37 protein-coding genes are annotated in these 46,187 nt (G+C 60.5%); 21 read left to right on the top strand and 16 right to left on the bottom strand.

All coding sequences use genetic code 11. From position 1 onward, the window contains the following. Nucleotides 1-681, bottom strand: a 681-nt coding sequence (locus V7080_RS01555; RefSeq protein WP_334186635.1) for a LysR family transcriptional regulator, incomplete at its 3' end; no start/stop codon positions are given. 251 nt (nt 682-932) lie between these two features. Here V7080_RS01555 and V7080_RS01550 point away from each other — a divergent pair. Beyond that, the gene (locus V7080_RS01550; RefSeq protein ID WP_334186634.1) at nt 933-1,247 is read left to right on the top strand and encodes a monooxygenase; all 315 of its coding nucleotides are present in this window, start codon (nt 933-935) and stop codon (nt 1,245-1,247) included. Nucleotides 1,248-1,299: 52 nt separating this feature from the next. On the opposite strand, the gene V7080_RS01545 is transcribed toward V7080_RS01550, so the two are convergent. From V7080_RS01545 to V7080_RS01520, 6 genes are all read right to left on the bottom strand, one after another. Next, on the bottom strand, nt 1,300-1,887 hold the full coding sequence (locus V7080_RS01545; protein ID WP_334186633.1) for a peroxidase-related enzyme: 588 nt from the start codon (nt 1,885-1,887) through the stop codon (nt 1,300-1,302). A 405-nt stretch (nt 1,888-2,292) separates the two neighbouring features. Beyond that, complete coding sequence (locus V7080_RS01540; RefSeq protein WP_334186632.1) at nt 2,293-3,024, bottom strand: flagellar brake protein; 732 nt, start codon at nt 3,022-3,024, stop codon at nt 2,293-2,295. Between the two features lie 182 nt (nt 3,025-3,206). Further along, nucleotides 3,207-4,367 (bottom strand): hybrid sensor histidine kinase/response regulator, encoded by a 1,161-nt coding sequence (locus tag V7080_RS01535; protein WP_334186631.1) that lies wholly within the window; start codon nt 4,365-4,367, stop codon nt 3,207-3,209. Beyond that, nucleotides 4,364-4,978, bottom strand: coding sequence for a chemotaxis protein CheB (locus tag V7080_RS01530; protein WP_334186630.1), 615 nt, complete (start codon nt 4,976-4,978; stop codon nt 4,364-4,366). The genes V7080_RS01535 and V7080_RS01530 overlap by 4 nt, the downstream gene beginning before the upstream one ends. Further along, nucleotides 4,975-5,829, bottom strand: a complete 855-nt coding sequence (locus tag V7080_RS01525) for a CheR family methyltransferase (RefSeq protein ID WP_334186629.1) — start codon at nt 5,827-5,829, stop codon at nt 4,975-4,977. Before V7080_RS01525 ends, V7080_RS01530 begins: the two co-directional genes overlap by 4 nt. Further along, on the bottom strand, nt 5,814-8,933 hold the full coding sequence (locus V7080_RS01520) for a response regulator (RefSeq protein WP_334186628.1): 3,120 nt from the start codon (nt 8,931-8,933) through the stop codon (nt 5,814-5,816). Before V7080_RS01520 ends, V7080_RS01525 begins: the two co-directional genes overlap by 16 nt. A gap of 699 nt (nt 8,934-9,632) precedes the next feature. On the opposite strand from V7080_RS01520, the gene V7080_RS01515 reads away from it, so the two are divergent. Together V7080_RS01515 and V7080_RS01510 are read left to right on the top strand one after the other, a co-directional pair. Then, entirely contained in the window at nt 9,633-10,031 is a 399-nt protein-coding gene (locus V7080_RS01515) for a response regulator (protein WP_334186627.1), read from the top strand. Nucleotides 10,032-10,228: 197 nt separating this feature from the next. After that, nucleotides 10,229-12,439 carry an ATP-binding protein gene (locus V7080_RS01510; protein ID WP_334186626.1) on the top strand — a complete coding sequence of 737 codons (2,211 nt, stop codon included), beginning with the start codon at nt 10,229-10,231 and terminating at the stop codon, nt 12,437-12,439. Nucleotides 12,440-12,661: 222 nt separating this feature from the next. Here the strand turns inward: V7080_RS01510 and V7080_RS01505 are convergent, their stop codons facing one another. Together V7080_RS01505 and V7080_RS01500 are read right to left on the bottom strand one after the other, a co-directional pair. Beyond that, the gene (locus tag V7080_RS01505; protein WP_442947166.1) at nt 12,662-13,411 is read right to left on the bottom strand and encodes an aldolase; all 750 of its coding nucleotides are present in this window, start codon (nt 13,409-13,411) and stop codon (nt 12,662-12,664) included. Nucleotides 13,412-13,464: 53 nt separating this feature from the next. Continuing rightward, nucleotides 13,465-14,967: an amidohydrolase family protein gene (locus tag V7080_RS01500; protein ID WP_334186625.1), complete on the bottom strand. Its 1,503-nt coding sequence runs from the start codon at nt 14,965-14,967 to the stop codon at nt 13,465-13,467. Between the two features lie 173 nt (nt 14,968-15,140). On the opposite strand from V7080_RS01500, the gene V7080_RS01495 reads away from it, so the two are divergent. Next, nucleotides 15,141-16,004 carry an AraC family transcriptional regulator gene (locus tag V7080_RS01495; protein ID WP_334186624.1) on the top strand — a complete coding sequence of 288 codons (864 nt, stop codon included), beginning with the start codon at nt 15,141-15,143 and terminating at the stop codon, nt 16,002-16,004. Nucleotides 16,005-16,148: 144 nt separating this feature from the next. After that, complete coding sequence (locus tag V7080_RS01490; protein ID WP_334186623.1) at nt 16,149-16,784, top strand: FMN-binding negative transcriptional regulator; 636 nt, start codon at nt 16,149-16,151, stop codon at nt 16,782-16,784. 58 nt (nt 16,785-16,842) lie between these two features. Here the strand turns inward: V7080_RS01490 and V7080_RS01485 are convergent, their stop codons facing one another. Beyond that, complete coding sequence (locus V7080_RS01485) at nt 16,843-17,766, bottom strand: LysR family transcriptional regulator (RefSeq protein WP_334186622.1); 924 nt, start codon at nt 17,764-17,766, stop codon at nt 16,843-16,845. Nucleotides 17,767-17,919: 153 nt separating this feature from the next. Here V7080_RS01485 and V7080_RS01480 point away from each other — a divergent pair, with 153 nt between their 5' ends. The 5 genes from V7080_RS01480 to fahA all read left to right on the top strand — a co-directional run bounded on the left by V7080_RS01480 (nt 17,920) and on the right by fahA (nt 23,416). Then, nucleotides 17,920-18,882 carry an MBL fold metallo-hydrolase gene (locus V7080_RS01480; RefSeq protein WP_334186621.1) on the top strand — a complete coding sequence of 321 codons (963 nt, stop codon included), beginning with the start codon at nt 17,920-17,922 and terminating at the stop codon, nt 18,880-18,882. Nucleotides 18,883-18,936: 54 nt separating this feature from the next. Next, nucleotides 18,937-19,914: a Bug family tripartite tricarboxylate transporter substrate binding protein gene (locus V7080_RS01475; RefSeq protein ID WP_334186620.1), complete on the top strand. Its 978-nt coding sequence runs from the start codon at nt 18,937-18,939 to the stop codon at nt 19,912-19,914. Between the two features lie 122 nt (nt 19,915-20,036). Next, on the top strand, nt 20,037-21,710 hold the full coding sequence (locus V7080_RS01470) for an FAD-dependent oxidoreductase (protein ID WP_334186619.1): 1,674 nt from the start codon (nt 20,037-20,039) through the stop codon (nt 21,708-21,710). A gap of 12 nt (nt 21,711-21,722) precedes the next feature. Next, entirely contained in the window at nt 21,723-21,917 is a 195-nt protein-coding gene (locus V7080_RS01465; RefSeq protein ID WP_334186618.1) for a DUF2783 domain-containing protein, read from the top strand. Nucleotides 21,918-22,096: 179 nt separating this feature from the next. Beyond that, on the top strand, nt 22,097-23,416 hold the full coding sequence (gene fahA, locus V7080_RS01460) for a fumarylacetoacetase (protein WP_334186617.1): 1,320 nt from the start codon (nt 22,097-22,099) through the stop codon (nt 23,414-23,416). Nucleotides 23,417-23,420: 4 nt separating this feature from the next. On the opposite strand, the gene V7080_RS01455 is transcribed toward fahA, so the two are convergent. Further along, nucleotides 23,421-24,509, bottom strand: a complete 1,089-nt coding sequence (locus V7080_RS01455) for a glutathione S-transferase family protein (RefSeq protein ID WP_334186616.1) — start codon at nt 24,507-24,509, stop codon at nt 23,421-23,423. Nucleotides 24,510-24,913: 404 nt separating this feature from the next. On the opposite strand from V7080_RS01455, the gene V7080_RS01450 reads away from it, so the two are divergent. Together V7080_RS01450 and V7080_RS01445 are read left to right on the top strand one after the other, a co-directional pair. Further along, nucleotides 24,914-25,348: a VOC family protein gene (locus tag V7080_RS01450; RefSeq protein WP_334186615.1), complete on the top strand. Its 435-nt coding sequence runs from the start codon at nt 24,914-24,916 to the stop codon at nt 25,346-25,348. Nucleotides 25,349-25,443: 95 nt separating this feature from the next. Beyond that, entirely contained in the window at nt 25,444-25,797 is a 354-nt protein-coding gene (locus tag V7080_RS01445; protein ID WP_334186614.1) for a DUF1428 domain-containing protein, read from the top strand. Nucleotides 25,798-26,024: 227 nt separating this feature from the next. Here the strand turns inward: V7080_RS01445 and V7080_RS01440 are convergent, their stop codons facing one another. Together V7080_RS01440 and V7080_RS01435 are read right to left on the bottom strand one after the other, a co-directional pair. After that, nucleotides 26,025-28,292, bottom strand: coding sequence for a putative bifunctional diguanylate cyclase/phosphodiesterase (locus tag V7080_RS01440; protein ID WP_334186613.1), 2,268 nt, complete (start codon nt 28,290-28,292; stop codon nt 26,025-26,027). A 297-nt stretch (nt 28,293-28,589) separates the two neighbouring features. Next, complete coding sequence (locus V7080_RS01435) at nt 28,590-29,873, bottom strand: phospholipase D-like domain-containing protein (protein ID WP_334186612.1); 1,284 nt, start codon at nt 29,871-29,873, stop codon at nt 28,590-28,592. 394 nt (nt 29,874-30,267) lie between these two features. Between V7080_RS01435 and V7080_RS01430 the strand changes: the two genes are divergently transcribed. Both V7080_RS01430 and V7080_RS01425 read left to right on the top strand, forming a co-directional pair. Next, nucleotides 30,268-31,353, top strand: coding sequence for a MerR family transcriptional regulator (locus tag V7080_RS01430; RefSeq protein ID WP_334186611.1), 1,086 nt, complete (start codon nt 30,268-30,270; stop codon nt 31,351-31,353). Then, nucleotides 31,350-32,762 (top strand): carotenoid oxygenase family protein, encoded by a 1,413-nt coding sequence (locus tag V7080_RS01425; protein WP_334186610.1) that lies wholly within the window; start codon nt 31,350-31,352, stop codon nt 32,760-32,762. Before V7080_RS01430 ends, V7080_RS01425 begins: the two co-directional genes overlap by 4 nt. A 100-nt stretch (nt 32,763-32,862) precedes the next feature. Here the strand turns inward: V7080_RS01425 and V7080_RS01420 are convergent, their stop codons facing one another. Beyond that, the gene (locus V7080_RS01420) at nt 32,863-33,216 is read right to left on the bottom strand and encodes a DUF3140 domain-containing protein (RefSeq protein WP_334186609.1); all 354 of its coding nucleotides are present in this window, start codon (nt 33,214-33,216) and stop codon (nt 32,863-32,865) included. A gap of 520 nt (nt 33,217-33,736) precedes the next feature. Here V7080_RS01420 and V7080_RS01415 point away from each other — a divergent pair. The 7 genes from V7080_RS01415 to V7080_RS01385 all read left to right on the top strand — a co-directional run bounded on the left by V7080_RS01415 (nt 33,737) and on the right by V7080_RS01385 (nt 43,072). After that, the gene (locus V7080_RS01415; protein ID WP_334186608.1) at nt 33,737-34,456 is read left to right on the top strand and encodes a TetR/AcrR family transcriptional regulator; all 720 of its coding nucleotides are present in this window, start codon (nt 33,737-33,739) and stop codon (nt 34,454-34,456) included. A 24-nt stretch (nt 34,457-34,480) separates the two neighbouring features. Further along, nucleotides 34,481-34,771 carry a hypothetical protein gene (locus V7080_RS01410; RefSeq protein ID WP_334186607.1) on the top strand — a complete coding sequence of 97 codons (291 nt, stop codon included), beginning with the start codon at nt 34,481-34,483 and terminating at the stop codon, nt 34,769-34,771. Nucleotides 34,772-35,118: 347 nt separating this feature from the next. Beyond that, a complete protein-coding gene (locus V7080_RS01405) occupies nt 35,119-37,098 on the top strand; it encodes an MHYT domain-containing protein (protein ID WP_334186606.1) in 1,980 nt (659 codons plus the stop codon). Nucleotides 37,099-37,397: 299 nt separating this feature from the next. Continuing rightward, entirely contained in the window at nt 37,398-39,584 is a 2,187-nt protein-coding gene (locus tag V7080_RS01400; protein WP_334186605.1) for a hybrid sensor histidine kinase/response regulator, read from the top strand. A 492-nt stretch (nt 39,585-40,076) separates the two neighbouring features. Beyond that, nucleotides 40,077-40,565 (top strand): chemotaxis protein CheW, encoded by a 489-nt coding sequence (locus tag V7080_RS01395; RefSeq protein ID WP_334186604.1) that lies wholly within the window; start codon nt 40,077-40,079, stop codon nt 40,563-40,565. 83 nt (nt 40,566-40,648) lie between these two features. After that, the gene (locus V7080_RS01390) at nt 40,649-42,376 is read left to right on the top strand and encodes a methyl-accepting chemotaxis protein (RefSeq protein WP_334186603.1); all 1,728 of its coding nucleotides are present in this window, start codon (nt 40,649-40,651) and stop codon (nt 42,374-42,376) included. 279 nt (nt 42,377-42,655) lie between these two features. After that, complete coding sequence (locus tag V7080_RS01385) at nt 42,656-43,072, top strand: hypothetical protein (RefSeq protein ID WP_334186602.1); 417 nt, start codon at nt 42,656-42,658, stop codon at nt 43,070-43,072. Between the two features lie 279 nt (nt 43,073-43,351). Here V7080_RS01385 and paoC read toward each other — a convergent pair whose 3' ends face one another. Then, complete coding sequence (gene paoC / locus V7080_RS01380; RefSeq protein ID WP_334186601.1) at nt 43,352-45,619, bottom strand: aldehyde oxidoreductase molybdenum-binding subunit PaoC; 2,268 nt, start codon at nt 45,617-45,619, stop codon at nt 43,352-43,354. Nucleotides 45,620-45,622: 3 nt separating this feature from the next. Next, nucleotides 45,623-46,187 (bottom strand): FAD binding domain-containing protein (locus V7080_RS01375; RefSeq protein ID WP_334186600.1); only part of this gene is annotated, 565 nt, incomplete at its 5' end.

Below are 46,187 nucleotides of genomic sequence, written 5' to 3'. Positions count from 1 at the left end.
GTTGCAATGAAGGAAGGCTTTGGGCTTCGCGTCCGCCATGCCGGCGGACGCAAGCCATTCGGACCAGCGCAGCCAGGGGCGCGCCAGCGGCTCGTCGTACTCGAGCAGCACTTCGTTCAGCAAGGCATGCGGGTGCTGGAATGCGCGTGCCGCGACGGCTTTGCTTGCCATCGGAACGACACGTTCCCCGAACAGTTTGACCGCACCTGGCGGCACGTCGGATTCGCGCGCATACCGGATTGCAAGATCGATGCCTTCCTGCTTCAGGTCCAGGATGCGATTGTTCGCCGCAACCCTGATATCGATGTTGGGATTGGCATCCTGATAGGCGGCAAGTTTGGGTAGCACCCACAATGCAGTGACGCCGAACGAGGCGGTAATCGTAATAGGGCGGGGACGTTCATTGTGGCGGATGGCGTCGCTGCATTCCGCCAATCGGTCCATCCATGGCGATGCGAGTGCCATCAGGCGTTCACCCGCTTCGGTCAAGGCAATCGCCCTGTGTTTCCGGACCAGCACCGGGGTGCCGAGGTACTCTTCAAGGGCAAGAATCTGCCGGCTGACGGCGGACTGGGTCAGGCAAAGATCATTCGCCGCCTGCGTGATGCTCATGCGCCTTGCGACTGCGACGAAGCCGCGCAGTGCGTCCAGCGGCGGAAGATTCAACAATGGATTTTCCATGCGCGGCTCTCGTGTGATGGATGCTTTTCAGGCGCCTGCCTGGGGCGAAGGCAGGGCAGAATATGACGCCATGCAGGATTCTATTGCATGCGAAGGATGCATGCTTGGGCGCATCAAGCGGTTGCCTTCAGAAAGATCTGGCCGGGTCGTTCGCATTCGCTGTACGAATGCCAGGGATGCAAAAATACCGATTGAGCAAATATCGTCAACACGGTCTAATGAGACATCAAACGTCACCACTGGAGGAACAGATGATCATTGCCATGACGGCGTTCAGGTTGCCGAAGGCCATCACGCGCGACGAAGCGCGCGAAATATTCCTAAGCACCGCGCCCAAATATCAGGGAGTGCAAGGTCTGCTGCGCAAGCACTATGTGCTCTCCGAGGACGGGCTTACGGCGGGCGGCATTTACCTCTGGGATTCCAGGGCCGAGGCGGAAGCGATGTACACGGAAACATGGCGCGTCTTCGTCAGGGAGAAGTACGGCACCGATCCAACCGTAACTTACTTCGACAGCCCGGTGGTGGTCGACAACGTCGCCGGGCAAATCCTGTCCGGCGAATAGGGGCGCATCGCGCCGGTCGGATGCACGGGCGGAGTCGTTCCGCCCGAGGCCGTCATCCGGCCTTCTTTTCCCTCGGCACGCGCCCCATCAGGTAAAACTCCGGGTTCGGCATCATCCCCGCCGCATTCGCCATGCGATTGGATAGCGCGAAGAAAGCGGCGATCGCACTGATATCCCAGATGTCGTCGTCGCTGAATCCATGGGCGTGGAGTTCGTCGAAATCCGCGTCGGCGATGGCGTATGAAGTTGTCGAGACCTTCAGCGCGAAATCGAGCATTGCGCGTTGGCGTGGCGTGATCGGCGCCTTGCGGTAATTCGTCGCAATCTGGTCCGCGATCAGGGGATTTTTTTCGAAGATCCGGAGCAGCGCACCGTGTGCAATGACACAGTAGAGGCATTGGTTCGGTGCGCTGGTCGCCACGACGATCATTTCCTTCTCGCCCTTGGTGAGTCCTCCTTCACGCAGCATCAGCGCGTCATGGTAGGCGAAGAACGCACGGTATTCGTCAGGGCGGCGGGCGAGTTTGAGGAATACGTTGGGGACAAAACCGGATTTCTCCTGGACGGCAAGAATCTGTGCCCGGATATCCTCCGGCAGGTTATCGAGTTCGGCAACCGGGTAGCGGTCGGTAGTAGTCATGCTGTCTCCTTCCTGGGTGATGTTGAACAGCCTGCAAAGTTGGCGGCAGGCCGTCGGCTCTGATGCAATCCGCATGGTTGCTCCGGAGCCTAGCACAGGACCACGCGGTATCGAACCGTGCCGACGCGACGTTTGCCTAATCGCATAGGGTCCGCCATTTGGGGCTGACGCAAACTCCGTACGCGCCACGGGTTGCTCAGGCGCATGCCGGGAAGGTTGCCTTGCGGAGAATTCGCGGTGAAAGAGGCGTCGTTTTCCGACGGCGGATCAAGACTTGAATTTCATGGTGGCGGCAGATGCCGATGGTTGGTTATCCACGCCAGCAGAGTTGACGGCCCCCTTTGGCCGGATGCGGCAAGCTCCTTCCGCCCGTGAACAGACGAACAGACGAACAGGCTGACAGGCTCACTCCTTCGCCGATCTGGCCTCGTGCAGGAAGGCGCCGAGACACAACTTATCCCGCACATCCAGTTTGCCGAACTCGAAGCCATGCCGGTAGGAATCCGTTCCGTCGTCGCGCTGCACGGAGCGCAAGGTGACCGGAATATCGAGGAACAGGTCTTCGTCCGCGACCCTGACCTTGAACTTCAGCCGGAACACTTCGCCCGGAACGCCCATAAGCACTTTCATCGTCCCGGCGGCGCCGCCCAGACTGATGTCCTTCAGGACAACCGCGGCGGTGTGGTCGGTGCCGATGACCGACACGGCGGCGACGATGGTCACGTCGAGGCGGGCGCCGCGGCGGACCACGGCGCAGGTGACCTGCTTCGGATAGCCGAGGTGAAGATAGGGATAGGGGACATGCACGGTTTTCAGTACCGACGAACTGAAGGCATAGGCCTTTCGTCCCGAGAAGGTCCGTACGACGAACACCTGTCCGTCACGAACCAGCTGGTATCTTCCGTCGGCCATGGGCGCGGAGACGAGGACGGATTTTCCTTCGGTGAAGCCAATCAGCTTCACCAGATGTCGGGTGGTGTCGTGCTGCAGAAAAAGCGTCTGGCCGATCTGCCACTCGTTGTCGGCCAGATTGACGATCGTACTTTTCGCTTCCGGTTCAGCGGCACCGCCAGGGGCCTTGCCCGCATCGTCGGTGGCACGTCCACGCTGACCGTCTTCCGTTACATTGCGATTCACGTTTTCTCTCCCGGTCTTCGTGGCACGGCCCCTGGTTGTGCGTGGGGCGTATCGGGCATGCCGCAGGCATGCCCGATATCTTGCGTCTTCCGCAAATACTAATGGAATTGCCCGGCGAAGTCTTGCCGGAATAAGTTCTGCGCAACGGTACTTTACTGACCGTACCGCCCTGGCCGTCGTCCTTATTTGCAGCGGACGATCGCCGGCGCCGGTTCGCTTCCCGCGCCGGCATGCATGTCCACGTGAACGGGCTGGCGCGGAAATTTGGCCTGGAACACGGTTCCCTTTTCGCCGCAGGACGTCACGCTGACCCGGCCTCCATGTGCCTCGACGAATTTCTTCACGATGTACAGGCCGAGACCCAGGCCATGGCTCGGACGGTTGATCGAATGGCTGCTGGTGAACGGCTCGAATATGCCGCTAATCGCATTCTCCGGAATGGCGCCGCCATTGCTCACCTCGACCACGATCTCGTGCCCTGCCGTGCCGTCGATGCGTGCATGGATCGGCTGGTCCGGCGCGCCGTGCTGGATTGCATTTCCCAGCAGGTTGGAGAAAACCTGCGCCAGCCTGTCCGGGTCGGCGGCGCCGACCACGTCACCGGCGGTTTCGATCCGGATGCGGGAGATTGCGTCGGCGCCGGCGAGTTCGTCGGCAATCGTCCTGCACAAGGCTGCATAGTCGGTGTCCTTCGGGCGCACATCGATACCGCCGGCACGGATGCGCGCAACATCGAGCAGCTGCTCGACCATCCGCGTCATGCGATGGACGCTGGACTGGATCCGGCCCGCCGCCGACGTCACGACCGATTCGCTGGAGACCTTGAGGATCAGCTCGGAACCGATCAGCACCGACGACAGCGGATTGCGCAAATCGTGGCCAAGCACCGCGGTGAATAATTCATTCAAGGCAAGCGCCTGGCGCAGTTCGTCAAGCTGTCGGGAAAGCTGCCTTTCCTTGGCGTGCAGGTCGACGAACACCTTGACCTTGCTTTTCAGGACCGTGTCGTCCAGCGGCTTGTAGAGAAAATCGACGGCGCCGGCCTCGTAGCCGCGGAACGATGTCCTGGTTTCGCGAGCGCCGGCGGTCAGGAAGATCAGGGGCACGCTGCGGGTACGTTCGCTGCCGCGGATCAGTTCGGCCAGCTCGAATCCGTCCATCTCCGGCATCTGCACGTCGACCAGCGCCAGCGCCACTTCCTGCACCAGCAGGATCTCCAGTGCTTCCGGGCCGGACGATGCTTTCAGGATGTTCAGGCCGGGGCGCGCCAGCAGGGCTTCGATGGCGATCAGGTTCTGGGGGATGTCGTCGACAACCAGGATATTGATATCGTCAGGATTCATTTTGATGTTCTCGAAAGGCTGTCTGAACCGGAGAAGTTTGACAGCCGGCGTGCCATGTCATGCAACGACAATATCTGGTCGGTGCCCGAGTGCGCGATCGCCGCGAGCGGCATGACGCGCGCCTGCGCCTCGTCCGGGTCCTGCACCCAGGCCTGGCCGCCCTGACGGCGCACTGTCGTCAGGCCGGCCGCACCGTCGGCGCTGGCGCCGGTGAGGATGATGCCCAGCAGCCGGTCGCGATATGCCAGGGCCGCCGACTCGAACAGGACATCGATCGACGGCCGGGAAAAATGTACGGCATCGTCGCAGGACAGCGAGAACAGGCGGTTCGGCTCGACCAGCATATGGTAGTCGGGCGGGGCAATATAAACCGTTCCCGCCATCGCCGGTTCCTTGTCCTCCACTTCCTTCACCCGCAGGCTGGTGCGCCGCGAATAGATGTCCGCCAGCAGGCTCGGCCGGTTGGCGGGCACATGGAGCACGATCGCGACCGGGGCGGCAAAGCCGGCCGGCAATGCTTCCAGCAGTGTGCCCACCGCTTCCACGCCGCCGGCGGATGCGCCGACCACCAGCATGTCGACGCCGGGAAGGTTCTGGATCGTTCCGGTCATCGCAGCACCCGCTGGTAGATTTTTTCAATGCGGGCAAACTCGGTGAATGTGTCCGCATGGCGTGTGAAGCGCAGGCTTTCCTTCGATCCGAGACCGAGGAAGCCCCGGTTGACCAGCGAATCGGCGAACAGGCCGATCGCACGTTCCTGCAACTCCGGATTGAAATAGATCAGCACGTTGCGGCAGGACACGAACTGGACCTCCGAGAACACGCTATCGGTCGCCAGGCTGTGATCGGCGAAGACCATGCGCTTGCGCAGGTCCCGGTTGAAAATGGCGCCGCCGTATCCGGTTGTGTAGTAGTCAGACAGGGAGTGCCTGCCGCCGGATTGCAAATAGTTCGTGCTGAAGTCGGCGATGCGGTCGACGGAATAGATGCCCGTCTCGGCCGTTTTCAGGGAGTCGGCATTGATATCGGTGGCATAGATCAGCGTGTTGTCCAGCAAGCCTTCCTCGGCCAGCAGGATCGCCAGCGACCAGACTTCCTCGCCGGTGCTGCACCCGGCAATCCAGATCTTCACCGACGGGTAGGTTTTCAGCACCGGGACCACCTGTTCCCGTATCGCCTTGAAATACATCGGGTCGCGGAACATCTCGCTGACCTGCACCGTGAAGTACTGCAGCATCTTCGCGAACACTTCCGGTTCATGCAGCACGCGGCTCTGCAGCTGCGACACCGTCTTGCAGTCGAACTGCACCATCGCCTGCATGATGCGCCGGCGCAGCGACGCAACCGCATACTGGCGGAAATCATGCTGGTAGGTCAGGTAAACGCCCTCCAGCAGCAGCTTGAGCTCGATGTCGAAGCGGGAATCGAATTCTTCCAAGGTCGTTCCTATTTGGGCATCCATACGCGGCACAGCGAAATCAGCTTGTCGACATCGATCGGCTTGGCGATATAGTCGCTCGCGCCGGCCTCCAGGCAACTCTTGCGGTCGTCCATCATCGCCTTCGCGGTCAGCGCGATGATCGGCAGGCGCGCCATGTCCGGCCGTTTCCGGATCTCGCGCATTGCGGTCAAACCATCCATTTCAGGCATCATCAGATCCATCAGCACCAGGTCGATCTCGGCGTCCCTGTCGAGCAGTTCCAGCGCCTCACGGCCGTTGCGCGTGATTTCCAGCCTGGCGCCGAGCGGCTCGAACACGCTGGTCAGCGCGAAGATATTGCGCACATCATCTTCCGCCAGCAGGATGCGGCGGCCCTCGAATACCGTATCGCGCTGCCGGGCCTGCTGCAGCATCTTCTGCTGGTCCGGCGGAATCAGGGACTCCACCCGGTGCAGGAACAGGGTGACCTCGTCGAGCAGGCGCTCGGGCGATTTGGCGCCCTTGATGATGATCGACCTGGAGTAGCGCCGCAGCTTTTGCTCGTCGTCCCGCGACAGCGTCCGGCCGGTGTATACGATCACCGGCGGAAACGAGTACTTGCCGCCCCCGGAAATCTTTTCAAGCAGGTCGTAGCCGCTGGTATCGGGAAGATTCAGGTCCATCACCATGCAATCGAAGGTCTGGCTCGACACCAGTTCCAGTGCTTCGGCCGCGGTGCCGACCGTCGTGATGTCGATGTCGTCGGCCTGGAGCAGCAGGGCGATATTGCTGCGCAGCGCGGCGTCATCCTCGACCACCAGCAGCTTGCGTGCGCGCTTGTCGAGCTGCGCCTCCAGCTTGGCAAATGCCGCAACCACGTCTTCCCGTGCCACCGGCTTGAAGGCATATCCCACCGCGCCCATTTCCAGTGCGGTTTGCGCATGATCCTCGATCGATACCATGTGAATCGGTATGTGGCGGGTGGCGGGATCGCGCTTGAGGCGTTCCAGGACGCTCAGGCCCGATTGGTCGGGCAGGCCGACGTCGAGCAGGATGCCGCTGGGTCGCAATTCGGACGCGAGCCGGATCGCTTCCGAGCCGGTATGTGCCATGACGCAATCGAATTGCGCTTCCTGTGCCAGGTCGCGCAGAACCGACGCGAAATGCGGATCGTCCTCCACCACCATGATCAACCGTTCATGCCGTCGCTCGAACGCCGCGCCTTCGCCCGGTCGCGACGCCGGCGGCAATGGAGTTCCGTCGCGCACCGCTTGCGTGTCGACGCGCGGCGCGGTCGCGAAGCGTGCCGGGGCGGAGATCGGGGCGGCGTCATATGCGGACCATGCGCCGCCGGACACGGCGGTTTCCTCCGCCTTCAGATCGCTCGACACATCCAGCGTGAAGGTGCTGCCGAGCCCCGGCGCGCTTTGGACGCGGATTTCACCGCCGAGGCGGCGGGCAAGCTCCCTCGAAATCGACAAGCCCAGCCCGGTGCCGCCGTATTTCCGGCTGGTCGTGCCGTCAGCCTGGCGGAATGCCTCGAAGATGATGCCCTGCTGCTGTTCCGGGATGCCGATGCCGGTGTCGCGCACGGCGAAGCCGAGGCGGCCATTCGCCGCCGGCGCAATGTGCAGCACGACCTCTCCCTGCTCGGTGAACTTGAACGCATTGGCCAGCAGGTTTCTCAGGACCTGCTGCAGGCGCTGGTTGTCGGTAACGATGACCGCGGGCGCGTCCTCACTGACGCCGATGGTGAAGTTCAGCCGTTTTTCCCTGGCGACCGGGTCGAAGATTTGCTTCAGGGTTTGCACGACGCCGGAGACCGATACCGGTTCCGGATGGATGTCGGCATGTCCCGACTCGATCTTCGACAGATCAAGAATGTCGTTGATCAATACCAGCAGTGCATTGTTGGATTCGTGGATGGTCTGCGCATAGCGGACCTGCTCGTCGCTCAGGGTGCCGGTCTTGTTTTCCATCAGGATTTTCGACAGGATCAGCGAGCTGTTGAGGGGAGTGCGCAGTTCGTGCGACATGTTGGCCAGGAATTCCGACTTGTAACGATTTGCCTTGCCGAGTTCCTCGGCGTTCAACTCCAGCGCGCGCTGCGTGTTGAGCAATTCGCGCTTCTGGCCTTCAAGGCGTTCCGCCTGTTCTTCCAGTTGCACGTTGGTCTGTTCGAGCTCCGCCTGCTGGTTTTCCAGGCGTGCCTGCGATTCCATCAACGCGCGTCCCTGCTCCTCCAGCTCCTCGTTCGACACGCGCAACTCTTCCTGCTGCGCCTGCAGTTCTTCCGACTGGCGCTGGGTTTCTTCCAGCAATTCCTGCAGATGGCGACGGTACTCGGCCGAGCGGATGGCGCTGCCGATCTTGTCGGCGACCAGCGTCAGGAGTTCGATTTCATCATCGAATACATCCTTGTTCAGAAAGCCGAATTCCATCACGCCGCAGACCTTTCCTTCCGCCATCACCGGCGCGATCAGCAGTTGTCCCGGCAGCATGCTCCCAGTCGCCGAGCCGATGCGCAGATAGTCATGCGGCAGATTGCGCAGCACCAGCGGTTTGCCGTCTTTCGCCACTTCACCGGCGAGCGTGCTGCCCAGTGCGAGTTCGGGACGGACCTGGTCCGCGTCGATGGCAAACGCGGCCGTATGCATCAGCCGGCCGCCGTCGAGCCGGTAGAGCACCGCGATCTGGGCGCCGACATAACGTGCGAGCGCATGGAGAATCTTTTCGGAAACTTCCGCGACCGTGGGCTCGCCGAGCATGTTGCGCGCCACTTCCGCGCGGCCGCGCTCCAGCCACATCAGGTGATCGGCCACCGTCTTTTCCTTGACGATCCGATGCACCAGGTAGGCGACGCCAAATAGCGCAAAGAATGCCAGGGCGCGATTGACGATCGCCATGGTGGTGTTCGCCCCCTCGGGGGAGAGCAGATAACCGAAAATCAACAGGGGCATCAGCGCAACCGCGACCACCAGCGGGAGCTGGGAATTCGGCTGGCGCACGCACAAGGCCACCGGAATGACGTAAAACACCCATTCCGCGAAACCCAGCGGTGTGATCGAATCGACAAGGAAGACGAAAATCGCCACCCCGAGGATCAGGGCATAGGTCGCACGGTTCGCTTGATGCGAAATGGGCATAGGAAGCTCTAAATGTAAGGAAAGGGCGGGATTGATCGGAAATCTGGCTATTTTCATGTCGCCGGAGGCGGCGCGCATCGCTTGATGGCATTCGGCGGAATAGCTCTTTTCTCGCCCTGGAGTTTAACAGCAAACAAGACCGGAAAATCCGATGCCGCGCACATGATTGCTTCATGCATCGGCGTGGGTCAAACGGGCTGCTTATGTACAAGACATGACATATAAGTCGATCGCGCAGTGCAACCATCGACCGGATCGCCGCGGACCGGCCGTCAAGCGGAATTCTCCCTTTCGATCTGTGAAGAAAGGGAATGCGTTGTCCGTCCAGCGGGAGCGCTCAGCCATGAAGCCGATTCCGCACAGCACCGACTTGAATCAGAAAAGTTGCGGGCCATCGATGGGCCTCAGGAATTCAACGGACTCATCTCTTGAGAGGCGGAAATCCGCTTAATCACTCTCAAAAACGGCGCGATTCGTGTTGCAGGAACCGGCAATCCGGACGGCGAAGCTGCGATTTCGCAATCGGCGATAAGGCGCGGCAATCAACAATGTTTATCAGTGAATCACCGCGCCAATGGGTTGGCTGTAGGAAAATTCCTAGTGGAAACCGGAATTTTCCGACTGTAAATGAATAAAGACGTTATGGATAATGTCGGGCTTACCACCTCAATTCCGTCCGTTGTTCCCTATTGGCTATCCATGTCCGTACCACAGCTCAATGTTCTCGTCGTAGAAGACAATGCCGAGTCCCAAACATTACTTTCCGAAATGCTCGCCATGCTGGGACACAAGGTGCATGCCGTGACAAGTGCCGAAGACGCGCTCACGCTCCTGCCGCATCAGCAGTTCGATGTCCTGTTGACGGACATTAACTTGCCGGGCATGTCCGGCGTGGAACTGGCACAGGCGGCGGTGGAAATCCTGCCGCCGCTGAAAGTGATATTCGCCTCGGGTTTCGGGTTCCTGGTGGTCGACAACGATCGCATCAATTTTGATTTCCTTCTTCTTTCCAAGCCCTACAGCCTCCTGCAACTGAAAGATGCGATGGCCCGCATCGGGGCGCTGGTCGGCAAGTTCAAGCGGGCATCCTCCACCTGACATTTCATTTCCCGTCGATTGCCTCCTTTTCCTTTGTCCTGGCCGCGAAGTGCACCCGCGCATCACGACGGTATACGCAGACCGGGTGGTTTGATACCGATTTTTAGCTTACCCCAGGGCGTCGCATGGTAGTACGGGTATGATCTCCGCAACGCGAATCATCACCGGTGCACGGGCCGTTAAAAAATAGGCAATCAATGCGACTTCGGACACATCTCATCAGCCTGGTTTTTGCGGCGCTCATACCCGTCATCGTTTTCTCGGCAATTTCCCTTGTGAATTTGAGGGACGCGCATCGTGCCGCCGCGCTCAACAGCATTCACGAGACAGCCAGGGCAACCACCCTGATCATCGACCGCGAATTTTCCGGTGTGCGTTCCGCATTGCGGGTCCTGGGGACATCGGATGCGCTCAGGGAAGGAAACTTCAAGCAGTTTTACGAACAGGCGAAGATCGCCAACCTCGCGGCGGAGGGATGGATCATTCTTTACGGGGAGGATGGGCAGCAGATCATCAGTACCCGCGTTCCGTTCGGGACGCAATTGCCGAAACGTGCTGTCAATCTCGATGACTTCGCCAAGATCAAAAGTGATGGTGCCGTTCATGTGTCGAACCTCACATGGGGCGTCCATATCCAGAGGCACGTGATCCTCGTCGACAGCCTGGTGACGATCGGCTCGAAACGCTATGTCCTGACCCAGGCCGTGCCGCAGGACTATTTCAATCGGGCATTCGCAGGACGGGGTATCAAATCAAGCTGGGTCGTGGCGATTTTCGACCAGGCAGGCAATACATTGGCACGCAGCCATGGCGCCCATGAGTTCGTCGGGAAAAAAGCAAATGCCGACACGATCAGGGCCATTCAAACCGGCTACGAAGGCGTGATGCGTCACGAGATCAGGGGCAACATCGAGGTCTATGATGTCTTCACCCATTCCGCATTGGCAGATTGGACCGTCGCCATTGGCGCACCGGTCGAGGAGATCGACTCCGCGGTGCAACAGGCAGTATGGGTTACGGGTCTGGGACTGCTGATCGCGGTTCTTCTGGCATCCGCCGTCGCCTGGATGGTCGGACGAAGGATTCTGCATGCCGTGAACGGCGCGGTGCTGGCGGCCAACGGTCTCGGGAAAGGACAGGCCCTCCAGATTCCGCCATCGGGCGTGGCCGAAATGAATGAACTGAACGCAACCCTGGCCGAGGCCAGCCAAACCCTTGAACGCGAGAAGGCATCCCGGCATGCCGCGGAAGCCGAACGAAACAGATTGCTGCTGAGCGAACAGGCGGCACGCCGATTCGCTGAAGACCAGAACAAGGCGAAGGACCAGTTTCTGGCCATGTTGGGCCACGAGCTGCGCAATCCGCTCGCCGCCATCATCAGCGCGATCGATATCCTGGATGTGGCGGAGGACACGGCCATGTCCGAACGGGCACGCAAGATCATCAGCCGGCAGGGAGATCATCTGACCCACATCGTCGACGATCTGCTGGATGTGAGCCGTGTCCTGTCCGGGAAAGTACTATTGAACAGGCAGCCACTGGATTTGGCCGGCATGGTCAGCCAGTGCGTCGGCACCCTGCAATCCACCGGACGGGCCCGCCATCATTCCATGGAGCTGACCGCGGCGGATTCCCTCAAGATCGAAGCGGACGCGACGCGCATCGAACAGATCGTCAACAATTTGCTGGATAACGCGATCAAGTACACGCCGGACGGCGGCGAGATCAGGATCAGTGTCCAGGCAATCGATCATGAAGCGGTGCTGACGGTGACCGATACCGGCATCGGTATTTCCGCCGAGCTGCTGCCCAATATCTTCGACGTATTCGTCCAGGGAGAACGATCGCTGGATCGGGCAAAAGGCGGCCTCGGCATCGGCCTTGCGCTGGTACGCCAGCTCACGGAATTGCATGGCGGCTCGATCACCTGCGCAAGCGATGGCACAGGCCGCGGCAGCACATTTACGCTCAGGTTCCCGCTTGCGCAGGTCAACCGCGCGGCGCTCACGGAAAAGGCTGCGGCGGGCGTGAAGCAGACCTGCACCATCGTGCTGATCGACGATCACGACGATGCACGGGAAATGACGGCAGGCATGCTCGAAAAACATGGTTTTCAAGTCATCCCGTTTTCGGACGGGGAGGCAGGAATCGATGCATGCCTGGCCGGCACGGCGGATATCGCCCTGATCGATATCGGCATGCCGAAGATAAGCGGTTACGACATCGCAAGGCGCGTACGGTCGATGCAGCAGAAGGACAGGACCGGGCTGATCGCCCTTACCGGCTATGGTTCGAAGGAGGATCATCAGCGTTCGTTCGATGCCGGATTTGATGCGCATGTCACCAAGCCGCTGACAATCGGGAAATTCAATGAGGCGCTGAGAGCGTTGAACAAACTTCCAGGCTAGGCAGGCATTGACATCCGTGTCGTTGTGCCGGCGTGACAACTCTCTAAAAGGCTCATGGCGATCGCGCCAGATGCATCATCCGTGATCAATCGGTCCGAACCGCCTGAACGCGAGATTCCGGATACACGCTCCATTGCCAGCGGCGTGCGAAGAAAGCGCACGAGACACGAGTACTTGCGACATCACCCGCAATTCGATGGGTGCACGGTAAGTCGGCTGCCATCAGCAAGGGGGCCCGAGGGTCCGCCTCAACGCTTCGAAGAACAGTTCCGATTGCAAGCGCTCGTCCATGGTTTGTTCCGCCACGCGACGCGCAAGCGCTTCATCGACGGGGACCAGTCGCCGTCCGGTGGATTCGGCCAGCACCTGGGACGCGCATGCACGCTCGAGGTAATACAAATCGTCGTAGGCGTGATCGATGCGAGGACCGCACACCACCACGCCATGATTGCCGAGGAAGGCAACATCGGCCCCATTCATGGTCCGGGCGATCCGTTCTCCTTCCGAAGCATCCAGCGCGAGCCCGTTGTAGCGATCGTCCACGGCGATGCGGCCATGGAAGCGCATCGCGTTCTGGGACAGGGTCGTATCCAGCGTCCGCCCTTCGGTAAGCGTCAGCGCGGTGGCGTAAGGCATATGGGTATGCAGTACGCAGGCTTTGCGGGCGATGCGATGGATGGCGGCATGGATGAACATGGCCGTCGGTTCGACGTCGCGCCGTCCGGCCAGCTTGCGGCCGGTATCGTCGATCAACACGATATCGTCGGCCTGCACCTCGCTCCACAGCAGGCCACGCGGATTCAGGAGGAAAAGCGAGTCGTTGCCGGGGACGGCGATGCTGAAATGATTGCATACCCCTTCACCCAATCCGTGATGCGCGGCGGCCCGAAGCGCCAGCGCCAGGTCTGCGCGCAGCCCGGTGACGGCGGGAGAATGGAATACTTCCTCAAACGACGATGCCGGCATGTTCATGGTGTCTCCTTGTTAGTTTCATTGATCCCCCGGCAGGGAATGTCGCAATGCCGTCACGCCGGGTCCCGCAGTGCAAATCCGTAGGCCAGGTTGGTTCGACCCGCTCCATGCCTGTCGTAGAGTTCCCGGTACGCGGCGAGCTTGTCTGTCGCCAGTTCGGAACGCTGTTGCGGCTTGTAGTTATACAGCCTTGCATTGTTGTCGCCGAAAATCGCTGTCTTGACCGGGCCGTCCGCTGGTCCCAGCGGCGCCAGGCCATACTTCTTCTGCAATTCCGCCGGAATTTCCAGGCGGCGCAGCGCCTCGATCTGCCATTGCGGCGAACCGGTCCAGATGGCATCCGTGCCCCAGCAGACATGATCGGCGCCCAGCCCCCGGATGAGTTGTCCCATCATCACAGCGGCGACGCGGGGATCGGCGATGGTCGACTGCGCGAACAATTGCCCGACGTCCGCATAAACATTATTGACGGCGTATTTCGCAGGTATCTCCGCGAGGTCGGTGACCCACTCGATGCGGCCCGTTTTCTCGAACTGCGCCCAGGCGTCCTGCACCGCGCCGCCGCCCGACCATCGGTAGCCGCCGTGATAGATGATGAAGTTGAGCTGCGGCCAGTCCTTTGCCGCCTTGCCGACGTCCCGCACGTCGGAATATTGCAGGAGGTGGGGAAACTGCTTTTCCACCGACGGCGGGAACAGGCCTTTGTGAATGCAGACATTCCGGATGCCCGCCTTCAGGAATTTTTCATAGGCAGGATACACCAGCTTTTCATCATCCAGGCGCCAGGGATGTTTCGACAGGTCCTTGTGGGTATTGTCGCCGATGGTGTAGCCCTTCATCGAATCCGGCTTGAGGTCGGCAAGCGCATGGTCGATCTGGTCCATCCAGCCCGGATAGCCGGGTGTGAAGATCGCATGGGAAAACATGCGCTTCGTGCCTGCCAGGCCGTTCACTGCGGCTCTCGCCTGGGCCTTCATTTCATTGGTCAGGAACCAGTCATCCGGTATTTCGGAAGGCGCGCCGCTGATACACGCCACCTTTGTATCGCTGTCGAGATAGATTTCCTTGATGTAGTTGGTGAACATCAGGTCATCGATGGTCTGCTCCTTGTCCACCAGTCCGGGATTCCAGCCCGCCTTGCCGACCGCCTTGCGCTGATTGACGAAGCCCTGCAGCCGTGTGCCGGGGCGCAGGAAATGGGTATGCATGTCCATGATGAACTGTCCCGACAGCTTGCCGGCCCGTTCATCCGCCTGTTCCGGCGTTTGCGCTTCGGCGCGCGAGACGCCGAAGAGCGGGCCGTAGGTATCGTTCATCGCCAGAAACGCGGTCGCCATGCCGGCCGCGGTCTGGAAAAATCGCCTGCGGCTGATTCCCAGCCGCTTTGCCGTCTGCGCACCCATCTCCTTGACCCGTTGCTCGAACTCGCGCTGCCTGGGCGTTTGCGGGCCGGGCATGAATTCGTCGCTGGAGACCGATTGCACCGGAATGGGGGACGGAAACAAGGATTCGGCGGAACTCAGGCGGGACGTTTCTTCAGGGGAAAGCATGCTCATTGCGTACTCCTTGACCGGTGACAGGCGGATGCATCGACGGTCATTCTGGCATAGCGGCATTGAACGCGCAGGGCTGCGTGCGGCGCTGACGATGCCGATGCACCCCATCATGCAGTCGGCGGCGCATCGTCGTTTCATGGGCGACGATCGACGACGGGGGAGGATCGGGTACCATGTCCCGGACTCGAGATCCCCGTACAGGATGCGCTTCCGCCGTCCTGCCCGTACCGAACCGTTTTTACGCCCGTATGCAGATGAAAGCCGGATACCAGGAATATCGTGTTGCTGCGCTGGACAGCCGGATCGTCGAGGCATTGTGGTCGTTCAAGCCCTACCGCGCCGATGATCACAGGGTCCTTCCGGACGGACGCATCGACCTGCTGATGCGTTTCAACCTGATTGGCGACGGCAGGATCGCGGACGCCCGGCCGGTGATTGCCGGGCCGGCGCAGCGGTATGTGACGGTGCCGGCCGGTTCGACGACCGGATTCGTGGGAATCCGGTTTCGCCCCGGTTGGGGCGCCGCATGCCTCGGCCTGAGTGCGCATGGAATCAAAAACAGCGCCCTCATCCGGGTGGAGGCGAAAGCCGCACTCGGCGCGCTGGCGATTCCCTTGCTGCATGCCGGCAGCACGGATGAACTGGAATGTCGCCTCATCGACACGGTGCGAATCCTGACCGACAGGCAGTCGCAATCGGTGCAGCACGCGCGAATCATCCATTCCGTGCAACGGCTTGAATCCAGCGGTGGCCGGCAATCCGTCATCGCGCTTGCCGAGGAGATCGGCATCAGCGTACGCACGCTGCACCGGGACTTCACGTCGGTCGTCGGCCTGCCGGTAAAATCCTTCGCATCCATCGTGCGCTTCCAGCGCGCTATGCGTTCTCTGCATGCGAGGCCATTTATGGCGCTGGCGGAACTTGCAATCGAATGCGGCTATAGCGACCAGGCGCACATGACCCGGGAATTCCGTTCCCTCGGCGGCTTCACGCCGTCCGCCCGGCCCGATGTGCCGATCATCAATCTGCCGCATTGATGTGCAAGTACATCGGCCGATGGTCATGGCCGATTTATTCAATACCGGGCCCTTGCATTCCCGTATTGTTCTTCCTGTTGCCTTACCTGTTTTGCCGGGAGCCTCCGGCACATCCTAATTCGAACCGCGAACCTCGGGCCCGGAATGTACGTTCAGAAGATTTTTGAAGAGACGCGAACCGACGTCCTCCACGCACTCATGTCGGATTATCCGATGGCATCCCTGGTGGTCCAGGTGGATGGATGCCTGGAGGCCAACAATGTGCCGTTTGAAATTGACAGCTCGGCGGGGCCGCTGGGAACGCTGCGTTGCCATGTCGCGCGGGCGAGCGGATTCTGGCGGACCCATTCCCCCGATGTGGAAGCGATGGTGATCTTCCAGGGACCGAATGCATATGTCTCGCCGCGCTGGTATGTGAACGGCCAGAAGAGCGGCAAGGTGCTGCCGGGATGGAATTATGCGGTCGTGCATGCCTACGGCAGGCTGCGCGTGATGGAGGACGAGCAATGGCTGATGACCCACCTTGCCAATCTCGCCCTGCCGAATGAAGCGGCGCGCGAGAAGCCATGGCACCTGGATGAAGCGCCGGTCGATTTCGTCAGGGCCGCCGCCTCACATATCATCGGGCTGGAGATGAGCATCACGAAGCTCGTGGGCAAGTGGCATGTCAGCCAGCACCGCACGCCGGCCGACCGGGAAAGTGTCGCCGCCGCCCTGACGCAGGAGAACAAGCCGGGTGCCGCAGCGGTCGCCCGGCTGATCGCGCAGGTCGGAAAGTAGGTGTTGCCCGTGGTGCGGTGCGCTTCACCAGCCGGATGCCGGCGCGCCCCTGAAGTCCTTATTCCGGCAGCAGTTCAAACGTCTCCTTGATCAGCTTCCGCAGCCAGATATTGGCCGCGTCGTGGTGATAACGCGGATGCCAGTGCTGCCGGATGGCGAAGTGGGGCAGGGCGATCGGCGTCTCGACCATGCGGACAGCCTTGTAGCTGTCGAAAATTTTCCCCAGTTCCTTCGGCACCGTCGCTATCAGTTCGGGATTGCGTTCGATGATCAGCGGTACGGTGAGGAAGTGCGGCGTCGTCAGGAAAATTTTGCGCTTCCGGCCGTAATCATCGATGACGCTGTCATAGCTTTCTTCCGTCTTCCCCGACAGGGCAACGACGATATGCTCCAGCGCGAAGAATTGCTCCAGCGAGATCTCCTTTCCGATCGACCGGTTCTTCCTGTTCACGATCGTGACGAAGGAGCGGGTGAACAGTTGCTGCTGGAACAAGCCTTCCGGCATCGAATGCAGCGAGCCGACCGCGAGATCCGCCTCGCCGGATTCGAGTGCCGACGAGATGGATTTCGGCGGGATCTGAAGCGTCCGGATGGTGCAGTGCGGCGCGGTCAGCCGAAGCTGCTCGATCAGGCGCGGCAGGAAGATCAGCTCTCCCATGTCCGTCAGGCAAATGCTGAACCGGCGCCTGCTCTTCGCCGCATCGAAACCAGCCTGTGTCAGCAGGTCGGTGCGGATGCTTCCCATGACGCCCAGTACCGCCTGCGTCAGTTCCAGCGCCCGGGGCGTCGGCTGCATGCCCTCCGCCGTCTTGACGAACAGCGGGTCATCGAAGAATTCCCTGAGCCGCCGCAGCGCGTGGCTGATCGCGCTCTGCGACATCCCCAACTGGTCCGCCGCCCTTGTCACGTTGCGCTCCCGGATCATGGCGTCCAGCACGGCGATCAGGTTGAGGTCGAAGGGAGTGTTATGAATATTCTTCATAAAGGGTATGAGCGGGCGCTTATTTACACATAACACCTGCAACCCTAACATGCCCGTTTCCACCAGTCCAGGCAAGCCGCCCAGGCGCCACGATCTTCACTGGACACAACAATGACCTGAAGAAAGTCATTCCCAATTTATGGAGCGTTTCAGATGAGTGAGAAAAAGTTTGCTTCCCAGGCCGACCTGCAGGAAAAGAAAACGAGCTTCGTCAAGTTGTCCGACAACGCCTATGCCTATACCGCCGAGGGCGACCCGAATTCCGGCGTGATCATCGGCGACGACAGCGTCATGGTGATCGATACGACCGCGACGCCGGTGCTCGCGCGATCGCTGATACGGCATATCCGGGAAGTCACCGACCTGCCGATCAAGCATGTGGTGCTGTCCCATTACCACGCGGTGCGGGTCCTCGGCGCATCCGCCTATTTCGAGGAAGGCGCCCAGCATGTCATCGCGTCGCGCGGCACCTATGAACTGATCGTCGAGCGCGGCGCCCAGGATATGCAATCGGAGATCGAGCGCTTCCCCCGCCTGTTCGCCGGCGTCGAATCGGTGCCCGGCCTGACCTGGCCGACCATGGTGTTCGAGAAGGAACTGACGATCTTCATGGGCAAGCTGGAGGTCCGGCTGATGCATATCGGCATGGGACATACCAAGGGCGACACGATCGCCTGGATTCCGTCCCAGAAGATCTGCTTCTCCGGCGACCTGGTGGAGTATGGCGCGGCGGCCTACACCGGTGACGCCCAGCTCGAGGAATGGCCCGCGACGCTCGAAGCGTTGCGCGCAATGGGCGCGGAGAAACTGGTGCCCGGCCGCGGGCCTGCGCTGATGAACCCCGACGAGGTGAAGGCCGGCATCGATTACACCAGGGACTTCGTCACCACGCTGCTGCGCTGCGCGAAGGAGGCGGTCGCCGCCGGCAAGTCGCTGAAGGATGCGATGGCACATACCCGTGCCAGCATGGACCCGAAGTTCGGCCATGTATTCATCTACGAGCACTGCCTCCCGTTCGACGTGACCCGCGCCGTGGATGAAGCGAGCGGCATCAAGCATCCGCGCATCTGGACGGCGGAACGCGACAAGGAAATGTGGCATTCATTGCAGGATTGAATGCAAGCCACCAGCGCCACCCATGACCTACATAAAGAGAACCAGGAGACATCAATGACATTGCCATTCGTCCATCGACGCGCTTTGCTGAAGGCGGCGCTTTCCCTGACGATCGTCCTGCCGTCCTTCGCGCCGGCACAGGACAAGCCCATCGAGTGGATTGTCGGCTATGCCGCAGGCGGAGGATCCGACGTTGTCGCACGTACCGTGGCGGCACAGATGTCGCAGTCGCTCGGTCGCAGCATCGTCATCAACAACAAGCCGGGTGCGGCGACCAATATCGCCGCCGGATATGTGGCGCAATCGAAGGACCTGGGCAATGTCATGCTGACAGCGGATTTCGCCACCTTGGCGGCCAACCCGGCGCTTTTCGGCAAGCTGCCGTATGACCCGGAGAAGGATTTCAAACCGATCGGCCTCCTGGCGCGCTTCCCGCTCCTGCTGGTCGTCGGTCCCAATGTGCCGGCCAAGAACTTCAGGGAATTCCAGGAATGGGTGCGGTCCGATCCCGCCAACGCGCACTATGCGTCCGCCGGCGTCGGCAGTCCCCATCACCTCGCCGCCGAATTGCTGCGCGAGCGCACCGGCCTGAAGATCCAGCATGTCGCCTATCGTGGCGCAGCGCCGGCGGTCCAGGATCTGCTTGGCGGGCAGGTGCCTTTCGGTTTGATGGACACCGCGAGCGTCCAGCAATACGTGTCGAACGGCAAGCTGCGCGCGATCGGCGTGGCAAGCGCCAGGCGACTGAGCGCATTCCCGGATATCCCGACCCTGGCGGAGCAGGGCGTCGAAGGATATGAGGCCTATGCGTGGCAGGGACTCGTGGTTCCGGCCGCAACACCGGCACCGGTGGTCGCCAATCTGACGAAAGCGCTGCAAACCGCGCTGGTCTCGGCGCCGGTCAAGGAACGATTCCAGTCGCTGTCGCTTGAAGCGCTGCCCGGCACGCCGGAGCAGATGGCGAGCTATGCCCGCAGCGAACGCGAGCGATGGGGCAAGGTGATCCGGACCAACAACATCAGGATGGATTAACAGGCGGTCGAACGGCGATTGCCTATCGCGTTCGCCGCAACGCCTGTCGAGGCGCTGTCGAGACGTATTGAGGCAGTCATTGTGAAGCGGATTGAAGCACATAGCGTCCCGGAACCAGCATCATGGAAAAAGATTATCAACACATCGAGTTCGACTATGCCGGTTCGTTCGCACCCGGCGCCGGTTCGACGGACGTGCATCCCGTCATCGTTGTCGGTGCGGGACCGGTCGGACTGGCCGCGGCGATCGACCTGGCGCAGCAGGGCATACGAACCATCCTGCTCGACGACGACAACAAGCTTTCCGTCGGATCGAGGGCGATCTGCTTCGCCAAGCGAACGCTCGAAATCTTCGACCGGATGCATTGCGGCGAGCCGATGGTCAAGAAGGGCGTCAGCTGGAATGTCGGCAAGGTGTTCTTCCGGGATGCGCCGGTGTACAGCTTCAACCTGCTGCCCGAACAGGGGCACCGTCGTCCGGCGTTCATCAACCTCCAGCAGTATTACGTCGAGGGATATCTCTACGAGCAGGCGCGGCAGGAGGAAAAGCTGGACCTGCGCTGGAAAAGCAAGGTGGTCGGCTTGATGCAGTCGGACGAGGGCGTCGAACTGACGGTGGAGACGCCGGATGGCGAATACATGCTTCGTGCCGCCTATGTCATCGCGGCGGACGGCAGTCGCAGTGCGATGCGCAACCTGATGGGACTGGAAAGCAAGGGACGGACGTTCAAGGACCGCTTCCTGATCGCCGACATCAAGGTGAAAGCGGATTTTCCGCCCGAGCGCTGGTTCTGGTTCGATCCGCCGTTTCACCCCAACCAATCGGTCCTGCTGCACAAGCAGCCGGACAATGTCTGGCGCATCGACTTCCAGCTCGGATGGGATGCGGACCCGGTCGCGGAAAAAGCGCCGGAACGTGTGATCCCGCGGGTGCGGGCATTGCTCGGCAAGGATGTCGAGTTCGATCTGGAATGGGTCAGCATCTACACCTTTTCCTGCCTGCGCATGGAGCACTTCCGGCACGGCCGGGTCCTGTTCGCCGGCGACGCGGCGCATGGCGTGTCGCCCTTCGGTGCTCGTGGCGCCAACAGCGGCGTGCAGGACGCCGACAACCTCGCATGGAAGCTCAGGCTGGTGCTCGACCGGAAAGCACCGGCTGCCTTGCTGGATACCTATGGCTACGAACGGGAGCAGGCCGCGGACGAGAACATCCTCAACTCCACGCGCGCCACCGACTTCATCACGCCCAAGAGTCCGGTCAGCAAGACATTCAGGGATGCCGTCCTGCTGCTGTCGAAGCACTATCCGTTCGCCCGCACCATCGTCAACAGCGGCCGCCTGTCCCTGCCCACTACTTATCGCGACTCGCCGCTCAATACGCCGGATGCCGATGACTTCGCCGGCGCGATGGTTCCCGGCGCGCCGAGCACCGATGCCCCGGTCGGCATGCAGGGCCGGGAAGGCTGGCTGCTTTCCGTGCTGGGCAGCGGCTTCACCGGATTGTATTTCGCCGATGACGGCGAGATTCCGCGCAGGGACATGGATGGTCTGCGTTCCCTGGCAGACATGGACATACCGGTAAAGCCGGTTGTCGTACTGCCGCCGACGGCCCTTCCGACCCCTATGGACGGCCTGACCGGCGTCGTGGATACCCAGGGCCTGGTGCGCAAGCGCTTCGACGGCAGGCCGGGAACCTTCTATCTCCTGCGCCCCGACCAGCATGTCTGCGGCCGCTGGCGCAGCCTGGAAGAGGGCAGCGTCCGCGCGGCGCTCGCCAGGGCAACCTGCAACACTTGACCGGGAATGATGATGCAGAACCTGATCCTTGAACCGAACCTGTCCAGCACCGACGATTTTTACCAGATGCTCATCGATATGCACCAGGGTCTGGACGATGCGGAAAGTCAACTGGTGAATGCCAAGCTGATTCTCCTGCTGTCGAACCACATCGGCGATATCGGCATACTGCGGCAGGCGATGGACATTGCCCGGACGGCAAAGTGAGAAACCCCCGCGCGGCAGGCGGCAACGAACCGATCTGGCCGCCCTCGCGTCGCGGGTGACGCATTCGCCGATGGGCATCCAATGCTGGCAGAATACCGAAACGGACTTTTCGCGCCCGGCAGCACGATCAAATCCGGCTTGACGGTGCGTACCAAACAGAAAAAAGGATTGGAATTGCAATGATCGAACTGAATGAAACCCATGACCCCGGCCTGCGTAGCTGGGTAGCATCCGCCAACGTGGCCGGGACAGACTTTCCGATTCAGAACCTGCCGTTCGCGGTCTTCCGCCGGCAGGGCAGCAAGGAAGCTTTTCGAGGCGGCGTCGCGATCGGCGACCAGATCCTGGACCTGGCGGCGGTATCGGCAAGCGGCGCTCTCGGCGGCGAGGCCGCCGCCGCACTGCAGGCCGGCGCGCTGCCTGCGCTCAATTCCCTCATGGCCCTCGGCGCCGGCGCGTGGAGCGCGCTGCGCCTGTCGCTCTCGCGCGCATTGCGGGAGGGCGCCGCCGCACAGGCGGCGCTGCAGGCATGCCTGGTACCGCAAGCCGGGGCGGAATACGACGTACCGGCCCGGATCGGCGACTACACCGACTTCTATACGTCCGTCTACCATGCCACCAACATCGGGAAGCAGTTTCGCCCCGACAATCCGCTTCTTCCGAACTACAAGTGGGTGCCGATCGGCTACCATGGCCGGGCCTCGAGTATCGGAGTCTCCGGCCGCGCGTTCCGCCGGCCACTCGGTCAGCTCATGCCGCCGGGCGCGACGCAACCGGTCCTCGGCCCGAGCAAGCGCCTGGACATCGAACTGGAGCTGGGCGTGTTCATCGGCAACGGCAACAACCTCGGCGATCCGATCGCCATCACCGAGGCCGAGGATCATGTCTTCGGGATTTGCCTGTTGAATGACTGGTCGGCCCGCGACATCCAGGGCTGGGAATACCAGCCTCTCGGGCCTTTCCTTGCGAAGAACTTCGCCACCACCATCTCGCCCTGGATCGTGACGCTGGAAGCGCTGGCGCCGTTCAGGGTGCCGTTCACCCGTCCTGCCGACGACCCGCAGCCCTTGCCTTACCTGGATTCCGACCGCAACCGGCGCGCCGGTTCCATCGACATCCAGCTGAGCGCGGGCTTGCAGACACCGGCGATGCGCGACGCCGGCCAGTCCGATTTCTCCTTCTGCCGCACCAGCTATCGCCATGCCTACTGGACCGTCGCGCAGATGGTGGCGCACCACACCGTCAACGGCTGCAACCTGCAGCCGGGCGACCTGTTCGGCAGCGGCACCTTGTCCGGCCCGACGGAAGACCAGGCCGCCGCTCTCGTCGAATTGACCGTCGGCGGCAAGAAGCCGCTGCAATTGCCGAACGGCGAGACGCGTGGATTCCTTGAGGACGGCGACGCGGTCGTGCTGCGCGGATGGTGTGAAAAGCCGGATGCCGCGCGCATCGGCTTCGGTGAATGCTGGGGGACGGTCCTGCCAGCCAGGACCGGTTAAGCCGCTACGCCGGCTTCACGCTCAATCCCGCCCGGGCCAGCCGAGGCGGGTCCTCGAAATTGCGGAACGCGTCGCCATCGGCACGCAGCAGCAACGCGTCAACGGCGGCACGGTCCTGTCCTTCCAGGGATTGGTAATAATCCCGCGCCCGTTGCAGCATCCACAAACTGTAGGGACGGATGATCCGTTTTCCCCGCTGTCCGTTCAGCGTGAACTCGTGAAAGCCGATGGCGCGCGGCAGCGGCTTGACGGGATTGTCCGCCATCCATTCGCGCACGCGCCGGGACGAATCGGCAAGCACCGGCATCTGCTCGCTGAACATGCGCTTCAATACCGGGATCAGGGAATCGAGCACCACGTCATCATCAAGAAACGCGCCCGCCAGCGGCTCGGGGTTCTGCATCCGTTCGACCCATTGCGCCACGAGCGGCGCGCGCTCGCGCATATGCCTGCCGGTCCAGGGATCCCTGTACTGATGCGCATACAGCGGACCGATGAGGCCGATGTCGCCGATGCTGGGGCGATCGCCGAACAGGAATGGATGGTTCTCGAAATGGCCGGACAGCTCCGCCAGCAGACGTTCATAAGATGACTCGATTGCAGCATGCATATGCGGCTCGGCGCCGAGAAGCACCGCCGCGTTCGCGAACGGTTCCGCGCGCTTCGACCCAATCGCAAACTGCTCATCAGGCGAAGCGTCCGGGGCGCTCAGCTCGCCGAACGCCCGCATCGCCCACTCCCTGTTGTGGTGCCAGCGGTAATGCATTGCGGGGATGACCAGCCACTCATCGCCGTACACTTCGAGCAGCAATGCGGCCAGCCGCTGACGCGGGGTGGCTGGGTAGATCGACGGACCAGGGTGGCGGCGTTCGAGCTCGTCGATGATATCGGTACTGTCCTGCAGGCAGTCATCTTCCGGCGTCAGCACCACGGGAATGACCGGAAAGCCGACGCGCGGAAGGATGATTTCCTTGAACACGCGCGCGTCCGACAGGATCTCCTCGAAAGGCAGGTTCTTCCAGCGCAAATAGGAACGAACCTTCCCGGTGAAATAACTGATTTCCGATCCGTATAACTTGTAAGTGCCCTGCATCTCGTCTCCTTATGTACCGGCACGATGCTATCAGAAGGATTGCAGGCAAGCCGGGGCGGTGAAAGTGCGTTCAGCATGTCATTGCCGGGATTTCGACCAGGCGGATGGTCCGTTCTTCCGATCGCCGGCGGACGTCGGAAGGCTACGTGCGCTTGCTACTGCGGCAGATAGAAAAATTTCTTTCGAGCCAGTTGCAGATCCGGTCGCGGCCCTCCGGGCGATACATGATCCAGGCACGGCGGGGCCTCAAATAAATTTGTGGACGGCGTACACAACCTCCACTACTATATGTGTGCAGTGTACACAAACATGCCGGATATCCTGTTGTGCATTGAACGCCGGCATTGATCGGCATCCTGCACAAAAGGGTGATTCAGACTACTAGTCAAGGTGAGGAGACCAATATGCAAGTGCAACCGTATCTGTCATTTGAAGGGCGTTGCGAAGAGGCAATCACGTTTTATGTGAATGCGCTGGGGGCCGAAGTCGACATGCTCATGCGTTTCAGCGATAACCCGGATTTCCAGGGGAAACGCGAAGAAATTGCGCAGGCATGCATGATTCCTCCCGGTTGCGAAGACAAGGTGATGCATGCCAGCTTCCGCATCGGCGATACGACGGTCATGGCCTCCGACGGACGCTGCGCCGGACAGCCGGCGTTCCAGGGATTCTCCTTGTCGATCACCGTACCGAGCGATGCAAAGGCCGACGACGTTTTCGCGACACTGGCAGAAGGCGGCCAGGTACAGATGCCGTTGCAGCAGACCTTTTTCTCGCCCCGATTCGGCATGGTCGCCGACAGATTCGGCATCAGCTGGATGGTCGTGGTCGCATCCTGAGCGCCGGCATGCTTGTCGTCATCAATCCGCGTATCCGGCGCTGATGCCCGGCACACCGGCCCAGTCGCCTTAACAAACTTCAAGGAGTGAACATCATGGAATACATCGATGGTTTTGTCGTTGCCGTACCTACCGCAAATCGTGACATCTACAAGCAGCATGCTGAAAGAGCCGCAGTCGTATTCAAGGAATACGGCGCGTTGAGACTGGTCGAATGCTGGGGTGATGATGTACCGGAAGGCAAAGTGACGTCCTTTCCCATGGCGGTGCAGCGCAAGCCGGACGAGACAGTCGTCTTTTCGTGGATCTCCTGGCCGTCGAAGGAAGTCCGTGACGAAGGGATGAAAAAGGTGATGGAAGATCCGAGATTGCAGTCGGACACCAACCCGATGCCGTTCGACGGCAAGCGGATGATCTACGGCGGATTCCAGATGATCGTCGACGCCTGATCGCCGTTTCATGTGAACAAGTTGCCCGGAAGGTGCGGTCGCATCATCCGGGGCAGCAGACATGTGCGTCAAAGGCCGTCGCATCGGAAACACTGATGGCGAACGCGGAAAGCAAACAAGTCGGGGAGGCAGAATCAGATGAACTGTGGTTCGTCCCGATGTCGGCAGGATAGGGGCGTGCACCGGTTTGCGATCCGGAGCTTGACGGTGCAAGCCGCATCCCGCGCTTATGCGGCTCGGTGTGCGAACAATCGTTCGAACTGATCCGGCGGCAAAGGCTGCGAGAAAAGGTAGCCCTGCCCATAGTCGCAACCGGCCTGCTTGAGCCAGTCAAGCTGTTCCTGGGTTTCGATGCCTTCGGCGATGACTTTCAATCCGAGCTTGTGCGCCATGACGATGATGGTTTCGGCGATAGTCCTCGAGATCGTGTCTGCGGTGGAGCCGGCGACGAACGACTGGTCGATCTTCAGATAATCGACATCGAACTTTTTCAGGTAAGCCATCGATGAGTAGCCGGTACCGAAATCATCAATGGCCACCTGGATGCCGGAGTCGCGCATCGAGAGCAATCTCTCTTCCGTGGTCGTAGATGTGTTGAACAGCAGGTTTTCAGTAATTTCAACCGATATGCTGTTCCAGGCGATGCCGAGGTTGCGCAGGTGCGTGCCCCAGTTCATGGTGTTTTTCTGTGGCATGAACTGGATCGGCGACTTATTGATGCTGACCTGGAACAGTTTTCCGGCCTGCTCGGTCCATCGCTTCGACCAATTGGCCGCCTCGATGAACACCCAATTGCCGATGTCATTGATCAAGCCGCTTTCTTCGGCGAGACCGATGAACTCGGACGGCGGCAACATGCCTTTTTGCGGATGCTGCCAGCGCAGCAGCGCTTCACTCTTCGATATGTGGCCGGTGCGCAATTCCACGATGGGCTGAAAATACACCTGCAGCTGGTTCTTCGGCAGCGCCTCGCGCAACTCCGCAATCATCGAGATGCGGTGCCGCGCTTTCTCCTGCATCGAGCGCGTGAAGAAGCAGAACTGATTTCTTCCGGCATTCTTCGCGACATACATCGCCTGGTCCGCGTTTCGGACCAGGTCTTCCGGATATGCGCCGTCGTCAGGATGCATGGTGATACCGATACTGCCGGAGACATGAATACGTTCCTGGCCAAGGTCGAATGGCCGCGCCAGTACGTTCAGAATCTTCTGTGCGATGAATTCGACATGGGCCCGGCCGTCAAGGTCGGTCAGGATCACGGTAAATTCATCCCCGCCCAGGCGCGCAACCGTATCGACGGCACGGACACAGGAACGGATACGCTTCGCGCATTCGCGCAGCAGGCTGTCGCCCGCAGCATGGCCGAGCAGGTCGTTGACTTCCTTGAACCGGTCCAGATCGAGAAACATCAATGCGATCGGCTTGCCGGTCCGGCGGGAAATCTGCACTTCATGCTCGAGCCGGTCACGGAACAGGCTCCTGTTGGGCAGGCTGGTCAGCGAATCGAAATTGGCGCGCCGCAAGGTTTCCTGTTCCGACGATATGTCGATGGTCGTACCCACCATGCGGGTCGCTCGCCCTGATCCGTCGCGGTGAATGACGGCGCCCCTTGCCAGCAGCCATTTCCAGCTGCCGTTCTTGCAGCGCACGCGATATTCGCAGGAAAGAAACGGAATGCGTCCTTGCACACACGCCATCGTTTGATCCCGGGTACGTTCCTGATCTTCGGGATGCGTGATTGAAAACCAGTCTTCCAGCGAGTCGCCGATCTCGTTGGCGTCATATCCGAGCATGGCTCTTCCACGGGCCGAAAGCGAGAACGTCTGCCTGGCGATGTTCCAGTCCCAGACGCCGTCTCCGGCCGCTTCGAGCGCGAGATGAAATCGGTCTTCGCTGCTGCGAAGTTCATCCCGCACGAGAATCTCCTTCGTCACGTCGTAACCGAACGCGAGTATGCCCGCGACCGCACCCTCATCGTTAAAGATGGGCCGATACACGAAGTTGACGTAAGCCTCGATGCAGGCGGCACCGGGCGAAGGCTGGAGCTTGATTTTGTGCGCCCGACCCACATAGGATTGGCCGGTGGCGTACACCTGGTCGAGCAATCGGACAAGCTCATAATTTCCGCCTACAGACGATATGTCCCGTGCCGACATGCCGACGACAGGCCGGTGGCATACGATCTGGTAGCAGGGCTTGTTGACGAGTTCGACGATATGGGTTGGTCCACGGGTGACGCACAGGAAACCGGGAGCATGGTCAAACACTTCCTGCAGCGAAATCAGTGTTTTCGGCCGGGCGTCATTGCTTCCGGTCTTATCGGTCGTATTCGAAAACACATCGAAAACTGACTGCCCCGTAATCTCGTCGCGCCGGAGCGACCATTCCGCCAGAAAGGTGCTGGTCGCATCAATGACCGATAAGTCATTTGCGAGAACCAGAAATGATTTTGCCGAACGGCCGAACTCGAAAAAATCGTCAACGACCTGAGTCATGGTTCACCCTGTTGCCGCGTATTGATCAAAAGCAGTGTTCGAGAAACACGAACGCATCCATATTTGGTGCAACAGGGTTCCTATAGTTCATTTTGTAACGATAAGTATTTGGTGGCGACAATTAAATTCGAATGGCGGCGAATCCGGTAACGGATGAACAAACCGTCTTTGGATTGGAGAAGCGATTACGCATCACAGATCTTCGGGACCGATACTGTTCCTGCCGTTGTGGCTTCCGGTCAATTGAGAGGTGGCGGCTCGGACGGCGCGGATGTCGTGACGATGTCCGCAACGACGTCAAAGGACCTCATTGATCAGATAAAACATGTTGTCCTTCATCTTGTGCCATGTGCTGCGCCTGGTCCATTTCGCGAGTTCGATTTCCCTCGCATGCGGCATGTACTTCTCGAACACGGCATCCAGTCTGCGTGCAGTTGCGGCATCCTTGATGCCAAGGGTGATTTCATCGTTGGTATCGAAAGACCGGTCGTCGAAATTGCTTGATCCGACCGCGCTCCATACGCCGTCGATCGTCATGATCTTTTGATGCAGCAACGTATGCGGGTATTCGAACAGGCGTACCCCGCAACGCAGCAATTTTTCGAAATTGCGATGCCCGGCGTGCTGCACCATCGGGTTGTCGGATCCGCTGGTCGACGGCATCAGCACACGCACATCGACGCCGCGGGAGACGGCGTCACCGAAGGCGTCGATCGCTTCCGGTTCCGGGATGAAATAGGGATTCTGGATCCAGATACGCTTGCGGGCGAGGCAGATGGCGGTGTGATGCAGAATTTTCACGGCGGGAGCGGAGCTCTCCGGCTTGACGAATGCCGCATGAATCTGCACGTCACCCGCCGGTTCAAGCGCAGGAAAGACATCGTCGCCGACGAACAGATCGCCGGTTTGCCCCACCCAGTTTTCGCTGAAGGCAGCCTGCACGCTGTTCACGATCGGACCTTGCAGCCGCAGGCTGACGTCGGCGAAGTGATCGTTGTCCTGCGCATCGCCAAGCCATGTATCGACGATGCAGTGACCGCCGACAAAAGCCTCGCGGCCATCGATGACGACGAGCTTTCGATGGTCGCGGTCATTCAATACGCCGATGTTGCGGAATTTCTTGTCATGGAAAAAAACAACCTTGCACCCGGCGTCCTCCATCTGCTGACGAGCAGCCTTACCGAGCTTTTTGCAGCCGGTGGCGTCCAGCAGTACACGTACCTGCTTGCCTGCGCGGGCGCGTTCTGACAGTGCATCGGCCAACCGCTGCCCGAGGACGCCTTCCTTCCACAGAAACGTCTCGAAATGCACCGATCGTTGCGCCAGGCTGATCCGTTCAAAAAGAGCATCGAAGAATGCGCCGTTCTCGAACACTTCGACGGCGTTGCCCGCCACGGCCGTACCGAGCGTCAGGCCGGCGAGGGAGGGCATGAGGTCATCGATGGGCGTGCTGCACTCGATACGCAGTTTGGGTGCGCGATGGCGCCGGACCGACCAAAGAACGACAAGCAGAAACAGCGCGATGCCAAACAACGCAATGATCAGAAAGTAGGACAGCTCGTTCCACATTGGATGACCCATCGGTTCGCTGTCCCGGAGAAGGAACGGCGGCATTGCACACGCGGCCGCCCGGGTTGGGCGCCGGGAACGAAATCAGGCGGGATGCCTGTCCTGTTCCAGGAAACTAGCGGCGGATTCCGGACAATCATTGTCGAAATATTAATTGATTTGGAGTTGGAACATATTGTGGCGGCGCAAGCCTGCTTGACCGCACCGGCGACGCATACGCTGGAGGCCTGAAGAATGAATGGGAGACTTGAAGGACGCGAAAGCCAGGCCTGCATGCAACACAGTCGGCAATGGAAGCCGGCTGTCGGCCGGAAGCACCTCGTAGCGCTAGCCGGCCAATGATTGTTCCGGCTCGCCGGCTCCCTCGCTTTTTCCGCTTGACTCTCCCGCAACGGGAGGGTTTAGCATGCTGGAAACTTCAGGGGTTGCCATGTTTTTGAAAATCGGCCAGCTTGCCAGGCGTACCGGCGTCACGATACGTGCATTGCGGCATTACGACGAGATCGGTCTGCTTTCTCCTTCAACGCGGTCGGAGGGAGGGTTCCGGCTCTACGATCAGGAGGACGTCGGGAAGCTATACCGCATACAGGCGCTTTGCCGCCTCAACCTTACGCTTGCGGAAATCCATCAAATCCTCAGCGTCGGTGGCGCAAGCTTTCCGGACGTGGTGGACAAACAGGTTGCCTTTCTTGATCACCAGATCAGTCATGCCGTTGCCCTGCGTGATCGCCTCACCGGCTTGCAAGCGCGGCTGAAGCAGTCCGGCAACCTGGCCATGGACGATTGGCTCGGTGTGCTGGAGCAGATGTCCGCCGTCTCCAGGTACTTCAATGACGAAGAACGCCATGCGCTGGCGAAGCAGCGTACAGCTGTTGAAGCGGGGTACGACGAGGAGAAGGCGCGTTTGAGCGAAGCCTTGCAGCAGCTCATGGCACGAGGAGTAACGGCCGACAGCGACGAGGCACAGGACCTCGGCTACCGCTGGATCGCGCTGCTGATGAAGGAAGTCGGTGGCGATGAAGGCTTGCTGATGAAGTATTACGCCATGCAATGGAATGAGGAGTCGCTGCAACGGATATCCGGAATCGACCAGGTGCGAATGAACTACATTTCACACGCGATGGCCTATCGCCGCCTGGCAATCTACGCCAGGTATTGCACCGGCGAGGAGATCGCGCATCTCCGTCCCCACTATATCCGGACCACCACATCATGGCCGCCGCTCATTGCCGCCATCCGTGGCCATATGGCCAGGGGCACCGAACCGAACGATCCGGAGTTGCAGCGCCTGGCAGGGGAGTGGACGAGGTTGTCGAACGAAAAGGTGGGGGGTGACGAGACGCTGGCGGCAAAGCTTCAGCACGCTTTTTCCCGTGAGCCGGAATTGCGGTTCGGTTCGGGCATGGATCCGCCATTTCTCGCCTACCTGGAAAAAGCATTGCAGGTGCAGCACCGGAATCCGACCAACAACAAGACCAGGGCATCACCATGACTTTCGAATCGCATTTTTTGGCAGGGAACTTCGCGCCGGTCCGTCGCGAACAGGAGATCGCCGGGCTTCGTGTCATCGGCACACTGCCGGAAGCGATGAACGGCACACTGTACCGTGTCGGGCCGAATCCGCAGTTCGACCCGCGCGACGAGTTCTACCACTGGTTCGCCGGCGACGGCATGGTGCACGCGTTTTCCTTCGATCGCGGTCGGGTCGCATACAAGAACCGCTGGATGCGCACCTCGAAGTGGCAGCTCGAGAACGACGCGGGCAAGGCGCTTTTCGGCACCTTCGGCAATCCCGCCACCAGCGACCCGGCGGTGATCGGTCTCAGTACCGGGACCGCCAACACGAATGTTGTTTTCCACGGCGGCCGCTTGTTCGCACTGGAGGAATCCCATCAACCGTTCGAGTTCGACCCGCTGACCCTGGCATCGAAGGGATATCAAAGCTTCGGCGGAATGATCGCATCGCGCTTCACCGCCCATCCCAAACCGGATCCGGATACGGGTGAACTGCACTTCTTCGCCTATTCGGCAGGCGGGCCGGGCACGACGACGATGCATTATGGAATATTGGACAGGGAATGCCGGGTAGCCAGGCTGGAGACCTTCGAGGCGCCGTATGCCGGCATGGTGCACGACTTCGTGGCGACCACCGGGCATGTGCTCTTTCCCGTCATGCCGTTGACGTCGAGCATGGACAGGGCCATGCGCGGCAAGCCCTTGTTCGCCTGGGAGTCCGACCGTGTCGCGCATATCGGCGTCTTGCCCAAGGGCGCCGATATCACCGCAATGCGCTGGCTGGAGATGGATGCCTGCCATGTGTTCCATTTCATGAACGCATGGGAAGCGGACGGCAGGATCACCGTTCATGCCATGGAGGCGGAAATGGCGCCCGGCATGCCTTACGCCGACGGCCGGCCGGGCGAGCCTGCGAAGTCGGCCGCGAGATTGTCCCGCTGGACAATCGATCTGGCCAGCGACTCGGGCAAGGTCGAACGGTCGATCATCGATGATGTCCCGGCGGAATTCCCCAGGATTGATGAACGCCATGCGGGCCGCTGCAACCGTTACGGATGGTATCTCTGCCATGCCGATGGAAACATGAGGAACGACATGGAGAATCCCTTGTACGGCACGTTGACATGCCATGACTTCGGAAACCGGCGCATGCAGCGCTTCAGCCTGCCGGACGGCGATGTGCTGTCCGAGCCGGTATTCGTGGCGCGTCATGCCGGGGCCGATGAAGGCGATGGCTGGATAGTGATAACTGCATGGCGACAGGCCGAGCAGCGCAGTGACGTTCTGGTGTTCAATGCAACCGATATTTCAGGCGGGCCGATTGCCGCGGTTCAGCTTCCATGCCGGATTCCTTTCGGTTTTCATGGAGCATGGATTCCGGCGTAGTCATGGACCAGGTCCTCTCGACGGGGCTATCCGGCGCGCCTGACCATCGGTGCGGTGTCGACGTCGCCGGCCCCGGCCCCGGCCCCGCAAGGAAGATGCGTCACTTCTTCTGCGGATCGTGGCCCCAGTTCATGAGCGAGTAGCGCCAGTCGCTCGTGGCCGGATCGTTCTTGCTTGGTCCCTGCGCGGAATGACGGTGAATATATCCGACGACCTTGCGCATGTGCGCCAGGTCGTCTTCGCTGAGATCATCGGCCCGCCGCTGCAGCAGCTCGATGATGCGCCGGCCGGACTGGTGTCCTACCGATTCACCATCGCCATGCTTCTGGCCCACGCGTTTCGAATCATCGCTGTCGAGCCATTTTTCCATCTGGGCGGGCGTCATGTTCACCGCCTGCTTGAACTCGGCAATCGTCTGCCTCGTATTGCTATCGTCGCTTGTGCTCTTGCTCATGAGGCCTGTCCTTCTCGATTCTCCATCGGGTATCGGAATGGCGCGAAGCTTAGGTGAGCCGAGCCGGGCGCCAGGTTTTTGACTTGGAGCGTCCAACAAAATGCCTCTGGCTGCGTTGCGTCGCCTTGTCCTCGCAGTACTGCCTGCGTCGACGCGCCCTGCCAGAGAGCGCGAAGCCGGCGCTTCGCTCATTCTGTTAAACGCTTTTAGACAGACATGCGCAAAAACGTTTCCTCTTTCATCGAAAGCGCCGTCGGGAATCATTTTCCGGGTTGAACATCGCTCGAAGGAGCGCCGAGTTCCTGCTACACGGCATGGGCAACGAAGCGAGCGGCTCACGGCGGCCGGCGATGCCGCTCCGCCGATGTGAAAACGGGATGCACATCTACCGAACCACAAGTGATTTTGGGCAATACTATTGCGTACCTTAAAGGTTTGCGTGCATCATGGTTGTGCCCGCCGGCATGACGACATCGAAGGCTTTTCCTGTTCCACGCCGGTGCAACGCCAATCAGTACCTATGCCCAAAAAGACCCTAACAGTCGCGGCCGCAAAAAGGCAGGCCGCCTCATCCGAACCGGACCCGCGCCGCGACCGGCGTACCGAGCTGCTCCAGCATGCGCTGGAATGCCTGTCGACCAAGGGGTATGCGCAAACTACCTTGCGGGATATCGCCAGCGAGTCCGGCATGTCGCTCGGCCGGCTTTACTACTACTTCGAAAGCAAGGAAGACCTGATCACAATGGTTGTCTGCCACTACAAGGAGCAATTCATGGTGAGCATGCTGTCATCCTTCAACGGTACCGAGACTGTCGAGGAAATGCTGGCGCAGGTCATCGACGAATACATCCGGACCATACAGACGTCCGCGCGCACCCATCGCCTCTGGTACGACATACGGATGCAGGCGATGTTCGATGAAAAATTCCGCGCGGTCGTCAATCCGATCCAGGATGGAATGCGCGCCTTCTTTCCCGCCCTGATCAAGAAAATAAGTGCCCTGCTCGGCAACGCAACCCTGCCCGGCGTCGATCCCGAATTCCTGTATCTGATGACGGACGCGCTTTTCTTCCGCGCATTGCAGGACGATGTCACCAGCAACAAGGTCGCCTGCAAACGCTTCCGGACATCGCTGGAGGAATTGTTCGATTCGACATTGCTCAGGGCCGCACGGGAGGCGAGGGCGGCACAGGAATCGACAAGCGTTCGTCCGTCATCAAGGCGCCGCCGGAAGGCCTGATCAAGAACCAGGAGGAATACGACCATGCCCGCCGAACCGGTCATCAGCACTTCGTCACGCTATGACCGCCAGTCGGCCAGCCTTCACTGGGCCATGGCCGTCCTGCTTGTCGCGCAGCTTGCCCTGGGGTGGTGGATGATCGGTCTGCGAAAGAGTCCGCCACGTTTGTTAGGTCCATCACGCCAGTTCATGGCTTCTCGCCATGCTGGTTGCAGTACCTATCGCGGCGGTTGTGTTGCATGTCATGCGCGGGGAAAGCGTCTTGTATCGCATGTTGCCTCACGATACAAGCCGCATGCCGCCGCGCTGAGCTGAGCGTGGCGCGGGTTTTGCCGCATTCCGTGGCCGTCGTTATCCATGCCGGACAGTTGCAATCGCGTCCTGATTGTCCGAGCGCCGGCGGCCGTGTCGGACAGATGCCATCCGCCGGATGCACATCAACGTTTGCAATAAGACACCTGCGTTGAATGCCAGTCGCGTGCTGCGCCGAGACGGTTTGCTTGTCATCGACACATGAAACGCCATAACGACAATCCGATATGCATGCAATACAGGCAAGTAAGGTACATGCTGACCGTGGAATTCCGCACGCGCTTCATTGCCATGCAGGATAATAGTCGCTTCGACTTGCTCACTCCATCCGCACCACTTTTCAAATCACTATGCTAATCGGATATTTTGACCGTCCGCTGGTGCTGGTATCCGTGCTCGTTGCCATCCTGGCCTCCTTCACAGCGCTTAGCATGGCCGGGCGCGTCGCAAGCAACAGCGGTGCATCCGAGCGCTCCTGGATTGCTGGCGGCGCCTTTGCAATGAGCATCGGCATCTGGTCCATGCACTTCGTCGGCATGCTGGCTTTTCGCCTTCCCATCCCGGTCGGATATGACCCCTGGATCACGACCTTGTCGTGGCTGCTTGCGTTCGGCGCATCCTGGCTTGCGCTGTGGCAGGTGAGCCAGCCCAACCTCGCCTTTCGCAGCCTCGTCGTCGCGGCGGTACTGATGGGAATCGGCATCAACGCCATGCACTACACCGGCATGGCAGCCATGCGCATGCAACCCGGGATCCAATACGATGTCGCCCTGTTCATCCTGTCGGTCGCAATTGCCATTCTGGCCTCGGGGGCGGCGCTATGGATCGCCTTCCGGCTGCGGGACGGCGGGCGGCATGTGTGGATCGCCAGGGCCATGGGCGCGGTGGTCATGGGGATCGCCATTGCCGGCATGCACTACACCGGCATGGCGGCTGCGGCGTTCCCGGAGAACAGCATCTGCATGGCGGCGAGCAACGGCTTCGGCACGGATGGACTGGCGATCAGCACCATCGTCGCCACGGTGTCCGTGCTGGTCGTCGCGCTGTTAACCTCTGTGTATGATTCGAAACTGACGGCACGCACGCAGACACTCGCCTTGTCGCAAGCCATTTCGGAAGAGCGCCAGGTGCTGCTTTCGCGTGAACGTGCCGCGCGGGCGCAGGCCGAGAAGATGAGTGCAATGAAGGATGAGTTTCTCGCAACGCTGTCCCACGAATTGCGCACGCCGCTCAGTTCCATTCTCGGCTGGACGCAACTGCTGCGCCTCAAGGCCCACGACAAGGCCACGTTGGAAAAGGGGTTGGAGACGATTGAGCGGAATGCCCGCGCCCAGGCGCAGCTGATCTCCGACCTGCTCGACATGAGCCGCATCATATCCGGCAAGGTAAGAATGGAGATGCAACCGATTGCCCTCCAGTCGGTCGTCGATGCCGCGATTGCAACCATCACGCCGACGGCGCAGACCAAGAATATCGTGCTCGAATCGCAAGGCGATGCAGACATCGGCCTTATTGCAGGCGATGCGGAGCGCCTGCAGCAGGTGATGTGGAATCTGTTGTCGAATGCCGTCAAATTCACCAGTGCCGGAGGGAAGGTACAGGTCGTATCCAGGAAGATGGATGGCTATGCGAGCGTAACCGTTTCCGACACCGGAATCGGCATCAGCCCGGAATTCCTGCCGTTCGTGTTCGATCGTTTTCGGCAGGCTGATTCATCGACCACCCGGCGGTATGGCGGACTGGGGCTCGGTCTTTCGATTGTCATGCAACTGGTCGAGCTGCACGGCGGAACGATTCGCGCCGAAAGTGACGGCGAAGGCAAGGGCGCCCGCTTCGTCATGCAGCTTCCCCTTGTGCAGTTGGCGCATTCCGCCGGCGACGAGCCGGGCGCGCATTCACCGGACATCGGGCGCAACAAGGCGTATGACCTGTCCGGGATCGCAGCGCTGGTGGTGGATGACGATCCGGACGCACTCGACCTGGTCCAGAGCCTCCTGCGGGAATGCGGTGCCGAAGTGACCCCCGCCAGATCGGCGGAAGAAGCACTCCGGCATATCGCAAGCCACCGTCCGGACGTCGTTGTCAGCGACATCGGCATGCCGGGCGAGGATGGCTATGGATTTCTGCGGCGGTTGCGGGCGCTTGAGCAGGGGAGCGGAAGAAGGGTGCCGGCAATCGCCCTGTCGGCGTTCACCCGCCTCGCCGATCGGGAACAGGCATTGTCGGCGGGATTCGATATGTATTTGTCCAAGCCGTTCGAGCCGGCCGACCTGGTGGGAAGCATCCGGCGTGTCGTCGCGCTGGCGCCGGACTCGCGCGTCCCTACCTGACGGCATTATCGCGCGACGCCGCGATACGACCCGGTCGCCAGGTGCAGGTCGATTACCCGCGGCGGGTTGGATCTGCCCTGGGCCGGACAATTTGCCGATGGCGGAACACCAGGCTGCCACATTCCAAAGGCCGCAGCGACTTTCCGGTCCAACGGTATCGATGAAGTAGTGATGTCCACGTCCAGGAATGCTGGCGGTAAAGTGCAGATCGGTTAAACTTCACCGTCCGATTGGCAGCTTCTTCAACACCCCTTTTCCGAATTCTTATGCGCGCTGCTGGAACCTGGCATCTCCGTCAATTGCTGCTTCTGCTTGCGGCGATCGCCTTGTTGCCTGTCATGCTGGCCAGCGGATGGGCGGTCCGGAGTGCGATGGAGCAGCAGCGACTGGAAGTTGAACGCTCTGCGCTGGACCTGTCCCGCGCCCTTGCAACTTCCGTCGGAACCGAACTCGAGTCGACGATTGCTTCGCTGCGCATCCTCTCGCGATCGCAGGCACTGGTGGAGGATGATTTTTCCGCTTTCTACGAGGCTGCGCTGCGCGTGCAGCAGACATATCCGGCATGGCAATCGGTGATCCTATCGAACGCCGAGGGTCGCTTATTGTTCAACACGGCGCTCCCCTTTGGTGACGACTCGGTCCGCGTGATCGATATCGACAGCCTGCGCAAATTCCTGGAGAGCGGCCGTCCTGTCGTGGGAAGCGCGCTTGTTGGCCCGCTGGGGAACTTTGCCTTCCCCGTGCGCGTCCCCGTCCATCGCGACTCGGCATTGGCTTACGTACTGAGCGCGGCGGTCGCGCCGGAGCGCATCCTCGACATCCTGCTACAGCAGAAAGTCCCTGACAATTGGGTCGTCGCAGTGTTCGACGCATCGGGGAAACGGGTGGCCCGGACAAAAGACCATGCCAACAATACGCCGTCTCCCTCGCTCGCAAACCTGCTTTCAAGGGGCGGAGCCGAGGGTGTCGGGATAACCACCACATTGGAGGGCACGGAGTCGGTAACCGCGTTTTCCCGTGTTCCCGGTCATAGCTGGACCGTGGCCGTCGGGATCCCGACGGCCGTGACCGGCACAGCGTTTTTTCGTGGAGCCCTGCTGTACTTTGCCGGCGTCCTGGCGTCGCTGGCCGCCTGGATATTTGCGGCCTCCTGGCTGTCCCGCCGGATTGCCGGCTCCGTGGATCAGCTGCGGCAGCGGGCGGTAAGGCTGGTGCGCGCCGGTGAGGTGCTTGCGCCGGCGCGCGGTCGGATTCACGAGATCAACGAAGCCGACGATGCGCTGGTTCTTCTGTCCCGGGAGCGGGCCGACGTGGAGGCCGAGCGGGAACGACTGCTTGCATCGCTGAACGCAGCGCTCGACGCCTCGCGGGTAGCGCTGTCGCAAGCCGAGGAAGCCGGGCGCGCCAAGGACAACTTCCTTGCCATGCTCGGCCATGAAATGCGCAATCCGCTCGCGCCCATCGTATCCGCGCTCGATCTGCTGGATCTGCGCGGCGATGAACGCACCCGCCCGGAAAGGGCGATCCTGCGTCGCCAGGTCAATCATCTGCATCGTCTCGTCGACGACCTGCTGGATGTTTCCCGTATCGTGCAAGGCAAGTTGCAGATCTGCAGGGAACAGGTGGACCTGAGGCAGGTGGGACTCAGGGCGCAAGAATCCGTACGCCATGCCGCGGAAACGTGCGGTGCGCACCTGGCACTCGACCTGGGTGATGTGCCGCTATTCGTCCACGGCGACCCGGGACGGCTGGAGCAGGTGGTGACCAATCTATTATCTAATGCGATACGTTTCGCCGCGGGCGGAACGATACGGCTGCAGGTCGCGTTCGATGGCGACGATGCGCTCCTCGTTGTTGAGGATGATGGGGCCGGGATGGATGCGGCGACCCTGGAAAAGGTATTTCAGCCCTTTTTCCAGGCGCCGCAGTCGCTTGCACGCTCACAGGGAGGGCTTGGCCTGGGCTTGACCATTGTTAAAACCATCGTTGAGTTGCATGACGGCCGCATACAAGTGAGCAGCGGTGGGCCAGGCATGGGAAGCCGCTTCGAGATTCGCCTGCCGCAGGCATCGATGGACCAGGCGCCGGCGCACGAGCGGATAACAACGGCGGGAGAAGGGGGCCGTCGCGTGCTGGTCGTGGACGACAACGTCGACGCTGCCGAGCTTCTTGCCTCGGGTCTCAGGGCGACAGGACACGAGGTCCAGACTGCCTATACTGGGCGCAGCGCACTCGCACTGATGTGGTCATTCGCCCCCGACGTGGCGATACTGGATATCGGCATGCCGGAAATCGACGGGTATCAACTTGCCCGCGCAATTCGTGACCAGAATACCGGCTGGACCGGCCAATTGATCGCGTTGAGCGGTTATGGCCAGGTCCAGGATAAGGAGCAGGCTCTTGCCGCCGGCTTCGATCACCATATAACCAAGCCGGTACGGCTCATCGAGCTGAACAGAATTATCGGCAAGGCGTTCAAGGCCTGACGGTCGGTGCACCAAATTGACGCTTTTTCACAACGTTCATCGAATGTGCTTCATATCATTCGCTGTCTAATACGCCAACACTCATGGTGGTATCCCAGCCATGCAGTGTCGCCGGTCGTTCCGCCCGCCTGTGCAAACGTTTGATTGAATCCTGAAAACGCCCGCAAGCAGACGTTCCCTATACAACGCCTGAGTCCGCGAACGTATCCCTGGATAAACGCAGGCGATGTGCAAAGTGCAATCTCGACGATTCCTTTTCCATTCATCGGCCGATGCTGATCGTCTTGTCGAGGCCTGTCGGTACGCGTTGTTCAATACAACACGGTTCACAGGCTTGAAAACACCCCTCCGGAAGCGTGAATGCGAAAACGTCTGTTCATCTGATCGTCACTTGAATACCGTGTTCTGCCGCCGTCGAGCGTAATATTGTTGCTGTAGGGAAATTCCTACGGTATTCAGATTCTGCTTGGTGTTTCTCGACAGGGATCAATCATGGTTAACAACATAAGTGCGGGTGCCGATTCAGGTACCGACGCCGAGGTGCTGTCCTTCACGCTCGGCAAGGAGGAGTATGGAATCAGCATCCAGAAGGTGCAGGAAATCAGGGGATACGACACCGTCACACGTATCGCCAATGCACCGGAGTATGTCAAGGGCGTCATCAACCTGCGGGGAATCATCGTGCCCGTGGTTGACATGCGAATCAAATTCAACCTTGGCACACCGACCTACGACGAGTTCACCGTCGTCGTCATTCTCAACATCGGCCATCGCGTCATCGGGATGGTGGTCGACAGCGTATCCGACGTCGTCACGCTCGGCGCCGAACAGATCAAGCCAGCTCCGGACATGGGGTCGGTGGTCGATACGGACTTTCTTCTGGGTCTCGGCACCATCGGTGACCGCATGCTCATCCTGCTGGATATAGACCGATTCATGTCAAGCGATGAGATCGGCCTGATCAGCAAGATGGCAGCGTAATCACCTTCCACGACTTTGCAGGCTTCTGCTTGTCCCGGCTTCGCATTAAATTAAAAAATTAACTACATAACGGTGAGATAAGAATGTTTCAAAACATGAAGGTGGGATCTAAGCTGATTCTCGGCTTTTTGAGTGTCGCGGTGCTGGGCGCCATCGTCGCTGCAATCGGCATATACAACATGGGCCGCATCAGCGACCTCGCAGATCAGATGTACGAGACGGAACTGATGGGGCTTTCCTATATCAAGGAAGCAAACATCAACCTGATCTACGTCGGCCGCGCCCGCGGAAATGTTCTCCTGTCAACCACGACGGACGAGCGGGAAACCAATAAGGCGAACGTAAGGAAGTACCTGGATGCCGTGAAAGAAAACCTTGATAAAGCACGACCGCTCTTCGTCACGGAAAAGGCAAAGGAAATCTTTGCGAAGTATGCGCAAGTGTCCGAAGTGTATGAACGGGAAATGTGGAACAGCCTGAAGCTTGCAGACAATGAAAAACTCCAGGAGCGCAGTGCTGAACTAGCCAAGGCACTCGTCGATACACGCAATCACGCCAATGTCCTTGACGATTTGCTCACCGACCTGACAAAGCTGAAAGAACAAAGGGCGAAAGCCGCGTCCGAAGCGGGGACTGACACCTACCGTTCAAGTGTGACCCTGATGGGCATCCTCGTTCTTTGCAGCATGGTGACCGGCATCGCCCTGGGAGCACTGATCACACGAAACCTGACGAAACAGCTGGGCGGCGAACCCGACTATGCAGCGGACATCGCGAAGCAGATTGCCGCGGGCGACCTGAGCGTAGCCGTCAATACGAAAACAGGCGACCAGTCGAGCATGCTGTTTGCCATGAGGCAGATGCGCGACAGCCTTGCCGCCATCGTCGGGCAGGTGCGTGCAGGCACAGATACGATTGCAACCGCGTCCGGGCAGATCGCCAGCGGCAATGCCGACCTTTCTTCGCGTACCGAAGAGCAGGCAAGTTCCCTTGAAGAGACCGCCTCCTCAATGGAGGAACTGACCTCCACCGTGAAGCAGAACGCGGACAACGCACGCCAGGCCAACCAGCTGGCCGTGTCCGCCTCCGAAGTGGCCAGCAAAGGCGGCGCCGTGGTATCCCAGGTGGTTGATACGATGGGCGCCATCAACGATTCATCGAAAAAGATCGCTGACATTATTGGTGTCATCGACGGCATCGCCTTTCAGACAAATATCCTGGCATTGAATGCGGCGGTGGAAGCGGCGCGTGCCGGCGAGCAGGGAAGAGGATTCGCGGTGGTGGCCTCGGAGGTACGCAACCTGGCGCAAAGGTCAGCGGCGGCGGCAAAGGAAATCAAGTCACTGATCGGCGATTCGGTCGAGAAGGTCGATGCCGGCGGCAAACTCGTGAATCAGGCGGGCGCGACCATGCACGAGATCGTGGAGAGCGTGAAGCGGGTTACCGACATCATGGCCGAGATCATGGCGGCCAGCGATGAGCAGACGGCGGGAATCGAGCAGATCAACCAGGCGATCACCCAGATGGACCAGGTGACGCAGCAGAATGCGGCACTGGTGGAAGAGGCCGCCGCCGCATCGGAAGCCATGCAGGAGCAGGCGGGCAAGCTGGCGCAGGTGGTCAGTGTGTTCAAGCTCGATGTTGTGCAAAGCGATACGCGCACCAGTTCACCACCGGCAACCAGGCGCAAGGCCATGATTGCACCCATGGCGGTGGAGACGGCAAGGAAGCGGTCGGCACCGGCGGTTCCCGCTCCCCGTCAGAAGCAGATTGACACCACAAGGGCAAGTGAGGATTGGGAAGAGTTCTAAGTGTCGAGGTGATTGCCGGGAGAACGGGTCGTCAACAGTCGATCCGCCCCGCCACACATTCTTATACCCGTTCCCCAGCCGGGATTTTCATGGTCGGGGGATTGGTTGTCATTGCGTTCAGCAGGCAGCTCACTTTTCATCGTGGCCGGTTGATGGCCGTCGACCGTCAATGAAATGCCGGGCAAGGTTCCTGTGGCGTCATAGTCACGGTCGGGCTTATGCCCCTGTACTGCTTGCACCTATAATCGCTCACAGCATTCACCGACATAATGAAATTTGATGTTGAAACCAATCAAGGTACTTACCGCCGCCGTTCCTGAAGCGTTGCCTGTCCTCGGAGAAGCGTATCCTGCGCCCGAGTTCGAATACACCCCGGCGCTGACTCTTGCCGAAGCGATCACTCTGCTGGAGCAGCCCTACGATCTGATCGCATGCAGCGTGCATTTCAATGATGGCCAGTTCTATGATTTCCTGCGGATCGTGAAACTTCATCCGATAGCCAGGGACGCGCCTTTCCTGGTGCACTTTACGGGTATGGAAAGCAAGCACCACTACGTCGCGCAAAGCGTGGAGATCGCATCAAAGGCGTTGGGAGCGTCCGAGGTCATACCGATCTATCAGTGGCGCGCCGAACTTGGCAATGAAGCCGCTTTCAGGAAGTACAGGGAAGTCATGCGCAAGTGGGTAGGGCGGTAGACCCTCCTGTCGCGGGTTCGCCGCCGTTATGCCATCTCCCTGTTGCTCAGGCATCATCGTGCGATATCTGTGAATTCGTGGATATCGGTTGTATTTTTACAAGCCCGCCCGCGGTCATCGCTGTCAATACTGCGATGGAATTTTAACGACGCGGGTTTGCCGAGCGACACGTCGATATGTCGATGCGAACGTGCAACATTCTTGCCGCGCGCATCGGCATGGCAATCCGGCGATTTCAATTCTCCCGGATTGCCACGTCGAATGACGTCAAGGATGTCATCACGCCATCGACTGCATTTTTCCGATCAGCTTGTCGAGCGTGATCGGGTAGTCGCGTACCCGGACGCCGGTGGCGTTGTAGACCGCATTGGCCACGGCCGCAGCGATTCCGCAGATCCCGAGTTCGCCGACGCCCTTGGCCTTCATCGGCGACGAAATCGGGTCGGTTTCATCCAGAAAGATCACTTCCTGGTGCGGAATGTCGGCATGCACCGGAACCTCATACAAGGCAAGGTCGTGGTTGACGAAGAAGCCGTGGCGCGTGTCGACCGCCAGTTCTTCCATCAGCGCGGCGCCCACGCCCATCGTCATGGCGCCGATCACCTGGCTGCGGGCGGTTTTCGGATTGAGGATGCGTCCCGCCGCGCACACGGCGAGCATGCGTCGTACGCGGGTCTCGCCCGTGGCCGCATCGACGCCGACTTCGACGAAATGCGCGCCGAAGGTCGACTGCTGGTAACGCTTGTCGAGGTCGCCGAATTCAATCATGTCCTCCGCCACGAGTCCGCGGCTGCCCGCCAAGTCGGCGAGCGGAATGCTGGTCTGGCCGGAGCGGATCTGTCCATCCGCGAAAACGGCATCGGTGGCGTTCAAGCCCGCCTTCTGCGCAACGGCCTCGCGCAGCTTCATGCAGGCGGCATACACGCCGGATGTCGAGCTGTTGCCGCCCCATTGCCCACCCGAGCCGCACGACGCCGGAAAGCTTGAGTCGCCGAGGCGCACATTGACCTTGTTCAGCGGCACACCCATCATTTCGGCGGCCGTCTGGGCGATGATCGTATAGCTGCCGGTGCCGATGTCCGTCATGTCGGTTTCGACGGTGACATTGCCGTTGCGGTCCAGGCGCACCCTTGCCGCCGACTTGGTCACCAGGTTGTCGCGGAAGGCGGATGCCACCCCCATGCCGATGAGCCACCGTCCGTCACGCACCTGGCCCGGTTTCGGATTGCGTTTATCCCAGCCGAACTGTTTGGCGCCGACCTGGAAGCACTGCACCAGTTGCCGCTTCGAGAACGGCGGCGTCGAATTCTGCTTTTCCTTCTGTTCCGGCTTCTTGGATTGCGGATCGCTCGAGGCAGGCTTGCCCGGAAAATCGGGAACCACCTGGGTGTCGTTCCTGATGCGGAACTCGATCGGGTCCATCGCCAGTTTTTCCGCCATCTCGTCCATCGCGATTTCCAGTACCGCGAGGCCGGGCGCCTCGTTCGGTGCGCGCATCGCATTTGCTTCCGGCAGGTCCAGCGTGGCAAGCCGATTCGATGTGATGCGGTTGGCGCCGGCATACAGCGCCCGTGTCTGGACCGCGCCTGCTTCAAGTCCGCCGCCCGGCAGATTGCCGGACCAGCTTTCATGGCCGATCGCGGTGATCTGGCCATCCCTGGTGGCGCCGATCCGGAGGCGCTGGATGGTTGCGGAGCGATGAACCGTGTTGTTGGGAATCAGGGCGCGCTGCAGGGCGACCTTCACCGGACGTCGGGCCGCGCGCGCGGCGAGCGCCGCCATCAATGCATCGGAACGCAGGAAAAGCTTCGCGCCGAAGCCGCCGCCGATATACGGCGACATGACCCGGATCTTCTCCTTCGGCATGCCAAGCGTCTTTGCCATGTCGCTTACCGCCCAGGCGATCATCTGATTGGAGGTCCACAGCGTAAGCCGGTCACCGTCCCATGCGGCCACCGTCGCATGCGGTTCAAGCATCGAGTGTGATTCGTGCGCGGTCGAGTAGGTTGCATCCAGCTGAACGGGCGCTGCCGGAAAGGCGGCGGTGAAGTTGCCGACGGATGTTTCTCCGGCGGCATTGAAGACATCCGCCGAGACCGCCTTGTCTTTCACCGCATCCAGATCGAACGATCCCTTTGCAGCGGAATAGTTGACGCGTATGAGCATGGCAGCAGCGCGCGCCTGCTCGAACGTCTCGGCGACAACGACTGCAACGGCCTGGTGATAGTGCTGAATTTCAGGACCGCCCAGCAGCTTCGCCGTATTCAGGTCGCCTTTCGCCAGCTTGCCGGCATTCTGCGCGGTGACGATGGTGATCACCCCCGGCGCGGCTTTCGCGGCAGCCAGGTCCATTCCGGCGATGCGGCCCTTGGCGATTGCGGAGCCCAGCACATATCCGTACGCCTGGTTCGGAACCACGTCGTATCGGTCGTACGCGTAGGGCGCGGTGCCGGTCGTCTTGAGTGGCCCGTCGATGCGGTCAACGGGTTGGCCGACGACCTTGAGCTGGTCGATGGGATTGGTGGTGGCGGGACTATCGAATTTCATGAATCACCTCTTTGCGTCGGCAAGGACGGCCGCAAGCGTGCGCTCCACCAGCGGAACCTTGAATGCGTTGTCGTGCGTGGTCCGTGCATCTGCGAGCAGCGCGGCCGCGACCGCATTGCCCGAGCGCGGCATTTCCCGCTCGGCTGCTTCGATACGCCACGGCTTATGCGCCACACCGCCCAGCGCCACTCTGCCGGTGCCGTCGCGCTGAACGATGGCGGCGACGGACACGAGCGCGAACGCATAGGAAGCGCGATCCCTTACCTTCCTGTACACCTGGGTGCCGCCGACCGGGCGGGGAAGCGTGACTGCGGTAATCAGTTCACCTGGTTCGAGGGTGTTCTCGATATGCGGCGTTTTCCCTGGCAATTTGTGAAAGTCCGCAATCGGAATGGTGCGCGTCGATCCGTTGGGGCGCACGGTCTCGACCGTCGCATCGAGGACGCGCATCGCGACGGCCATGTCGCTCGGATGGGTGGCGATGCAGGCGTCGCTCGTGCCGACGACGGCGTGGTGCCGGCTGTAGCCGCCGATGGCGCCGCAGCCGCTGCCGGGCCGCCGCTTGTTG

Source organism: Noviherbaspirillum sp. (assembly GCF_036846085.1).
GTDB lineage: Bacteria > Pseudomonadota > Gammaproteobacteria > Burkholderiales > Burkholderiaceae_D > Noviherbaspirillum.
This window is presented reverse-complemented; position numbering and strand designations above follow the sequence as displayed.

Excerpts from the sequence above, each read along its gene's own strand:
- V7080_RS01535 (WP_334186631.1), bottom strand. The coding sequence starts at position 4,367 with ATGAATCCTGACGATATCAATATCCTGGTTGTCGACGACATCCCCCAG.
- V7080_RS01515 (WP_334186627.1), top strand. The coding sequence starts at position 9,633 with ATGTCCGTACCACAGCTCAATGTTCTCGTCGTAGAAGACAATGCCGAG.
- V7080_RS01410 (WP_334186607.1), top strand. The coding sequence starts at position 34,481 with ATGCCCGCCGAACCGGTCATCAGCACTTCGTCACGCTATGACCGCCAG.
- V7080_RS01545 (WP_334186633.1), bottom strand. The coding sequence starts at position 1,887 with ATGACTACTACCGACCGCTACCCGGTTGCCGAACTCGATAACCTGCCG.
- V7080_RS01490 (WP_334186623.1), top strand. The coding sequence starts at position 16,149 with ATGTACGTTCAGAAGATTTTTGAAGAGACGCGAACCGACGTCCTCCAC.
- V7080_RS01480 (WP_334186621.1), top strand. The coding sequence starts at position 17,920 with ATGAGTGAGAAAAAGTTTGCTTCCCAGGCCGACCTGCAGGAAAAGAAA.
- fahA (WP_334186617.1), top strand. The coding sequence starts at position 22,097 with ATGATCGAACTGAATGAAACCCATGACCCCGGCCTGCGTAGCTGGGTA.
- V7080_RS01420 (WP_334186609.1), bottom strand. The coding sequence starts at position 33,216 with ATGAGCAAGAGCACAAGCGACGATAGCAATACGAGGCAGACGATTGCC.
- V7080_RS01455 (WP_334186616.1), bottom strand. The coding sequence starts at position 24,509 with ATGCAGGGCACTTACAAGTTATACGGATCGGAAATCAGTTATTTCACC.
- V7080_RS01425 (WP_334186610.1), top strand. The coding sequence starts at position 31,350 with ATGACTTTCGAATCGCATTTTTTGGCAGGGAACTTCGCGCCGGTCCGT.
- V7080_RS01500 (WP_334186625.1), bottom strand. The coding sequence starts at position 14,967 with ATGAGCATGCTTTCCCCTGAAGAAACGTCCCGCCTGAGTTCCGCCGAA.
- V7080_RS01390 (WP_334186603.1), top strand. The coding sequence starts at position 40,649 with ATGTTTCAAAACATGAAGGTGGGATCTAAGCTGATTCTCGGCTTTTTG.
- V7080_RS01385 (WP_334186602.1), top strand. The coding sequence starts at position 42,656 with ATGTTGAAACCAATCAAGGTACTTACCGCCGCCGTTCCTGAAGCGTTG.
- V7080_RS01395 (WP_334186604.1), top strand. The coding sequence starts at position 40,077 with ATGGTTAACAACATAAGTGCGGGTGCCGATTCAGGTACCGACGCCGAG.
- V7080_RS01440 (WP_334186613.1), bottom strand. The coding sequence starts at position 28,292 with ATGACTCAGGTCGTTGACGATTTTTTCGAGTTCGGCCGTTCGGCAAAA.
- V7080_RS01485 (WP_334186622.1), bottom strand. The coding sequence starts at position 17,766 with ATGAAGAATATTCATAACACTCCCTTCGACCTCAACCTGATCGCCGTG.
- paoC (WP_334186601.1), bottom strand. The coding sequence starts at position 45,619 with ATGAAATTCGATAGTCCCGCCACCACCAATCCCATCGACCAGCTCAAG.
- V7080_RS01435 (WP_334186612.1), bottom strand. The coding sequence starts at position 29,873 with ATGGGTCATCCAATGTGGAACGAGCTGTCCTACTTTCTGATCATTGCG.
- V7080_RS01520 (WP_334186628.1), bottom strand. The coding sequence starts at position 8,933 with ATGCCCATTTCGCATCAAGCGAACCGTGCGACCTATGCCCTGATCCTC.
- V7080_RS01530 (WP_334186630.1), bottom strand. The coding sequence starts at position 4,978 with ATGACCGGAACGATCCAGAACCTTCCCGGCGTCGACATGCTGGTGGTC.
- V7080_RS01510 (WP_334186626.1), top strand. The coding sequence starts at position 10,229 with ATGCGACTTCGGACACATCTCATCAGCCTGGTTTTTGCGGCGCTCATA.
- V7080_RS01525 (WP_334186629.1), bottom strand. The coding sequence starts at position 5,829 with ATGGATGCCCAAATAGGAACGACCTTGGAAGAATTCGATTCCCGCTTC.
- V7080_RS01505 (WP_442947166.1), bottom strand. The coding sequence starts at position 13,411 with ATGAACATGCCGGCATCGTCGTTTGAGGAAGTATTCCATTCTCCCGCC.
- V7080_RS01450 (WP_334186615.1), top strand. The coding sequence starts at position 24,914 with ATGCAAGTGCAACCGTATCTGTCATTTGAAGGGCGTTGCGAAGAGGCA.
- V7080_RS01465 (WP_334186618.1), top strand. The coding sequence starts at position 21,723 with ATGCAGAACCTGATCCTTGAACCGAACCTGTCCAGCACCGACGATTTT.
- V7080_RS01445 (WP_334186614.1), top strand. The coding sequence starts at position 25,444 with ATGGAATACATCGATGGTTTTGTCGTTGCCGTACCTACCGCAAATCGT.
- V7080_RS01470 (WP_334186619.1), top strand. The coding sequence starts at position 20,037 with ATGGAAAAAGATTATCAACACATCGAGTTCGACTATGCCGGTTCGTTC.
- V7080_RS01495 (WP_334186624.1), top strand. The coding sequence starts at position 15,141 with ATGTCCCGGACTCGAGATCCCCGTACAGGATGCGCTTCCGCCGTCCTG.
- V7080_RS01550 (WP_334186634.1), top strand. The coding sequence starts at position 933 with ATGATCATTGCCATGACGGCGTTCAGGTTGCCGAAGGCCATCACGCGC.
- V7080_RS01415 (WP_334186608.1), top strand. The coding sequence starts at position 33,737 with ATGCCCAAAAAGACCCTAACAGTCGCGGCCGCAAAAAGGCAGGCCGCC.
- V7080_RS01430 (WP_334186611.1), top strand. The coding sequence starts at position 30,268 with ATGCTGGAAACTTCAGGGGTTGCCATGTTTTTGAAAATCGGCCAGCTT.
- V7080_RS01475 (WP_334186620.1), top strand. The coding sequence starts at position 18,937 with ATGACATTGCCATTCGTCCATCGACGCGCTTTGCTGAAGGCGGCGCTT.
- V7080_RS01405 (WP_334186606.1), top strand. The coding sequence starts at position 35,119 with ATGCTAATCGGATATTTTGACCGTCCGCTGGTGCTGGTATCCGTGCTC.